This window comes from Lentzea tibetensis, assembly GCF_007845675.1.
Taxonomy (GTDB): Bacteria; Actinomycetota; Actinomycetes; order Mycobacteriales; family Pseudonocardiaceae; genus Lentzea; species Lentzea tibetensis.
In genome coordinates this window covers 56,343-113,356 of record NZ_VOBR01000013.1, presented here as the reverse complement: position 1 = coordinate 113,356, position 57,014 = coordinate 56,343, and the positions used below count along the sequence as shown (strand labels likewise).

The following is a 57,014-nucleotide window of genomic DNA, read 5'->3' as shown; positions in this document are numbered from 1 at the left end:
CGGGGTTGAGCTGGCCAGGGCTGGGGTGTGCTGGCCAGGGCCGAGCCAGGTTGGGCTCAGCGGGTTGGGCTCAGCGGGTTGGGCTCAGCGGGTTGGGCTCAGCGGGTTGGGCTCAGCGGGTTGGGCTCAGCGGGTTGGGCTCAGCGGGTTGGCTCGCGCTGGGTTGAGCTGCGCTGGGTTGAGCCAGCTCGCGCCGGATCGCGCCCGGTCGGGCGGAACGGGTCGGGCGGAACGGGTCGGGCGGGTTGGGTCGCGCTGGGTTGGGGCCGGGCCGGGCCGGGTTGGGGCCGGGTCGGGTTGGGTTGGGTTGGGTTGAGCAGGAACTGGCTTGAGCCGGGGTTGGGCCAGGCGGGGTTGGCCAGGGCAGGGGTGTGCTGGCCAGAGCTGGGGCGAAATGGGCCGCGCCAGGTTGACTGCGCTGGGTTGAGCTGAGGTTGGGCTGGGCTGGATCGCGACGGTCGGACAGGCCAGGCAGGGCGAGACGGGCGGTGGTGCGTGTGGCCACGGCTTGCGGGTGGCGCGTCGGGTGTGCGCGCGGCGCGGTGTGGTGTGAGTGGGAGAGCGACGGTTCACGGTTGCAGGGCCAGGCGTGAGGGGTGGGAGCCGGTCAGGATGTGGCGGGCGATGGTGGTGCCGCGGCGTGGGGCGGCTTCGAGTTCGGCGCGCAGGTCGGTGGGGTCTGCGAAGGTGGTCACCTCGTCCAGGAGCAGGCGGACGTCGACGACGGAGCGCATGCGGCGGACGGCGTCCAGGGCGGCTCTGGCCGGTGGGGCGACCAGGAAGCCGTTGCGCAGCACGGGGCGCGGGAGCCGGCTGGTGCGTTCGACGTGGACGGCGGTGCAGCCGCTGATGCCGCCGCGCAGCGGTATCAGCACGTGGACCTGGCCGTGGGCCGGTAAGGCGTGGATGCCGTGCAGTTGCAGGGCATCGAGGCCCGTGAGGATGGCGCGCGGGCCCGCGTAGCGCAGGGCGCCGTGGGCGAGTTGTGCGCGAGTCGGGGGTGCCTTGCCCAGCAACAGGATTCCGGGTAGCAGGTGCTGCCACGGGCCGCCGGGGCGGCATCTGTCCGCCACGAGTGACGGCGACAGTCCGATGTGGACGAGGTCGGAGATGGCCGCGATGCGGTGGGCGAAGAGGTCCGACAGGGCTTCCAGGTCTACGGGGTGGCGCATGGGTTCAGCTTGCTCTGGGGTGGCCTCGCATGCCGGCGAAATTGGTGGGCTGTGGACAGAGTCGGCGGGTGTGGACAAGTCAGGCGGAAACAAGATCAAGAGGGTTGGGTTGTCGGTGGGGTGTGGTAGGCGGCGTGGTCGCGACCCCTCGACGCGACCACGCCGCCTGATCTACAACCGAACGAGGCTGGACTCGTAGTCGATGGTGAACGACTCGGCCGACGGCAGCTCCATCGAGCGCAGTGCCCTGCCCTGCTCGCGGACGCTCTGCCAGGACTCGTAGACGTACATGAGGCCCGCGGCGAGTGCCAGAGCGGCGGCGACGGCCAGCACACCGGTGGCGTCGAGCAGGACGACGACGGCGACGGTCGCCCACAGTTCGACGACGGTGAACAAGACGGTGACCACGACCTGCTCGGTGAACTTCCGGCGGGCGCGGAGGATCTCCTCGCGGGAGTTTTCCTGGGGCAGTCGGTGGCTGTTCATGACGTCTCCTCTGTGGGATGCGAACCCTGAGGAGAGTCAAACCAAGACCGGAAAATACGTCTGCGTCAGATGACTCAGAGGAGGCGCAGTTCATCCTCGCGCAGGATCGTGATGCGATTGCGCTGGGTGTGAATGATTCCCCTGTCACGCAGGACTTTCAAGACCCGCACCAGGGTCTCCCGGGAAATCCCCACGATGCCGGCGAGCTCGCGCTGGGTCAGCGGCACCGTGGCGATGAGGTCGCGGGAGGCGCCGGCCGACTCCTGGGAGGCGACGTCCAGCAGTGCGGCGGCCACCCGGTGCAGGGGCGGGCCCGCGCGCAGTTCCTGCCTGCTGCCCACCGCACGGCTGCGCGCCACCACGACGTGCAGCATGGCCCACGCGATGCCCGGCCTCGTCTGGCACAACGACGCCAGCCGGATACCGGAGATCATCAGGCCGCGCACCGGATCCAGCGCGCGGAGCGTCGCGGTGCGGGGCCTGCCGTCGACGGCGGCCATCTCGCCGAGTATCTCGCCGCGGCCGCGCACCGCCTGCACGACTTCCACGCCGGACACCAGCACGACGCTCACCCGCACGCGGCCGCTGAACACCACCATGATGTTCTGCGTCGGGTCGCCCTGGTGGCAGATCACCGCGTCCGCGGGGAACTCGACCATCGCCCCCGCCGCGAGCATGGACGCACGGTCCGCGGGCCCCAAGAGGCCCCAGAACGTGTCGCCACCACCCATGACCTCAGCGTGCCCGCACCAACCGTCGCACCGCACTGGGCCTTCCGGGGGAGATCACTCCGGCTTGGGCTCGAACTCCCCCGAACGCTCCGGAGTCGCGCCCAGCAGCGACGCCGGGCGGATCGCCAGGTTTCCGAAGCGGGAACGAGCCTGGTCAGCGGCCTGTTCCGCCTCACGCCAGCCGCGCTCGGGCGCGTCGAACATCAGCTGCTCGCCATCCGCGTCCGACTCGATCAGCTGCTCCACCCGGACGCCGATCAACCGGACCGCGCCCTCGGGCACCTGGGTCTCCAGCAGCTCGGCGGCCGTCCGGTACACCTCCTGCGTCACGTCCGTCGGCACGCTCAACGTTCGCGAACGAGTGATGGTGGTGAAGTCCGAGAAACGCACCTTGATCGACACGGTGCGGCCGCGCAAGCCCTTGGCGCGCAACGAACCCGCCGAGCGCTCAGCGAGCCGCAACAGCTCGCGGCGCAGCAGCGAACGGTCGTAGTGGTCGACCTCGAAGGTCTCCTCGGCGCCGACGGACTTCTCGCGGTACTCCGGCACCACCTTGCGATCGTCGTGGCCCTGCGACAGCGCGTGCAGGTGCTCGGCCAGCGCGACACCGATCATGCGACGCAGGCGCGGCAACGGGGTCGCGGCCACGTCGGCGACGGTCTCCAGGCCCACCTGCTCCAGGCGGGCGGCGGTCTTCGCGCCCACGCCCCACAGCGCGGACACCGGCAGCGGGTGCAGGAAGTCCAGCACCGCGCCGCGCGGGACGACCATCATGCCGTCCGGCTTGCACATGCCGGACGCGAGCTTCGCGAGGAACTTCGTCGGCCCCACACCCACCGAACACGTGATCTGGTGCGCCTCGTACACGCGCTCGCGGACCAGCTCACCCACGCCGGCGGACGTCAGGCCCAGCCGCCGCAACGCGCCACCCACGTCGAGGAACGCCTCGTCCAGTGACAGCGGCTCCACCAGCGGCGTGATGTCGCGGAAGATCGCCATCACACCGCGGGAGGTCTCCGAGTACAGCGAGAACTGGGGCGGCAGGAACACCGCGTGCGGGGCCAGCCTGCGCGCGTGCGCGGTGGGCATCGCCGAACGGACGCCGTATTCGCGGGCCAGGTAGTTCGCCGAGCAGACGACGCCGCGGCCGCCGACTCCGCCGACCACGACCGGCACCGAGGCGAGCTCAGGACGTTCGCGGATCTCCACGGACGCGTAGAAGGCGTCCATGTCGACGTGCAGCATCGGGCAGCCTGTGTCGTCCGGCCACACGCCGTCACGTGCGCGGAAGCGGTCGACCAGCCCGCGCGGCAGGTTCCCGCTCCGTCCCACGGCAGCCACCCAACATGATCGAACGCCAGTTCGAACATCCTACAGGCCGTACACGCGCCGGGCGTTGTCCGACGCGACCAGGTGGGCGATCCGCACGGCGTCCGACTCGGTGAACGCGTTCTGCTTCATGCCCGACGCCAGGAAGTCCGACAGCGCGCGCCGGAACAGCAGCGCGCCGAGGTAGTAGAGCTCGGGCAGGCCGAACGCGTCCGACGAGTACAGGAACTTGCCGAACGGCACGATCTCCAGCGCCTCGGCGAACACGCGGGAAGCCTGATGCCCCAACGCATGCGTCGCGAGCCCGAGGTCGCAGTACACGTGCGTGAACACCTGCGCCAGGTAACCCGCGTTGCGGTGGAACGGGTAGTTGTGCAGCAACAGGATCGGCACACCACGGGACTCCGTCGCACGCAGGAAGTCCGTCAGCAGCAACGGATCGCAGCGGTGAAGTGACGCGTCCGAGTCGCCGTAGCCGACGTGGAACTGCACCGGCAGACGGCGTTCGATCGCCTCCCACACCAGGAACCGGGTCAGCACCTCGGACGCACAACGCTCACCGGACCACCCGTGCACCGCGCGGGCAACATCCTCATCGGACGGACGCGAGCCCTCCAGAGCCAGTCCGATCCGGTACGCCGCAACGGACTTCGCACCGACCGCCGACGACGCGTCGAGCTGGGCGCGCACCGCGTCGGCGAACGCACGAGGCCCGGCTCCCGACGCGCGCACCTCCTCCGCCAGCGTCTCCAGCCGCACGATCTCGTGCGCCTCCGCACCGTCACCCAGGTCGCCCAGCTCGCGGAACGACAGCAGCCGGTCGGGCTGGAAGCCGCCGTCCACCAGGTAGGCCAGTGTGCCCGTCGCGGTCAGGAACGTCCGCGACACCTCGGTGATGTGCAACGAGTTGCGCCGTTCGAGGTACGCCTCCGGCGACACGTGCCGGGGCAGGTCGAGCAGCGGCGCGCACCACTTCCGCACGGCGAACCCGACCGCCGAGTCGAACAGGGTGGTGCCCGGCGCTGGCGCGGCGGCCTCGGTGAGCAGCGACTCGAACTCCTCACGCGTGCTGTCGGTCCGCAGCACGCCGTGGCAGTGGTGATCCACGAGGCCGAGTTCAGCGACGAACGGCAGGATGCCCATACCGTAAGCATCATGGACTCTGCGGAACGGGACCAGCTCTTCGACCGGGCGACGGAGCTGTTCGACGGACTCAACGCGCGCGACGTCGCCGCGGTAGCGCTCACCTGGGTCGACAACAGCGGGATCACCAGGGTGAAATCCGTGCCGCTGCGCCGGTTCGCCCACGCGGCCGCGTGGGGTGTCGGTGCGTCGCCGGTGTTCGACGCCTTCCTCTTCGACGACTGGATCATCACCGGGCGCCACGCCGGCGGCCCGGTCGGCGACCTGCGGCTGCACCCCGACCTCGACCGGATCACCGTGCTCGCCGGCCAGCCCGGCTGGGCGTGGGCGCCCGCCGACCGCCACCTCCAGGACGGCACGCCGTACGTGATGGATCAGCGCGGCGCCGCCAAGCGGGCCACCGCGAAGCTCGCCGAGCAGGGCTGCACGGCCAAGGCCGGGTTCGAGATCGAGTGGGTGATCGGCAAGGCGGACACCGACGACTTCGTGCCCGCCACCACCGGTCCCGCGTACGGGCACACCCGCCAGATCGAGATGTCGGACTACTGCGCGGACCTGCTGCGCGCGCTCGACCAGCAGGACGTCGTGGTGCTCCAGCTGCACCCCGAGTACGCGGCCGGCCAGTTCGAGATCTCCACGGCACCCGAGGACCCGGTCGCCGCGGCGGACACGGCGGTGCTCGTCCGGGAGACCATCCGGGCCATCACGGCGCGCCACGGCATGCGCGCGTCCTTCTCCCCCAAGGTCGTCGTCGGCGGCGTCGGCAACGGCGGCCACCTCCACCTGAGCCTGTGGAAGGGCGAGCAGAACCTGTTCGTCGGGATGACTCCGGAGGCCGAGTCGTTCAGCGCGGGCGTGCTGGCGCACCTGCGCGGCCTGTGCGCGGTCGGCTGCCCGTCGCTCGCGAGCTACCTGCGTCTCGTGCCGTCGCACTGGGCGGGCGCGTACGTCGCGTGGGGCACCGAGAACCGGGAGACCGCGCTGCGGATGATCGAGGGGCCGCACGCGAACCTCGAGGTGAAGTGCTTCGACCTCACCGCGAACCCCTACCTGGTGATCGCCGGCGTGCTGGGCGCGGGCGCGGCCGGCCTGGCCGAGCAGGCGAAGCTCCCCGAGCCCGTCGTCGTCGACCCGGTGTCGATCGAGGGCGTGCCCAGGCTGCCCACGTCACTGGCCGAAGCCGTCGCGGAGTTCGAAAAGGACGACGTGCTCACCGAGACGTTCGGCGCCGAGCTCGCCGCGACGATCGTGGACGTGCGACGCGGCGAGATGGAGCGCTACAAGGACGCGAGCCCGCAGGGCATCGCGAACGTCACCCGGTGGCGTCACTGATCTTGATCATCCTGGCTCTCCAGCGCCTTGCGCAGCGCCGCCAACGCGCGGTGCTGCGCGACCCGCACGGCGCCGGGCGTCGACCCGACCGCCTCGGCCGTCTCGTCCGCCGACAGCCCGACGACCACCCGCAGCACCACGATCTCCCGCTGCTTCGGGGGCAGGTTCCGCAGCAGCGCGCCCATCTGGTCGGACAGCTCGCCCTGCATGGCGCGCAGCTCGGGACCGGCGGACTTCTCCGGCCCGTCCGGCAGCTCCCACATCGACTCGACCTTGTTGCGCGCGCTCGCCCGGTGCGCGTCCGCGACCTTGTGCGCCGCGATCCCGTAGACGAACGCGAGGAACGGACGGCCCTGCTCGCGGTAGCCGGGCAGCGCGGTCAGCACGGCCAGGCACACCTCCTGCGCCACGTCGTCCGCCGACGCGAACGACCGCTCCTGACGCCCCACGCGGGCACGGCAGTACCGGACGACCAGCGGCCGGATCGACTGGAGGAGCCGCTCCACCGCCCGCCGGTCGCCACCGATCGCGGCACGCACGAGCGCGGCGGCTTCCTCGGGGCTGTTCGACAGCTGCGTGACGGGTGGCGACTCGACGGGCCTGCGGCGCGCCTCGCTGTGCGCGGTGGCGCGTTCGACCAGCTCTTCGAGCCGGGCGCTGTCGGCCTTGCTCGCGAGCGCCGAGGCGACCTCGCCACCGAGCGAGGACTCCTCGAGCGTGCCGAGCGGATCGGGGATCCGGCGGTGCTTGGCCTCCGGCAGGAGGGTTCCGGACAGGTCGGCGGCGGTCATCGTTCTCCGTCCGGGAGCTCGCGGGCGGTCTTGCGGGCGCGGCGGATCCGCGCTTCGACAGCACGTGGGGTGAGGCGCATGATCTCGGCGATCTCGGCGTGCGAGTAGCCCTGCTCGGCGAGGATCAGCAGTGCGTGGGCGTTCGCACCGAGCTCCTGGAACACCGCGGAGACCACGGCGCGCGCCAGCACCGTGTCCTCCGGCGTCGCGGTGGCCGCGACCTGCTCGACCTGCGACCACACGCCGAGCAGCTGGACCTCGCCCCAGCCCCTGCGGCTGTGCTGCCAGCGCCGGTAGATGTTGGGGAACGACAGCACGCACGCGTTCACGAAGTACTCGTTGAGCGGCTGGCCGCGCTCCGCGGACCAGCGGCCGCCCAGCAGGCCCTCGTTGACGAACAGTTCGTAGCCCGCCCAGAGCACCTCGCTGGCGAGGTCGTCGGTCTCGTCCGGCCCGATCGGCTGCTGGTGCAGGCTCATCCCGCGCCTGCGGCACCTGGCGAACATCGCACCCGACTCGACCAGCCTTGTAACGATCGTCAGGCCGTACCCGAGAAGTTGGTCGCGGTACACCTGCCAGGCGGGCTCGGCGAGTCCGCGCTCGCGGAAGTGCTGGACGAACACGGCGTCCGCGTGCAGCCGGTCGGCTAAGTCGTCCATGCAACGGGGTCCCTGGGTCGGCAGCGGTTTTGCACCTTGCGCCATACCTAATGTCGTTTGGGACCACTTACCCCACGTCAGTTGACGAACTAGTTTCGAAAGCAAACAACTTTCACCCGGTCGAAGCACTCACTTGCTCGGGAACGACCTCTTTGCGCAACCTGCCGAGTGCTCGGTGCTGGGCCACCCGGACCGCGCCGGGGGTCGATCCGACGGCCTCCGCGGTCTCCTCGGCGGACAGTCCGACGACCACCCGCAGCACGAGGATCTCCCGCTGCTTCTCCGGCAGCAGCCGCAGCAGTTCGGCCATCTGCTCGGAGAGCTCACCCCGCAGCGCGCTCTGCTCGGGCCCGGGACCCAGTTCGGGACCATCCGGGACCTCGTCGACGGGCTCGGAGCGGTTGCGCGCGGCCGCGCGGTGCGAGTCCGCGACCTTGTGCGCCGCGATGCCGTAGACGAAGGCGAGGAAGGGGCGCCCCTGCTCGCGGTAGTTCGGCAGCGCGGTCAGCACCGCCATGCAGACCTCCTGCGCCACGTCGTCAGCCGACGTGAACGACCGGTCGAACCGCCCCACGCGCGCGCGGCAGTACCGCACGATCAGCGGCCTGACCAGCGTCAACAGTCGTTCGACTGACCGACGATCGCCCTCGACGGCCATCGCCACGAGTCTGTCCGATAAGTCCGAGCTCTCCATGGGCGGCGCCCCCTGCTTTCAGGTGTCTCCGCATGTGTGACGTGTGGCACCGCCTTCCTTATGCGGAAAGTAGGAAGTTGTTTCGAAAGCAAACGAGGTTCACCCTTTAGTGGCACGGAGCACAGGTTGGTAGTAGGCGGTGAGGGGCCACTCCGAGTAATCGAAACCCGCCCGTTCCACCAATCCGGTGAGTTCCGCACGGGTGATCGCCCAGTAGGTCGTCCGGCGTACTTCGGCGCGCCACGACTCGCCTTCGTGCAGCTGGAAGTGCTCAAGGTCGTAGTGGTCGCCGTCCCAGTGCCAGAGCTGGAAGGTCACCACCCGGCCAGGGCCGACCTGAGGGGACGTGGCCAGCGGCCGATCGGCGAGCACCGCGTCGTAGTCGCGGACGGTCAGCACGAGCCTGCCGCCGGGGCGCAGCACCCGGCGCATCTCGCGCAACGCGGCCAGCACGTCCTCCGGCGTGAGCAGGTGGGGCAGCGCGTTGTCGGCCGCGAGCACGACGTCGAACTCCCCGTCGCGGAACGGCAGCGCCCGCATGTCCGCCGCGGCTGTGAGCACCCGCACACCCCGCTGAGACGCCTCCTGCGACGCCCGAGCGGCCGCCACGGGGCTCAGATCGGTGCCGACCACCTCGTGCCCGCGCAGCGCCAGTCCGATCGCCTGCGTGCCGATGCCGCACGCGCAGTCGAGCACCCGGCCCGGACCGATGACGTCGCCCAGCGCGGAGGCCTGGTACGCCATGCTGGCGTCCCAGTCCGCGAACATCAGGTGGTAGGTCGCCGCCAGGTCGTCGTAGAAGGGTCCGGTCACACGCCCAGTGTGGCCACGATGTCGCCGCCGGGCAGCGTCTGCAGGTGCCGGTGGTCGCGGGACATCGGCGGCTTGTCCTCGCACAGCACGATCGCGGCGCGCGCGCTGCGGGCCAGCGTCGTGACGAGCACGTCCCAGTCCTGGCCGTCGTCGCGCCGCTTCCCGGCCACCGCGAACGCCAGCGCCTGGGTGAGCGCGCAGTACAGCCGGTCCCCCGCGAGGCCCCGGTACTCCCGGTTGCCCGGATCGGTGCGCAACGCCGTCGACCGGCCCAGCGCGAAGTCGAACAGGGCGCTCGCCGCCAGCATGAGCTCGGAGGAGGGCCGCATGTGGTCCATCACATCCAGGTAGGCCACCAGCACGCCGCTGAGGAACACGGCGCCCTCGTCACCACCGACCCGGACGATGCCGAGCCGGTCGTCGTCGGCGTCGGCGGACACGAGCACCGGGGTGCGCTCGACGAGTCCGTCGCCGGCGAGCGCCGCACGCACCCAGATGCGGTCCTGGTTGTGCAGAACGCGGTCGTCGAGGCCCAGCCTGGCGAACCGCCTCGCCGCGTCGGTGATGCTCGCGGGCAGCAGTTCAGGTGGCAACAGCTTCAGCCGCGCGACCGTCAACGCTCACGCTCCTTCGCTGGAGTGAGAACCCGCCTGCCCGAGTCGTCACTCGGTTGGCGGTTTACGCGTCACCAGTGCAGCAAGATCGAAACGGGAGGTCAATCGCCCAAAGGCAGCCGACAGTCAACGGACAGGATCATCGTCGGGCCAGCACGTGCAGCCGAGCGGCCACGTCGCGCAACGGCGAACGAGTGGCCGCCTCCAGTTCCAGTTGGGCGAGCGCCTCCGCCGCGCCGGGGTTCGCGTCCAGCACGACGCCCGGCACCAGGTCCGACACGACGCCGTGGCCCTGGAGCACCTCGACGGTGAGGCCCACCTTCTCGACCAGCGCCTCCAGCCCGGCCACGTCGAACCGGCGCACCAACGGGTCGCGCGACCCGGCGAGCTGACCGGCGTCGTCGTCCAGCAGGCGGCGGGCGTCGACGATCCGGCCCGCGATGGCGCGGTGCAGGATCGCGGCGTACCGGTTCGCGACCAGCACCGAGACCGCGCCGCCGGGCGCGACGGCGAGCGCGAGCGCCCGCAGACCGGCCTCCGCGTCGTCGACGATCTCCAGCAGGCCGTGCCCGAGCACCAGGTCCGCGGCCCCGGCGGGCACCAGGTCGCCGAGCGCGTCCGTGTCGCCCTGGACCGCCTCGATCGTCACGCCCGCGTCGCGGGCGCGGCTGTGCAGCGTGGCCAGCGCGTTCGGGCTCGGTTCCACGACCGTGACGTGGCATCCGGCCGCCGCGAGCGGCACGGCCCACACGCCGCTGCCACCGCCGACGTCCAGCACGCGGGGTGCGTCACCGCCCCGGCGTTCGCGTGCGGCGGCCAGCTCGGTGTCGAGCACCCTGTGTACGGCGTCCGGTCGCATGGCACTCAAGAGTAGAGACCGTAGGCTGCACCCTGTGCATACGGTCTCCGTGCTCAGCCTCAAGGGTGGTGTCGGTAAAACGACGGTGGTGCTCGGCCTCGCTTCGGCCGCACTCCGCCGAGGCGTCCGGACGCTGGTGATCGACCTCGATCCGCAGTGCAACGCCACGTCGACGCTCGAACCCGACGACACCGAGGCGAGCATCTACGACGTGCTCCAGGACCCCTCAGAGGAGAACCTGGAGAAAGCGATCAAGCCCAGCCGCTGGGGCGACGGCGTCGACGTGCTGTCCGGCTCCGAGAGCGCCGAGCTGCTGAACCACCCGGATCCGGGTGAGTCGCGCCTCGGCAAGCTCCGCGACGCGCTGCGCACCCTGCGCGACATGTACGACGAGTTCCCGTACCAGCTGATCCTGCTGGACTGCCCGCCGTCGCTCGGCCAGCTGACCCGCTCCGCGCTCGTCGCCGCCGACCGCGCGCTGCTGGTGACCGAGCCGACGATGTTCGCCGTCGCGGGCGTGCAGCGGGCGTTCGAGGCGGTGCAGAACGAGCGGGACAACAACAACGACCTCCAGCCGCTCGGCGTCGTGGTCAACCGGGTGCGGCCGCGCTCCCACGAGCACCAGTTCCGCATCGAGGAGCTGCGCGACATCTTCGGCCCGCTGGTGATGCCGGTGGCGCTGCCGGACCGGCTCGCGGTGCAGCAGGCGCAGGGCGCGTGCATGCCGATCCACGAGTGGGGCACGCCCGGCGCGCGCGAGGTGGCGCTGGCGTTCAACCTGCTGCTCGCGCGCATCCTGCGGGTCTCGCGCAGCAGGCGCCGTCCGGTGCACGACGACTTCGACGACGAGGAGATCCAGGAAGCGGTGGATGCCTGAGGGTGACACCGTCTTCCTCGCCGCCCGGCGCATGCACGACGCGCTGGCGGGGAAGACGTTGCTGCGCGCCGAGCTGCGCCACCCTCGTCTGTCCACTGCGGAACTGTCCGGGTTGACCGTTCTCGGTGTCCGCTCGTACGGCAAGCGGATGTTCACCCGGTTCTCGTCGGAGCTCAGCCTGCACAGCCACTTCCGGATGGACGGCGCGTGGCACCTCTACCGGCCGGGCGAGAAGTGGCGGCGGCCCGCGCACCAGGCCCGCGCGGTGTTCGAGGTGGACGACCGGCAGGCCATCGGGTTCGCGCTGCACGACCTGGAGCTGCTGCCCACTTCGGACGAGGACCAGCTGATCAGCCACCTCGGACCGGACCTGCTGGCTGAGGACTTCGACGCCGATCTGGCGGTGTCCAGGCTGGTCGCCGAGCCGGACCGCGAGATCGGGCTGGCACTGCTGGACCAGCGCGTGATGGCGGGTGTCGGCAACATCTACAAGACCGAGGTGTGCTTCCTGCTCGGCGCGTCGCCGTGGGCGCCGGTGTCCGCCGTGGACGCCCGGCGCGCCGTGTCGTTGTCGCGGAAGCTGTTGATGGCCAACAGGTGGCGGCCAGAGCAGATCACCACCGGTGACCCCCGCAACCAGCACTACGTGTACGGACGCGCCGGTCGGCCGTGCCTGCGGTGCGGCACACGGGTGAAAGGGGGCACCCAGGGGTCCGGCGTGCAGGAGCGGGTGGCGTATTTCTGTCCGACTTGCCAGAACGGGTGAACCGGATCGCACTGGCGTTCGTGTCCTCGGACATGGCCGTCAATCTGGATGCTCTTCGTCCGGGGTTCACCGAAGATCCCTACGGGACGCTCGCCGCGTTGCGCGAGCAGAGCCCCGTGCACCAGGTCGAGATCTTCGGCATGCCCATGTGGCTCGTCACCCGGTACCGGGACGTCAAGGCGGCACTCGGCGACCCCCTGCTGTCGTCGCACGGGTCGAGCGCGGGCGAGGCGGCACGGGCGTTCCCCTTCGTCCAGGCCGGCTGGTTCAGCGACGTGTCGCAGCACATGCTGATGAGCGACCCGCCGGATCACGGCAGGCTGCGCCGGGCGGTGAGCCGCGAGTTCACCCCGCGCCGCATCGCCGCGCTGCGGCCGCGCATCCAGCAGGTCACCGACTCGCTGCTGGACGCGATGGTGCCCAAGGGCCAGGCGGACCTGATCGAGGACTTCGCGGCGCCGCTGCCGATCACGGTGGTCATGGAGCTGCTCGGCGTGCCCGATGTCGACCAGGAGAACTTCCGGTACTGGGCGGACGTCGTCACCGGCGTGCGCGAGGGCGACCACGAGCTGGCACCGCAGATCCACACCGAGGCCAGCGGGTACCTCGCGGACCTGGTCGCGCACAAGCGCGGCACCGGCGACGAGGACCTTCTCGGCTCGCTCGCCCGCGCCACCGGTGAGGACGCGCTGACCGACCAGGAGCTGGTGTCGCTGGCGTTCCTGCTGCTGGTGGCCGGATACACGACGACCATCGACCTGATCGGCAACGGCACGCTGGCCCTGCTGCGCGACCCCGAGCAACTGGAGCTGCTGCGCAACGCGCCGTCGTTGCTGCCCGGCGCGATCGAGGAGTTCCTGCGGTTCGACGGCCCCACCTCGCACGCCACGCTGCGGTTCGCGAAGCCGGGGCTGACCATCGGCGGCGTGGAGATCCCGGCGGGCGACATCGTGCTGCTGTCGCTGGCGTCCGCCGACCACGACCCCGAACGGTTCCCACGCGCCGACCAGCTCAACATCGAGCGGGCCGACCGCCAGCACCTGGCGTTCGGGCACGGCGTCCACTTCTGCATCGGGGCTCCGCTCGCGCGGCTGGAGGCCGAGATCGCGTTCCGGTCGCTGCTGGAGCGGTGCCCCGGACTCGCGCTCGACCCGGCGCAGCAGCTGGAGTGGCGGGTCAGCGTCAACATCCGCGGGCTGCGCAGGCTGCCGGTGAAGTTCCGCCAGCACGTGGCGCCCGTGATACCGATCGACGAGGCCAAGACCGTCAAGGTGCCCAAGCCCAAGATCGGCGGCGGGAGGGCTTAGGCTTCACCCCTGTGGTCTACAAGCAGGTGGTACGGAAGGCGTTGTTCCGCCTGCACGGTGGTGACGCCGAGCGGGTGCACGAGACGACGCTCAACACGCTCGCGCGACTGAGCCCGTTGATGCGGTTCAGCACGGCCGACAACAACCCGCGCACGGTGTTCGGCGTCCGGTTCCCCAACCCGGTCGGCCTGGCCGCTGGGCTCGACAAGGACGGTCGCGCGCTGCCCGCGTGGCCCGCGCTGGGGTTCGGCTTCGTCGAGGTCGGCACGGTCACCCGCCACCCGCAGCCCGGCAACCCCCGCCCCCGCCTGTTCCGGCTGCGCGACAGCGAAGCGATCATCAACCGGATGGGCTTCAACAACGCGGGCTCGCAGGAGCTCGCGGCGAAGCTCGACGGGCTGCGGCTGAAGGTGCCGCTGGGCATCAGCATCGGCAAGTCCAAGGTCACGCCGGTCGAGGAGGCCGTCGACGACTACCGGCAGTCGCTGCGCGCCCTCTACCGCTTCGGCGACTACTTCGCGATCAACGTCAGCTCCCCCAACACGCCCGGCCTGCGCAGCCTCCAGGACAAGACCGCGCTCGACGAGCTGCTCCAGGAGCTCACCGCGACGGCCACCGAGCTGGCACTGGGCCAGCCGCGCAAGCCGATCCTGGTGAAGATCGCACCGGACCTCTCGGACACGGCGATCGCCGAGGTGCTGCAGGTGTGCTCGGACAACGGCATCGCCGGGATCATCGCCACCAACACGACGCTGAGCCGCGACGGGCTGGCCCCCGCCGACCAGGCGCTGGCGCCGGAGGCGGGCGGCCTGAGCGGCCGGCCGCTGACCGAACGGGCCCGCGAGGTCGTCCGGTTCGTCAGCAAGGAGACCGACGGCAAGCTGCCGATCATCGGCGTCGGCGGCATCGCGTCGGCCGAGGACGCGCTGCGCATGTTCGACGCGGGCGCCAGCCTGCTGCAGATCTACACCGGGTTCATCTACGAGGGCCCCGGCCTGGTCAGGCGCATCAACCAGGCACTGTGAGGCCCGTGCGCTCCACGTGCTCCCACCGGCTCGCCGGCCGGTGCTGGCGAAGGAACATGGCGGCGGACCTGAGCACCGCGGAGAAGTCGACCACCACGATCACCATCAGCAGCGGGTAGGCGACCGGGACCAGCGCGAGCAGCGGCAGCTTGTCCCTGACCGGCTCGGTCCGGTCGCCGAGCACCGTGAACAGCGCGACCCCCGAGTACACCGCGCACAACAACCCGACACCGACGAACCACCCGGTGCGCGCGGTCGCGCTGACCACGACGTACAGGAACAGCGGTTCCAGCAGCACCAGCACCTCCCCCGCCGCCGTGTACGGCAGGTGCAGCCACGACAGCAGCCGCGAGTGCTCGGGCCGCCTGCTGAAGAACAGCTCGCGGTGCTTCGCGAACGCCTGCAGGCGCCCGAACTTCCACCGGAACCGCTGCCGCAGCAGGCCTTTCAGCGACGGCACCGCCTCCGTCAGCGCGACCACGTCCGCGGCGAACACGATGCGCCATTGAAGATTGCCCACCCTGGCGAGGATCTTCATCGAGAAGTCGATGTCCTCGGTGAGCGTGTCGCAGTCGAACAGCCCGCACCTGCGCACGATCTCCGTGCGGAACGCCGAGCCGACACCCCCGATCACGTACTCGCAGTTGAACACCGTGTAGCCCTGCTTGAGCCGGTGCACGACCGCGTACTCCAGCCGTTGCACCCACCCCAGCACCCCGCGCGGCGCGAGGATCTTGACGTTGGCCGCGGCCGCGAGCACCCGCTCGTCCGCGAAGTGGGCGACCATCTTGGTGATCGCGCCCTTCGTGAGCATGGAGTCCGCGTCCAGCACCATCAGCAGGCCGTCGCCGACGTGGTCGCGCACCCCGGCGTTGATCGCGGCGGCCTTGCCCGCGTTCGGCTGGCTGACCGCGGTGAACCGCGGATCGTCGACCTCGCCGAGCACCTCCCGCGTCCGGTCCGTGGAACCGTCGTCGACCACGACGACCCGGACGTCGGCGTAGTCGCTCGCGAGCACCGACCGGACGGCCCGCACCACGCAGAGCTCCTCGTTGTACGCCGGAATCACGACCCACACGCGCGGGCGGTACTCCGGTGTCTGCTCGGCGCGCGAGAGCGACAGGTCGTAGAGGTCCGCGGCGACGAGCACCACGCAGACCCGCGTCACACCGACGATGGCCAGCACCACCATCAGCACCCCGAGCAGGCTCACGGACGCGTCCTGCGGTCGCGCAGCAGCCTGATCCTGGATGCCGCGAGGCTGCCCGCGATGACCACGCACGCGGTCATCAGCACCGTGTAGTACGCCGCCAGCACCATCGAGACCCACCCCGTTTCGTCGTTCCCACGAAGGGATCGCACGGCGGGACATTTGCAAAACCACACGACCGGGTGGACCGGTACGCTGGGAGCCAGGAGGAGACGCCGGGTTCGAGTCCCGGCCTCGCCCGCGAGTCGTCCAACGGCAAGACGCCTCCTACTCACCTTCCCTCGGGCTGGTCAGCCGCACGAGGTCGAGCTCGTCGAAGCCGCCCACCGCGTCGTAACGGGCGGCCAATCTCCTGATCACCGCGCTCGGCGCCCGGTCCGTGCGCGAGCGCCGGTACCAGTTGCCCAGCACCTCCAGCGTCAGGTCCACCACCATCACCGCGCCGACGCCGAGCACCGTGTCGCCCTCGGCGCGGAACACTCCCGAGTGCAGCGACTGGTTGCGCGTCGCGTAGACGGCGTCGAGCACGCGGAGCAGGCGGTGCCGCTGACACTCGAGCCACTCCCCCGCCACGGCGTCGCGCCACTCGGCGACCTGCCGCCGCGCGAGCGGGTGCAGCCGCGGCACCAACTCCTCGCCGCGGCGCAGCATGCGGAACCACGCGTTGAGGTCCACCACGTTGTGGAACGCGTCGACCGGCGCTTCCTCGGCGATCCGGTCCAGCGCCGCCACCAGCTCCGCCTCGATCCGCGCCACCTCGGCGTCGGCGTCCGCCTTGCGCCGCAGCGCCTCCGCACGGCGGGCGCCGACCTCGGGGTGGTCACCGGTGAGCGAGCGCAGCACCGCGTCGGCTCGGGCGGCCCGCTTGCGGGCGGTGCGCTCGAACGCGGTCACGGACTGGTGCACCAGGTGCCGCGTGTCCGCGACCTGCTGCCGCAGCACCTGCAGCGCCAGCGCCTTCGCGAGTGGGTCGCGTTCCACCCCACACGCCTCCAGCGCGGACCAGGCGAGCGCGATGGCCGTGGTCGGCGAGTCCGTCGCGCGGGCCTGATGCGCCATGCGCAACGCACCGAGCAGCTCGTCCGGCGCACCGAGCACGAGGGGCCTGGCTCGGGTCGTGTTGCCGACCGGCACCCGGAACCGCAGGGTGTCCAGCTCGCCCGCTCTGCACACCACGGTCTCCGGGTGCAGCGCCAACGTCAGCAGCCGGTGTCCCGCGACGTACTGGTCGAGCAGCTCGGTGAGGCGCCTGCGGACCATCCGTGCCGCCGACGGCTTGTCCGGCGCACGGGTTTCGATGATCACGACGCACCCGCCGGGCTCGACACCGTCGAGGAACGCGCGCAGCCGCTGCGTCGCGGGGCCGAAGCCGAGCCGGTGGGCGTGCTTCAGCGGTTCCTGTCGCGCGGTCGGTTCGAACGCCGCCAGCTCGTCGAGGTGCTCGGCGCCGCGCACGACGCACGCGACCTGGTAGGCCCGGTGTGGCGGAAGCAGGGCGTCGAGGAAGGCAGCGGCATCGCCGTGCCCGCGCGCCACGTTCGTCAGGTCGCGCTGCAGCGTCTCCGGATCACGGCCGGTGGTGGCGACCAGGCAGGCCAGCTCGTCGCCGAGCCGCACCAGCTTCGGCCAGCCGGGGTCGTGCTCCCACGCGACGAGGAACTCGTCGGTGAGGAACCGCTCCACGTCCGGCAGCAGGGCGTCGAGAGCGTCGGGGATGCCACCCGCGAGCGGGTTCCCGGGCCACAGAGCGGTCAGCTCGGCGACGGAGCGGTCCGCCTGGTCGCCGAGCCTGCCCAGGAGCCTGGCCTGGGGCTGTCCGCGCCGCTCGTGGCTGCGCCGGGCGGCGGCCAGCCGGGGAAGCTCGGTGGCGAGACCACCCGCGGAGCTGACGTGCTTGCTCAGCATCGACGCGGGCTCGATCGCCCGGAGGACGTGCTGCAGGAGGTAGGTGCGGTGCGAGTCGTCGAGCTGTTCGAGCAGTTCGGCGTCGAAGCCGCGGTAGGTCACCCGGTCTGGCGCTGAGCAGCCCGCAACCACCGCATCACCGGGTGCAGGATCACGATCAGCAGCGAGCCCCACACGAGGCCACCCATGTCGAGCGTGCCGATGGTCAGCGTCAGATCCCCAACTCCGGCCACGATCGCCGCGCCGCCGACGAGCGCGTTGGCGGGGTTGGTGAGATCGACCTCGCTCTCCATCCAGATCCGCACACCGATCAACGCGATGAGCCCGTAGAGCACGAGCGTGGCCCCACCGAGCACCCCGGCCGGGATGGTGCCGAGCAACGCGGCGAACTTGGGCGAGAACGACAGCAGCACGGCGAACCCGGCGGCGAACGCGTAGGCGGCCGTCGAGTACACCTTGGTGACCGCCATGACGCCGATGTTCTCGGAGTACGTGGTGGTGCCGCTACCGCCGCCGAGACCGGCCAGCGTCGTCGACAGGCCGTTGGCGATGATCGAGTCACCGATGCTGCCGTCGAGGTTGCGGCCGGTCAGCGCGGCGACGGCCTTCACGTGGCCGACGTTCTCAGCGACCAGCACGATCACCACGGGCAGCACCAGCAGCACGACGGACGGGCGCAGCTCGGGGCGTTGCAGCTGCGGCAGGCCGAGCCACGCGGCCTCGCGCAGCGCGTCCAGGCGCGAGGACGACACGGCGCCGAACGCCAGGCCGCCCAGCCACACGCCGACCACGCCGAGCAGCACGGACATCCGGAACACCAGGCCGCGGCCGAGCACGCCGGCGACCAGGATGACGGCCATCGTCGCGGCCGCGAGCACGGGCTGCTGGGCGAACTGCTTGGTCGAGCTGTGCGCGAGGTTCAGTCCGATGAGGATCACGACGGCGCCGGTGACGACCGGCGGCATGACGGACTCGAGCATCCGGACGCCGAGCGCCTTGACGGCGATGCCGACGACGATCACCAGCAGGCCCGCGGCGACCACGCCGCCGAGCTGGGCGGCGACGCCCTGCTCGCGGGCGGCGACGAGCGGGGCGACGAACGCGAACGACGAGCCGAGGTAGCTCGGGACGCGGTTCTTGGTGATCACGAGGAACAGCAGCGTGCCGATGCCGGAGAAGAAGAGGGTGGTGGCGATGGGCAGACCGGTGGCGAGGGGAACGAGCACCGTGGCGCCGAACATGGCGATCAGGTGCTGCACGCCGAACCCGATGGTGAGCGGCCAGCTCAGCCGCTCCTGCGGTGCGACGGTTTCACTGTCGGTAACCCGACCGTCTCCGTGCACGGTCCACAACGCCAACGCAATGCCTCCCGGCAAACCCAGCCGGACCAGCCCTTGTCCGACTCAGGGATCCTGCCACGCCATGTAGTGGCTACGGCTAGATAACGGTCTGATAATCACACGATAGACGTAGTGAGATCCAGTGATAGCCGATCCTTTTGGCAAAGCTGGCTACGTAAGGTGACTCAGAACGCTGAGTAGCCTGATACATCTCGCATGGCGGAGGCGAGTCCGGCGAGGTGGTCCGTGGCGTCGTCCAGCACCGACCTGGGGTTCTGGGCCGTGCTGGCCGCCAGCGCGTTGCCCGCGGCGGCCACTAGCGCACAGTAGCCGTCCACGCCGTCGGCGAGGCGAGCGCGCAGCACCCGGACGCTCTCGACCAGCGGTGCGCGCTGGAGCGGCGGCGCGGTGTTGCGGGCCCGTTCGACGCCCTGGAGCTGCGCGGACAGCGCTCTGATCGCGGCCGACGCCTCGGCGCTCGTCGCACGGGCGTGCTGGATGGACGACGTCGGCATCGACGTGAGCGCCGACGAGTCGAGCTGGCGCAGCAGCTCCGCGAGCGTGTCCTCGGCGGAGTGCAGCTGCTCCATCGGCATGCGGGCCGCCGAGATGTGCGGCGGCAGCGGAGGGCGCTTCGGCGGCATGGTCAGCTCGAGGCGCTGCCGGGCGGCGGTGAGCTGGCGCATCTTCTGGCCGGTGCGGATGGCCAGCACGCCCATGACGCCCGCGCCGAGCGTGCCCATGACGCCCACGGCGGTGCCGAGCACGCCGGTGAACCCGAAGACGGCGAGCGTGCCGAAGATCGTGATCAGGATCGCCCACACGGTCAGCGCGCTGCTGGCGCGCTCACGCTTGCGGTCGAGCTTCCTGCGGGGGTCGTTCCAGGCCTCGATCTTGTTCCGGACCTGGTCGGCGAGCGGGTGACCCCGGAGGTTGTCACCGACGAAGTTGATGATCTCGTCGGCACGTCTCCGGGGCTCCATCATCACCGTCGAACTCCTCTACTAGCCCTGTGCCGGGGGGTTCTGCTGGGTCTTCTGCTCCTGCGCGACGCGCTGCTGGATCTCGGCCTGGATGCCGGCGGCAGCGTTGTTCGACGCCGCCTGACCCGCGGTGACCTGCGGTGCGACCGAGCCGCCGTGCATGGACGCGCGGATCTGCTCCAGCCGCGACGAGCCGGCCATCTGCGTGGTCGACTGCTGCACCTCGAGCATGCGGCCCTGCACCGAGTTGCCCGCGAGCTCCGCGGAACCGATCGCGGTCGCGTAGCGCTTCTCGATCTTGTCGCGGACCTCTTCGAGCGACGGCACGTTGCCGGGCGCCGCGAGCTCGGTCATGGACCGCAGCGACGCGGAGACCTGCTCCTGCATCTTCGCCTGCTCGAGCTGGCTGAGCAGCTTCGTGCGCTCGGCGAGCTTCTGCTGCAGCACCATCGCGTTGCGCTCGACCGCCTGCTTCGCCTGTCCGGCGGCCTGCAGGGACTGGTCGTGCAGCGTCTTCAGGTCCTCGATGCCCTGCTCGGCGGTGACGAGCTGGGTGGCGAAGCTCTGCGCGGCGTTCTCGAACTGCTGGGCCTTCTGCTCGTCGCCCTTGCCGCGGGCCTCGTCGGCCAGCACCAGCGCCTGCCGTGCGGACGCCTGCAGCTTCTCGACCTCGCCCAGCTGCCGGTTCAGCTTCATCTCCAGCTGACGCTGGTTGCCGATGACGGCTGCGGCCTGCTGGGACAACGCCTGGTGCTGCCGCTGGGCCTCCTCGATGGCCTGCTGGATCTGCACCTTCGGGTCGGCGTGCTCGTCGATCTTCGACGAGAACGCAGCCATGAGGTACTTCCAGAACTTCACGAACGGACTGGCCATCTCCTACGCCTGCCTTCTCCGTGCCGGTGTTGGATCCATCGTCTCAATTGTGCGGCTGCGCTTCCACCAACCTGGGGAGATATCCGGGTTCACCCTGAGTCACCCTCAGACCTTCGTTGCACAGCCTCAAGACGCCAATCCTGCCCGCGATGTTGCGCGGGCATGCGGCAACCCGGCGTGACGTAGCCAACCCGTTGCACGGGAACTTCCGACCTCGATGCGATCGGGACTACGCGGCGACGACCGCCTTCGCCGTCTGGTCGATGGACGTGGACAGCCGGTGCGACAGCACGGGCTGCAGACGCAGGTCGGACAGGTCGTCGGAGATCATCGACGGCAGCACGCGGCCACCCTCGATCTTCCCCGCCGCCGCGGTGTCCGGAACCGTGTCCGGAGTCTTCGACACGGCACCGATGTCCGATGCGACGTGGTGCAAGAGTTCCGATAGTGGCAGGTCGAGAGCCTCGCAGATGGCCGCCAGCAGCTCACTGGACGCCTCTTTGCGGCCGCGCTCCACTTCGGAGAGGTACCCCAGGCTGACACGGGCGGTCCGAGAGACCTCGCGCAGCGTGCGGCGTTGGGTTGTGCGAGCGTGGCGGAGCCGATCACCGATCGCCTCGCGTAGCAGCACGGTCATCGCGCGCCTCCTTCCGGCCGGCCGTGCCCCTACGTTACCGATCCACTCCGACAACGGGCAGTGACTTGGCAGCACGTCCGCCAAGGGCGAACGAGCGGGGAGGGCTCAATGTTCCCCGCTGCCGGTCATCGGCAGGTGTTCGGCCAGCAGGAGCAGTGCGTTCTCGACCGCTGCCGACCGTACCGCGTGCCGGTTGCCACGCACAGTGATGGTGCGCACACAGGACACCTCGGGCCCGGCGATGGCGATGTGCACGGTGCCGGGTTCCACCCCGTCCTGCGGGTCCGGTCCGGCGACCCCGGTGAGCCCGAGTCCCCAGGTCGCGCCGCACGTCCGGCGGGCACCTTCGGCCAGCTGCCTGGCGACCTCGGGGTGCACGGCGCCGTGCTCGTCGAGCAGCGTCTCGTCGACCCCGGCCAGCTCGTGCTTGAGCTCCGTGGCGTACACGATCAGCCCGCCGCGCACGACCGCGCTCGCGCCGGGCACCGACGTCAGCTCGGCGCACACGAGGCCACCGGTGAGCGACTCGGCCGTCGCCACGGTCTCCCCGCGCGCCTTGAGCGCGGTGATGACGTTCACGTGGTCTTGATGGCGCGCAGCCGGAACGCGCGGATCACGTAGTCGATGCCGGTGACGACCGTCAGCACGACGGCGATGCCCATGGTCACCCAGGCGACGAACACGAGGTAGCTGGGCAGCGGCAGCAGGTACAGGCCGATGGCGAGGATCTGCGCCATCGTCTTGGCCTTGCCGCCGGGGCTGGCCGCGATCACGCCGTAGCGGATCACCCAGAACCGCAGCAGCGTCACGCCCCACTCGCGGACCAGGATCAGGATGGTGACCCACCACGGCAGGTCGCCGACGACGCTCAGCCCGACCAGCGCGGACCCGGTGAGCGCCTTGTCCGCGATCGGGTCGGCGATCTTGCCGAAGTCCGTGATCAGGCCGTACTTGCGGGCCAGGTTGCCGTCGATCTGGTCGGTGAACGACGCCAGGGCGAACACGCCGAACGCCACGAGCCGCCAGAACGAGTCGTGGCCGCCGTTGGTGAAGAACAGGACCAGGAAGACCGGTACGAGCACCAGCCGCGACACCGTGAGGATGTTCGCGACGTTGAGCAGCGGGACCTTCCTGGCCTCAGTCACCTCGGTACGACCTCAATGGGAGTCACGACGAGGTCCACACCCTCGGAGGCGTCCACGCGGCAGCGGACCAGGTCACCTGTTCGCAGGTCTCCAGCCTCCAGCACGATGCACTCGCCGTCCACCTCGGGCGCCTGATGAGCGGCGCGGCCGACGCAGTCCTCGTCGGCGGCGTCGTCGGCCTCCTGCTCGATCAGGACGACGACCTCGGTACCGACCCGGTCCTCGGCGCGCTGCGACGTGAGCTCCTCGACGAGGTTGCCGATCCGCGTCACACGTTCGGTGATGGTGTCCGCGTCGAGCTTGCCGTCGAACTCCTCGGCCTCGGTGCCGTCCTCGTCGGAGTACCCGAACACGCCGACCGCGTCGAGCCGCGCCTCGGTGAGGAACCGCTCCAGCTCGACGACGTCCTCCTCGGTCTCACCGGGGAAGCCGACGATCACGTTGCTGCGGATGCCCGCCTCGGGCGCGTGCTCACGGATCAGCTCGACGAGCTTGAGGAACGACTCGGTGTTGCCGAACCGCCGCATCCGGCGCAGCACGGGCTCGCTGGAGTGCTGGAACGACATGTCGAAGTAGTCCGCGACACCGTCGGTCTTGGCGATGGTCTGCACCAGGCCGGGCTTCGTCTCGGCGGGCTGCAGGTAGCTGACGCGCACCCGGTCGATGCCGGGGATCGCGGCCAGCCTCGGCAGCAGCTGCTCCATGTTGCCCAGCTCGCGCGGCAGGTCCTTGCCGTAGCTCGTGGAGTTCTCGCTGACGAGGAACACCTCGCGCACGCCGTTCTCGGCGAGCCACATGGCCTCGGCGACGATCTCGTCGGGGTGCCTGCTGACGAACGCGCCCCGGAAGCTCGGGATCGCGCAGAAGCTGCACCGGCGGTCACAGCCGGACGCGATCTTCAGCGGCGCGACGGGCGCGTCGTCCAGCCGGGTGCGCATGACGCGCGGGCCCCAGCCGTGACCGGGCACCTGGACGTCCGCCGCGGCCTCCTGGCGCTTCACCGGCGTGATCGGCAGCAGCGTGCGCCGGTCCTGCGGCACGTGCGACTCGACCGTCCGTCCGGCGACCACGTCGTCCAGCCGGTCGGCCAGGTTCGCGTAGTGGTCGAAGCCGAGCACCGCGCTCGCCTCGGGCAGGCTCTCGGCGAGCTCCTTGCCGTACCGCTCGGCCATGCAGCCGACCGCGACGACCTTCGCGTTGCTGTCGCTCGCCGCGAGCAGCGTGTCGACCGAGTCCTTCTTCGCGCTCTCGACGAAGCCGCAGGTGTTGACCACCACGACGTCGGCCTCTTCGTCCACCAGCTCCCAGCCGCCTGCGGTCAGACGTCCGGCGAGTTCCTCGGAGTCGACCTCGTTGCGGGCACAGCCCAGGGTCAGCAGCGACACGCGTCGCGGGGTGGTGGGAGAAGACACGGGCCCAGGGTAACGGGGTAGGGCCTCCGACCTTGAATTCACCGCCTCAGGACGGCCTCGACCAGGCGCCAGACCCCGGTCGACGGGTTGCCCGGCTCCAGCGCCTTCGCTCGCTGAACTGCTTTCTCCACACCCGCATGGAACTGCGCGTAGTCGAGCTTCGTCTTGTCATAGCCAGGCACATGCCTGGCCACGAGTGCACAGGCCGCTTTTCCATCCGTCACGTACGCCCTGTGCTCGGTGAAGTGCAGGAGGAGCCAGACCTCGAAGCACGGGTTGGACACCGCGAGCTCAACACCCGCACGCTGGGCAGCTCGCTCGGCCGCACCGATGTCGAAGTGGTCCACGTCGACCACGCACCACACAGCGTCGAACTCGTCCGGGCTGAAAATCCGTTTGGCGTACATGACGAGGTTCTCCGGTGAGTCCACCTTGCCCTTGAGCTTGATCCGGGCACGATGCTTCTCCTTGAAGCCGGAGAGGTAATCGATCTCAGTCGCCTCAGCCCCGCACACGATCAGAACGTGACCTGGACGAATCTTCTGGTCACGGCCCTCGCGACGGCTCTGAGAGTTCTCACGCCTCGCCATCAGCGCTCCGGACTGCTTCGGCGAATCGGTCCTCGAACAACTCGGGTACCGCCCCATACCGGCCCGCCAAATACCGACGTTCCAAATTGTCCTCACTGCGCGGCTTGAAGTCGACCAGTGAATAGAGCCTGCTGACACCGGTCGCACTGTCCTTCTCGACGAACCAGATCTCGTCGCGCGCGAGCAACTCCTCGGCCAGCGGGGGGTGCAGCAACGTAGCGTCGTGGGTGGTGAAGATGAGCTGCGCACCGGAGGGGTTCGTGCTCAAGTCCTTGAACAAACCCACGAGTCGACCCGCGAGCAACGGGTGCAGGCTGGCGTCGATCTCGTCGATGAGGAGCACCCCACCGTCACGCAACACAGTCAGCGCGGTCGGCAGCAACCCGAACCACGATCGCGTGCCGGCCGACTCCTCCCCCAGCCAAAGAAGCTTCGAATGGCCACCGTGCTGCACCACGACCCGCGGGCGACCATCGTCCTCCTGTGGATGCGGTGCGTGCACAGTGACATTCGAGATGCCGAAATCGGCGGCACGCACGAGATCGATCAGCTGCTTGCTCATCGGTGAATCGCCCGCGAAGTGCTCCGCGATGTCCTCTTCGCTCAACGGCTCCTCACCTGCGAACCGGAACCAAACCGCCGATGTGAACCATCGGAAAACGGGAAGCACTTGAGCCACGTTGGACTGCGCCGCCAGGCTGAGCAACAAGGAATTCGGCCGCAGCAGCTTCACGAGAACATCGAGTTTCGCCCGATCAGGCATGCTGGTGCCGAACTTGACTTCATCACCGTTGCGCTCGAACAGCACTCGCTTCCGCTTCTCGGGATAGCTGTACAGCCATTCCTCGAGTACGCGCCGGTGACTCATCTCGAATCCGTACGTGTACCTGACTCCTTCGAGGACCAGTTCCACGACGAAGACGGAAGGCGGGTCTTGGGCCGACACGAATCGGAACGGGTCCAGGGGGATCCGCCCCTCCGGGCGCCACGAGGCGAACGAGTCGCGCACCGCCTCGGCCATGAACCGCAGCCCGTCGAGCAGGTTCGACTTGCCGGAGGCGTTCGCGCCGTAGATCGCGGCGACCGGGAGCGCCAGCCGGTCCTTCGAGTACGCGGGCATGAGCAACAACTCCTGCTCGTCGCGGAACGAACGGTGGTTGCCCAAGCGGAAGCTCCGCAGCATCTCGACACACCTCCTGCACAATTTTCGACGCGTTCTGTGCAAGTAAACCGCACATCTGGCCCTGTAGGCCCTCCAGGCGCCACGTCCCGCCAGGTAGAACGTCAAAACAGGACGCATCGGCCGGGAAGCTACTTTGATCGGCGTGAGCGGTGGCGTAGTCGTGCGGCGGGCCCGCACCAGCGACGTGCGGGCCATGAAGGCCCTGATCGACCAGTACGCGGGCAAGGTGTTGCTCTCCAAACCACTGGTCACCCTGTACGAGGACGTGCAGGAGTTCTGGGTGGCCGAGCAGGACGGCGAGCTGTTCGGGTGCGGTGCGCTGCACGTGCTGTGGGAGGACCTGGCCGAGATCCGCTCGGTGGCCGTGTCGCCGGTCTCACTCGGCAACGGCATCGGGCACCAGGTGGTGGCCAGGCTCATCGAGGTCGCGCGCGAGCTGGAGCTGCGGCGGATCTTCGTGCTCACGTTCGAGACGCGGTTCTTCGGCAAGCACGGGTTCGTGGAGATCGAGGGCACGCCGGTGTCGTCCGAGGTCTACGAGGAGATCATGCGCAGCGTCGACGAGGGTGTCGCGGAGTTCCTCGACCTCTCGTACGTCAAGCCGAACACCCTGGGCAACTCACGAATGCTCCTGGAACTCTAAGAGTAAATACTCGAAGAGTCTTGACTCTTAGAACGGGCGTCGCCAAGATCAGGGCGTGCCCGAAACGCTGACGATCGACGAGCTCGCCGCACGCGTCTCCCTGCCCAGCAGCACGATCCGCATGTACCAGACCAAGGGCGTGCTGCACGCGCCGCGCAGGCAGGGGCGGGTGGCGATCTACGACGCGACCCACGTCGAGCGGCTCAAGGTGGTGCAGCGGCTGCAGAGCAGGGGGTTCTCGCTGCCCGCGATCGCCGAGCTGATCGAGGCACGGGAGAAGGGCGCGAGCGTCGCGACGGTGCTCGGTGTGGGGGACGCCGAGGGGCCGGACGACTGGGTCCGCATCAAGGTCAGGGACGTCAAGGGCCTCATCCCGATGGGCGACGTGCAGCCGCGGGTGCTGCGCCGCGCGATGCAGCTCGGGCTGGTGCGCTGGCGGTACGGGTGGCCGCACGCGCGCCGGTGGGCGCTCGAGGCGGGCAGCAGGCTCGCGTCGCTGGCGGTGCCGAGTGACGACGTGATGGACAGCTTCACGGGGCTCAAGAAGGCCACCGACGGCATCGCGGCGGACTTCGTGCGGCTCTTCGAGGAGCGGTTCTGGCCGCAGCTCGCCGAGCACGCGGGCGACGAGGACCAGCTGGACCGGGTGCGCGCGCTGCTCGTCGAGCTCACCTACACCGCCGAGACGGCCGTGGTCGGCACGTTGCGCGAGTCGATCCGCGACGCCGCGGAGCAGTTCGCGCGCAAGCACGAGCTGTTGCCCAGCGGTGACTTCCAGCCCGTGTGGGCGGACCAGCCGGTGCCCGCGATCGCGGAGAGCCTGCTCGACTCCGCCGACGAGATCCCGGACGAGCCGGAGATCGCGCGCTTCCTCGCGCGCGGCGACGAGGAGTGAACCTGCCGTCCGAGCCGGTCTGAGGGGTACGGCTCGCACGGCCGACTCAGCCCCGGTGGGGTGATCCCGCCGGGGCTGAGTGCTACCCGCTGTGCAGCGTGATCGTGAACTACCGCCGAACGGCTGACGTCGATCGTGCGGACGTGTTCTACCAGGGCAATTCCAGGCCGCGCGCGTGTTACAAAGATCGCAACCCTGCCTGCATAGGAGGAAATCCTGTGTCGAGAACCTTGCGCGCCTTCATCACCGCGACCGCGGCCTCGCTGACGATCCTGTTCGCGGCCAGCACCGCCCAGGCCGTCAACATCCCCGCGGTCACCGACCAGTACCTGTTCTCGTCGTCGCTGAGCCAGTTCACGTCGGTTCGCGCGCAGCAGCCCTACGCCGACCAGCTCGACTGGTCGTCCGACGGTTGCTCGTGGTCGCCGGACAGCCCGTTCGGCTTCAAGTTCCTGCCGTCCTGCCACCGGCACGACTTCGGGTACCGCAACTACAAGCGGCAGAGCCGGTTCACCGAGTCGACCCGCCTGCGGATCGACGACAACTTCAAGGCCGACCTGTACAAGACGTGCGGCGGCAACTGGGCGTGCAAGCGCACGGCCGACGTCTACTACGCGGCGGTCAGGAAGTTCGGTGGCACCAGCTCGTCCACCGCGGCCGCCATCGAGGCCTACACCGGCTGAGCAGCACCAACAAGAGGGGGCGTCCGCGATCAGCGGGCGCCCCTTCCGCTACTCCTCGTCCACGTCGACCGGGCCGCCGCCGCGCATCAGGTGCACGACGGACTCGAGCTCGTCCGGCTTGATCAGCACCTCGCGCGCCTTCGAACCCTCTGACGGCCCAACGACTCCGCGGGTCTCCAGCAGGTCCATCAGCCGGCCCGCCTTCGCGAAACCGACGCGCAGCTTGCGCTGCAGCATCGACGTCGAGCCGAACTGGGACGTGACGATCAGCTCGGTCGCCTGCACCAGCAGCTCGAGGTCGTCGCCGATGTCGGCGTCGATCTCCTTCTTCTCGCCCGCCTTCTGCGCGGTGACGCCGTCGGTGTACTCCGGCTGCGCCTGGTTCTTGGTGAACTCGACGATCTCGGAGATCTCCTCGTCGCCGACGAACGCGCCCTGGATGCGCACCGGCTTCGACGCGCCCATCGGCAGGTACAGGGCGTCGCCCATGCCGATCAGCTTCTCCGCGCCCGGCTGGTCGAGGATGACCCGCGAGTCGGTCAGCGACGACGTCGCGAACGCGAGCCGCGACGGCACGTTCGTCTTGATCAGACCGGTGACGACGTCGACCGACGGCCGCTGGGTCGCCAGCACGAGGTGGATGCCCGCCGCACGCGCCTTCTGCGTGATGCGGACGATCGCGTCCTCGACGTCGCGCGGTGCGGTCATCATCAGGTCGGCGAGCTCGTCGACGATCGCCATGATGTACGGGTACGGCCGGTAGACGCGCTCGGAACCCGGCGGCGCGGTGATCTCGCCGGACTTCACCTTGCGGTTGAAGTCGTCGACGTGGCGCACCCGGTTGACCTGCATGTCCTGGTAGCGCTGCTCCATCTCCTCGACCAGCCACGACAGCGCCGCCGCCGCCTTCTTCGGCTGCGTGATGATCGGCGTGATCAGGTGCGGGATGCCCTCGTACGGCGTCAGCTCGACCATCTTCGGGTCGATCAGGATCATCCGGACCTCGTCCGGCGTCGCCCGCGCGAGCAGGGACACCAGCATCGAGTTGACGAACGAGGACTTGCCGGAACCCGTGGAGCCCGCGACCAGCAGGTGCGGCATCTTCGTCAGGTTCGCGGTGACCATGTGGCCCTCGATGTCCTTGCCGAGGCCGATCACCATCGGGTGCGTGTCCTTGACCGTGGACGGCGAGCGCAGCACGTCGCCGAGCCGCACCATCTCGCGGTCGCTGTTCGGCACCTCGATGCCGACCGCCGACTTGCCGGGGATCGGCGCCAGCAGGCGGACGTTGTCCGTCGCCACGGCGTACGCGATGTTCTTGGTCAGCGCGGTGATCTTCTCGACCTTCACGCCGGGCCCGAGCTCGACCTCGTAGCGCGTCACCGTCGGGCCGCGGGTGAACCCGGTGACCTGCGCGTCGATCGAGAACTGGTCCAGCACGCCGGAGATCGCCTCGATCATGAGGTCGTTCGCCTTGCTGCGGGCCTTCGGCGCGTCGCCGTCCTTGAGGATCGTGGGTGGCGGCAGCGTGTAGTCGCCGTCAACCGCGCGCACGGCCAGCGGTGCCTTCTTGGCAGCGGGTTCCTTGGCCGGCTTGGGAGCGGCGACCGGTTCGGGCTCGGAGTCCAGCGGCAGCTGCGACTGCGCGCTCTCCTCGTCGGTCTGCGCGGCCTGGCGGCGGCGCGACGGGCGGCGCAGGCGAACCGGCTTCGGCTCCTCGGCCTCTTCCTCGTCGAAGCCCGGCTCGGACTCGGAGTCCGAAGCACCGGGGTGCATCAGCGCGCTGAGCCGCTGCGGCACCTCCTTGATCGGCCAGTGCAGCACGAGCAGCAGGCCGTAGCAGAAGATCAGCACCAGCAGCGGGCCCGCGACCCACGGCGTCACGCCCTGCGCGAGGAAACCTCCTGCGAGGTACCCGAGTGCGCCACCGGCGGTGCGGCGCGCGACCGCCTCCATCGGGAGGCCGCCGACGAGGTGGAACATGCCGAGCAGGCCGATCATCATGAGCAGCCCGCCCACGACGAGGCGTGGCCGCGCCTCGGGCTTGGGATCGGTGCGCATCAACGCGATGCCGATGCCGAGCAGCACGACCGGCAGGATCACCGCCGGGAAACCGACGGAACTGCGCACCGCGATGTCGACCCACTGGCCGACCGGACCCGCCGCCTGGAACCAGACTCCGGCACCGGTGATCACAGCGAGTGCGATCAGCAACAGACCGAGTCCGTCGCGGCGGTGCTCGGGATCGAGGTCCTTGCCGCGGCCGACCGCCCGCACGATGCTGCCGACGCCCCGGCCGAGCGCACCCCACACGGTGCCGATCGCGGAGCCGCTCTTCCTGGCCGCGGGCTTGCGAGCAGCGGGCTTTCGGGCAGCGGTGGACCGCGCACGTGGCTTGGCAGGGGTCCTGCCTCGTGACGTGCTCTTCCGCGATGTCCCTGTTCGCCCGGCCATGTGTCTAAGGTAGTCCCTCGCGCCTCACCAGCCCCAACAGTCACAGGACGTGGTGGGCTACCCCATGGTTGCCCGGATCGGCTTCGGAGCACCGTCGACACGCCGTAGTCTCCCCGCCGTGTCCACACCTCTCTTGTGGCGCGTGCTCATGGCAATGGACCGGGGGCTCGTCGCGCTGACCGGTCGGCTCGAGGTCACCGGCGACATCCCGGCCGACCTGCTGGGCAAGCCGTTGCTGCTCGCGTCGAACCACATCGGGAACCTCGACCCGTTCGTCCTCATCGCCGCGTGTCGCCAGAAGGGCATCAACCCCAGGTTCATGCTCGCCGGCGGCCTGCTCGACGCACCGATCATGGGTCCCGCGCTCACCGCGTGCGGCCACCTGCGCGTCGACCGCGCGTCGGCGAACGTCGGCGAGGCCATGCACCGCGCCGTCGAGGCGTTGCAGAAGGGCAAAGACCCGATCGCGGTCTACCCCGAGGGCAAGATCAGCCTCGACCCCGGACTGTGGCCCGAGCGCGGCAAGACCGGTGTGGCGCGGATGGCGCTCGGCGGCCGGATCCCGGTGGTGCCGATCAGCCAGTGGGGCGCGCACGAGGCCGTCTACTGGGGCAACCTGCGGGTGTCCGGCTGGCGCGACTTCTTGCCGTACCTGACTTCCTGGCTCCGGTCGGTGCGCAAGCGCCCGGTGTTCCAGGTGCACTTCGGCAAGCCGGTGGAGCTCTCGGACCTCAACCCGGAGACCGCGGGCGACGCCCGCCGCGCGCACGAGCGGATCATGCGCGCGATCACCGAGGGCCTGGTGCCGCTGCGTCTCGACGAGCCGGACGCGCCGAGGTTCCACGACCCGACGCGGCCGACGACCGGCTCCTCACCGTGGCGGCCCGCCTGATCGAGTAGCCGATCACGACCAGCAACGACAGCACCGGCATCGGATTGCCCAGGTAGGTGCCGATCGCGATGTCCGCGATCGGCACCGCCACCGCGACCGCGACCATCGCGGGCGATCCGGACGGCAGCTTGGCGGTGCCCGACCACGGCGTCTTCGTCCACGGCTTCGCGACCGACAACCAGCACTGGAACGCGATCGCCGACGCCATCAGCGCGGTGCCGACCGACATCCAGGGGCTCACCGGCGCACCCTCGGCGGCCGCGTTGAGGTTGCCGCTCAACAGGAAGATGCCCATGTACAGCTGGACGATGGTGATCACGAACTTGCCGAGCACCCACCAGTGCCGGAAGTAGCCCCACGGCGTCAGCGCGGACAGCATCATCCCGGTGAACGCCGACGCGTTCGCCATCGCCGCGAGCACGTGGTGGTCCAGCACCCGCGCCATGCGGAACCCGGCGGCGTCACCGGAGCTCATGCCGTACACCAGCAGCGCGAACAACGCGATGGCCTGGCTCATCCAGCCGACCGACGTCAGGACGTGCAGCCACACCAGCAGGTTCTTCCAGCGCTTCGCCATGACGCGTAGCTTGCCTACGCATCAGGCGAAGCGCATCGGGTAGATCCCCTAGGGTTTCTCGGCGCGCAACGAGTAGAACAACGGCACCCGCGGCTCGTCGGCGGGAAGCTCCCACCAGCCCCGGTCGTTGCGGACCATCCGGGACCACCGCGGCCACGGCAGCTCGGACGACTCGCGCACGGTCGTCACCCGCAGCCCGGCACCGGCGACCGCGGAGATCACCTCACCGAGCCCGTGCGCCCACTCGTAGCTCACCGTCGCACCGGACAGCTCGGGGCCGTCGGTGTAGGTGTGCTTCGAGTCCTTGCGCTGCGGGCCGCGCCCCTCGAGGTAGTCGTGCCGCAGCACCAGTTCCTCGGACAGGCCGGGCTTCGGTGCCGGGCCGAACGCGTTGAGCAGCGGGTGGAACTCCGCCACGTACAGCACGCCACCGGGCTTCAGCAGCGACGCGACGAGCGTCGCCCAGCGCGCCAGGTCCGGCAGGTAGCAGAGCGAGCCCTTGGCGGTGTAGACGATCTCGAAGCGCTCGGGTGAGAAGTCGACGTCGTAGACGTTGGCGTGCACGAAGTCGATGTCGACCTCGTGCTCCTTCGCGATCCTGCGCGCGTGGGTCAACGACTCGGCGGAGATGTCGACGCCGGTGACGCGGGCACCGCGCCGCGCGAACTCGACGGTGTCCGCGCCGATGTGGCACTGGAGGTGCAGCAGCTCGAGCCCGTCGAGGTCACCGAGGTCGTCCCACTCGTACGGGCTGAACCAGTACGCCGGGTCCTTCGCGTAGAACTCGCTGGCCACGTGCACGGGGGTGCGCGTGTCCCAGTTCTCCTCGTTCGCCCGCATCATCTGCCGGACAGCGGAATCCATGTTCCCTCTCAGGACATCTCGTGCAGCAGCGCCCTGACCTCGGGCGTGGCGGGGTGGTCGTAGGTCTCGTAGATCGACAGCGCGTCCAGCAGGTAGGTGCGCGCCAGCTCCGGCTGACCGGAGCTGTAACTCGCCTCCCCGAGCCCGTGCATGGCCTCGGCGAGGCTCTTGCGGTCGCCGAGCATTGTCATCAACGAGAGGGCCTGACGGAAGTGCTCCATCGCGTCACCGAGCCGGCCGAGCGCGCGCTGCGCCCTGCCCGTGCTCGTGAGCGCCATCCCCTTGCCGTGCAACGCGGCGTGTTCGCCGAACAGGCTCAGCGCGGCTTGTGCTGAGCGCAGCGACGCGTCGAACTGGGCGCCCTCGCGCAGACTGTCGCTCATGAACAGCCTGGTCGCGGCCTCCCCGAACCACGAGCCCGCCTCCAGGTGCCCGGTCAGCGCGGCCTCGAACCGCTCCACCGCGAGATCGAACTGGCGCAGGCCGCCGTAGGCCATGCCGAGACCGGTGAGGCTCCACGCCTCCCCTTCCCGATCACCGATGGCACGGCGAATTTCCAACGCCCGGTCGAACATCTCCAGCGCGTCCGCGAACCGCTGCTGCCGGAACGCCGCCAGCCCCTGCCCGTGGATCGCGAACCCGCGCGCCAGCGGATGCCCGGCGCGCTCGGCGGCCTGCTCGGCGACCCGGTACGTCTCGTTCCACTCGCTCAGCGCGCTGGACACGATCAGGAAGTTCCACAGCGCCAACGGGATCTGCCACGCGCGGTCCCACTGGGCGTGGTCGAGCGCGAACCGCGTGACCGCGACCAGGTTCGGCAACTCCGTTACGCACCAACCGAAAGCCTCTTCGTGCGTGGCGAGGTCCGAGGTGGGCTCGACCGGTTCCCAGATGCGCGGGTGGTCGGGCGGCGAGATGATCGCGCCCGCCATGTCCGCGTTCGCGAGGTACCAGTCGAGCATCCTGGACACCGCGTCGAGCCTGCCCTGGCGCGACTCCTCGGTGTCCGCCAGCTCGGTCGCGTAGAGCCGCAGCAGGTCGTGCAGCCGGAACCGGCCGCGCGCGACCTCCTCCAGCATGTGCCCACCGGTCAGCACGTCCAGCAGCACCCGTGCGCGGGGCAACGGCGTGCCCGCGAGCGCGGCGGCCGCACCGATGCTGATCTCCGCGCCGGGATGCAGCCCGATCAGCCGGAACATCCGCGCGGCGTCGGGCTTGAGCGCCAGGTACGACCACGAGAACGCGGCGCGCACCGCGGTGTCCTCGTCATCACCGGTCGCCAGGACGTTGAGCCGGTCGTGCTCGTCGGCCAGGTCGTCGGCCATGTCCGCCAGCGTCAGGTGCGGCCGCGTCACCGCCCGTTCGGCCGCGATGCGCAACGCCAGCGGCAGGTGCCCGCACAACTCGACGAGTTTTTCACTCGCACTCGGTTCGGCGGAGACTTTCGCCGTCCCCAGCACGCTGCCGAGCAGCTCCAGCGCCTCGGCGCCGGTGAGCGTGCCCAGGGTGATCGAGTGCGCTCCGTCGCGGGCGACCAGTCCCCCGAGCTGGTTGCGGCTCGTCACCAGCACCATCGACGACGACCGGCCCGGCAGCAGCGGACGCACCTGCTCGGCGAGCCGCGCGTTGTCCAGCAGCACGAGCACCCGCTTGCCCGCCAGGACACTGCGGTACAGAGCGGACTTCGCGGGCAGTTCGTCCGGAATGCGTTCCGGTGGCACACCGAGGCTCTGCAGGAGCTGGTGCAGTGCGGCGGCGGGCTGGATCGGCGGCGAGGACGCGTCGAAACCGCGCAGGTCGACGTGCAGCTGGCCGTCCGGGAACCGCGCGGCGACGCTGTGCGCGAACCGCACCGCGAGCGCCGTCTTGCCGACACCACCGGAGCCGGTGATCGTGACCAGCACCGTCGAGTGCTCACGCGGCTCGGAGAAGATCGCCTCCAGCCTGCGCATCTCCGCGTCGCGGCCGGTGAAGTCGCGGACGTCGTGCGGCAGCTGGGCGGGCACCAGCGCGCTGGGCACCGGCTCCGGCTGCGGCTCGTGCTGCCCGACCAGCAGCTGCTCGTGCAGCTGGCGCAGCTCCGGTCCGGGCTCGATGCCGAGCTCGTCGATCAGCAGGCGGCGCAGGTTCGCGTAGACGGACAACGCCTCCGCTTGCCTGCCACCGCGGTACAAAGCGGACATCAGCAGTCCGTGCAGGCGTTCGCGCAGCGGGTGCGTGGTGACCATGGTGGCCAGCTCGGCGGCGACCTCGGCCTCCCGGCCGACCGACAGCATGAGCGCCGCGCGTTGCTCGATGGCGGTGAGCCGGAGCTCGGCGAGACGCGCCCGTTCCACCGCGGCGGTCGGGCCCGGCACACCGTCCAGCGCGATCCCGCGCCACAACCCGAGCGCGGTGTCGAACGCGGCGATCGCCTGGTCCGGTTCCACCGGGCGCAACCGCGCGGCCTGGTCCAGGCGAGCGCGGAACGTCGCGACGTCGGACCGGTCGCCCGCCAGTCTCAGCAGGTATCCAGCGTCCGTGGAGAGCAGCACCTGGCTCGGCGCGCGCGAGGCGCGGTCAGGCTCGAAAAGTCTGCGCAGCCCGGCGATGTAGGTGTGGATGCCGTTGTCCGCGCTCGCCGGTGGGTCGTCGCCCCACACGCCGTCGATCAGCTCGGCGCGGGACACGACGTGGTTGGCGCGCAAGGCGAGTACGGCCAGCACCGCGCGCTGGCGGGGCGGGCCGAGGCTCAGCGGGCGACCGCTCAGCGAGGCCGTCAGAGCCCCGAGCATGCCGACCCGAAGTCCGTCGTCCAGTTCCTGCTCCCTCGTTGCTGTCCGCGTTCGTCTCGCAACCTACCGTCAGTATTCGTCCAGAGGCCATCCAGAGACCATGCAGAGAGACGCTCCACACTTCACATCAGGGGGATTGGGCCCGAACGGCTGAGCTGGCTCGCTGGGGGTAGCCAGCTCGGCCCCGACGACGAGGAAGAGATGGAAGCGGCCGAGGTTTTCGACACGCTGGGACTCGAGTACCAGCGGGCGTGGTCCCACCAGCCCGCGTTGCACGGAACGCTCGCGTGGCTGGTCGCGACCCTGCCGTCCGGCAGCCAGGTCCTCGACGCGGGCTGCGGAACCGGCGTTCCGGTGGCCCGCACGCTCGCCAAGGCGGGCATGAAGGTGACCGGCGTCGACGTGTCGCCCGTGATGGTCGAACTGGCGTCCTCGCAAGTGCCGGGGGCGACTTTTCAACGGGCCGACGTCCGCGACCTCACCGCCGTCGAGGGCTCCTACGACCTGATCTGCTCCGTCTTCGCACTGCTGCAGATGCCGCAGGCGGAGATCGTGGAGACGTTGCGGCGCATGGCGTCCTGGCTGCGGCCAGGAGGTCACCTGTTCCTCGCGACGGTCGCCGTCGACGCGGAACAGGTGACCTTGCCGTGGATGGGCCAGGAGATCGTGGTGTCCAGCTTCTCCGAGGAGACCTACGTGTCGCACCTCGAGGACCTGGGTTTCCACGTCATCCGCCGCAGCCGTCCGGTGTTCACGCCGAGCTATCCCGGCGCGACACCGGAGGAAAGCCTTTACCTCGTGTGCCGCAGGGGTTCCTAGACGGGCCGGTAGTTCGGACCGCCGTAGCGCCACTCCGGCTCGTACACACCGCCCGTGTCGAACATGACGTGCCACGAACCGTCGGCCGGCGTGTAGAGGGCGTAGTCGGCGTTGCCGTTGCCGTTGAAGTCACCGGCGACCGGAACGTCGTCCGGCGAACCGAAGCGCCAGTCCGGCTCGTACGCGCCACCGCTGTCCAGCAGGACGTGCCACGAACCGTCCGAAGGGCGGTAGAGGGCGTAGTCGCTGTTGCCGTTGCCGTTGAAGTCACCGGCCACCGGAACGTCGCCCGGCTGACCCCAGCGCCAGTCCGGCTCGTACGCACCACCGCTGTCGAACAGGATGTGCCAGGAGCCGTCCGACGGGCGGTAGGTCGCGTAGTCGGAACGGCCGTTGCCGTTGAAGTCGCCCGCGACGGGGACGTCACCGGGACTGCCCCACTCCCGGTCGTAGACGCCACCGGAGTCGAACAGGATGTGCCACGTGCTGTCCGACGGCCGGTAGGTCACGTAGTCGCTGTGCCCGTTGCCGTTGAAGTCACCGGCCACCGGGATCTCGCCGGGAGAGCCCCAGTCCCGGACGTACTCGCCGCCCGTGTCGAACTGGATGTTGTACATGAGGTCGGACTCGCGCCAGAGCGCGTAGTCGGTCATTCCGTTGCCGTTGAAGTCCGACGAGTAGCGCGACGCGAAGTAGTCGTTGGCCGCCTCGAGCGCCGCGGCCTCGTACTGGTGGTAGGTGCCGTTCTTGTAGGTCGTCCACGCGTTCCAGTTCGTGCCGCCGCCGGACATGCGGTGCGTCACGATCGCGTTGTAGGCCGGAGCCTGGAGGTTGCCGTTCTTGCCGTTGCGCCAGGGGTCGCTCTTCTCGACCTTGATCTGCCACATGCCCTGGTCTGCGGGTTCGGGGTCGTAGAAATAGGTCTTGCACTTCGACTCCGCCATCCCGATCGCCACGGCCTCGACGAGGTCATCGCCTCGGAAACCGGCGTCATAGGCGTGCTCGGCGCAGTTCTCCGGACCGTCGGTGGCGGCTGCCGCCGTGTGCACCGGAATGACCAGTAAAGCCGCGAACAATGACAAAACAGACAAAAATATGCGCTGCTGCACGCAAACCCCCAGGTCTGTGAATCAAAACCGATCGATGCTAACAGCGCACATCTCCTACTGTGGGCGCTTGTGACGCGGATCCGGCTGCTGGGCGCGGTCGAGGTGCACGTCGGCGGAACGCCCCACCCCGTCGGCAGACCGTTGCTGAGGGGCGTGCTGACCCTGCTCGCCCTGCAGGCGGGCGAGGCCGTCCCGGTCGAGAAGATGATCGACGCGGTGTGGGACGAGGCGCTGTCCGACGACGCGCGCGGCCTGATCCACGGCTATGTGTCCGGCCTGCGCAAGGTGCTGCGCCCGGCCGGTGTGCAGATCTCCCGGCGCGGCCCCGGCTACGCGCTGGAGGTCGAGCGGGACCACGTCGACCTCCTGATGTTCCGGTCGCTGGTCGCACGGGCCCGCGCCGAGGAGGACCCAGGGCTGCTGCGCGACGCGCTGGCGCTGTGGCGGGGCGACCCGCTCGCGGGCGTGCCGAGGACGACGTTCTTCGACGGCATGCGCACCACGCTCACCGAGGAGCACCTCGTCGTGGCCGAGGAGTGGGTGGAGCACGAGCTGCGCGCGGGCAGGCACCGCGAGGTGCTGCCGGAGCTGTCCGTGCTGGTGGCCGGCAACCCGTTGCGGGAGACGCTCGTCGCCGCGCTGATGCGCACCCTGTACCGCAACGGCAGGCAGGCGGATGCGTTGCGCTGCTACGAGACCACCCGGTCGCGGCTGGCCGACGAACTCGGCCTCGACCCGAGCGGGGAGCTGCGGTCGCTGCACGAGCGGATCCTGCGCGCCGACGAGGAGCTGCTGGAACGCCAGCCGCCACCACCGGAGGCCGAGCCCGCACGGGGCCGCAACGCGTTGCCGCTGGACGTCGCCGACTTCACCGGCAGGTCGCCGGAGGTGGACCGGGTGCTGGCCGAGCTGCCCGCGCCGGGCACGACCGCGGTGCTGGTGGTCGACGGCATGGCCGGGGTCGGCAAGACGACGCTCGCCGTGCACGTGGCGCAGCGCCTGCGCGACCGCTACCCCGATGCGCAGCTCTTCGTCGACCTGCACGGGTTCACCGCGGGCAGGCAGCCGGTCGAGCCCGTGGCGGCGCTGGACGTGCTGCTGCGGTCGCTGGGCGTGCCCGCCGCGGAGATCCCGAACGACGTCGACCAGCGGATCGCCGCGTGGCGCACCGAGCTGGCAGGCAGGCGCGCGGTGATCGTGCTGGACAACGTCGCCGACTCGGCGCAGGTGGACCCGTTGATCTCAGGTGCGCCGGACTGCCTGGTGATCGTCACCAGCAGGCGCAGGCTGCGGACGGTCCACGGCGCGGTGCTGCTGTCGCTGGACGTGCTGGCCGACGACGACGCGCTGGCGCTGCTGACGCGCGTGCTCGGCGACCGGGTCGCGGCGGAACCCGACGCGGCGCGCGAGCTGGTCCGGTTGTGCGGCGGTCTGCCGCTGGCGATCAGGATCGCGGCCGCCCGGCTGCTGCACCGTCCACAATGGGCGGTCGAGGACGCGGTCGAGCGGTTTCGCGAGGAACGCAGGCGGCACAGCGACATCGCGGCCGCGTTCGCACTGTCCTATCGGGACCTCGGCCCGGCGCACCAGCGCATGTTCCGATTGCTCGGCCTGCATCCCGGCACGGACGTCGACGCGCTCGCGGCCGCGGCGCTGGCGGACGTGCCCTACCTGGACGCCGACGACCTGCTGGAGGACCTGCTCGACCTCCACCTGGTCGAGCAACGCGCGCGCGGCCGGTACACGATGCACGACCTGGTCCGCGACCACGCCAGGGCGCTGGTCGACGCGGAGGAACCCGCGCGGGAGCAGCAGAAGGCGACCGGCCGGCTGCTGGACTACTACCTGCACGTCGCGCACTTCGCGGCCGACCTGCTGCAGCCGGGCAGACGGGAGCCGGGACCGACGGTCGGCCGCGTGCCCGCCCGTCTCCCCCGGCTGCGCGACACCCAGACCGCGATGGGCTGGTTCACCTCCGAGCACGCGAACCTCGTCGCGCTGGCACGGCTCGCGGCGGCGTCCGGGTTCGACCGGGCGGCCAGCGAGCTGCCCAGCCACGTCGGCAACTACCTGGTGATCTCCGAACGCGTCGACGACCTGGTCGCCATCCAGGAACCGGCCGCCGAAGCGGCCCGCAGGCTGGGTGACCCCGTCGCCGAGTCGCGCAGCCAGTACCACCTGGCGCTCACCCGGTACATGCAGTGCCAGTACCGGGCCGGCTTGACGCACGCGGACCGCACCCTCGCGCTGGCGCGGGACGTGGCCGACCAGGCGCGCGAGAGCATGGCGCTGGTCGTGCGGGGCATGCTGCTGCACCGGCTCGGCGACTACGCCGACGCGATGGCGGCGTACGAGGCAGCGCTGCCGATCCAGCAGCAGCAGAACAACTACCGGCACGCCGCGATCACCATCGCGAACCAGGGACGGGTCCACCTCACGCTCGGGCAGCTGGCGGGCGCGCGCGAGCAGCTGGACAAGGCGCTGATCAAGAACAGGGAGATCGGCGAGCGCAGCGAGGAGGGGTCCGTGCTCGCCGCACTGGGCGCCGTCCACGCCAGGCTGGGCGAGCACGAGCAGGCCGCCGAGCTGTTGGCCGAGGCGCTGGAACTGGCGCGCGAGGTCGGCAACACCCACTACGAGATGCGCGCCCTGATCAAGTCGGCCGACGCCCGCCGTCGCGCCGGTGACCTCGCCGCGGCGGCCTCGTTCGGCGAGCGGGCGGTGGAGATGCTCGGCCACGGCCGCAGCGCGGACCACCTGGCCACCGCCCACAACGTGCTGGGCGACATCGCGTTCGACCGGGGCGACGTCCCGGCCGCGATCGCGCACCACACGCAGGCCCGGTACCTGGCGGAGCGCATCGAGTACCTGGCCGAGCTGGAACACGCTCTGGACGGTCTGGCACGCACCCGGTCCTGACGTACAGGTTCGTGCCAGGTTTCTGCCAGAACGGTTTTCTAAATTTCTTCCTGTCAGCCCCGAGAGGGAAACGCAGGAGGGAAACGAAATGCGCATCAAGAAGGCAATCGAATGGGCCGGAGCCGCGACTCTCCCACTGGTTCTCGCATTCACCGGAACCATGGTCGCGGCCACCGCGGTCAGTTCCACGATCATGGCCCCCGCCGCCTCTGCTTCCGACGTCGGCGGCGCGATCTCCCGCGACGAGGTCATTCAGCGCGCCGAGTTCTGGCTGAACAAGGGACTCAAGTACAACCAGAAGGGCACAGCCAAGGACTCCTCGGGCAAGGACTACCGGACGGACTGCTCGGGATACGTGTCGATGGCACTGCACCTGACGAACGACCCCGGCTCCGCGACCATGCTCACGGACTCCCGGTTCTTCAACATCAGCCGTGCCGAGCTGAAGCCCGGTGACTTCCTCGTCCTCAACGGCCACACCTTCCTGTTCGGCGGTTACCACGCCGACGGTGTGCATTTCACCTATTACACCTTCGGCTCGACGCCGGTCTCGAAGGAGGTCGGCACGTTCAACGGCGCGAACCTCGACGGCCACCCCACGAGCCAGTACCAGGCGAAGCGCTACAAGAACATCATCGACTCCTCCGCCCCGCAGCACTCCCGCGCGGCCCTGTACTCGTCGGACTTCAACGGCAACGGTTCCACGGACTACGCGGTCTGGCGCGAGTCCGACCTGATGTACAGCATCCTGTTCGACTCGGGCGGCGAGTACGTCCGCGACTGGGGCTCGCCCGGCGAGATCCCCGTCGCCGGTGACTTCAACGGCAACGGCAACTCCGACTACGTCACCTTCACGCCCGACACCGGCATGTGGCACATCCTGTTCGACGACGGCGGCGTGTACGACCGCCAGTGGGGCAACCCCGGCGACATCCCGGTGGCAGGCGACTTCAACGGCAACGGCAAGTCGGACTACGTGACCTACCGGCCGTCGGACAACACCTGGCACATTCTTTTCGACGACGGTGGTTTCTACGAGCGCCAGTGGGGTTCTCCGGGCGAGGTCCCGGTCGCGGGTGACTTCAACGGCAACGGGCACGCGGACTACGTGACCTACAGCCCCGAAGACGGTGTGTGGCACATCCTGTTCGACTCCGGCGGCGTCTACGAGCGCCAGTGGGGTTCTCCGGGCGAGGTCCCGGTTTCGGGCGACTTCAACGGAAACGGCAACGCCGACTACGTCACCTACCGGCCAGAGGACGGCATGTGGCGAATTCTCTTCGACGACGGCAGCGGCGTCTACGAGAGGCCCTACGGCGGCCCGAACTACCGCCCCATCTAATCCGACTTTCGCACCGATCAAGAGGGAATCGTCATGAAGTCCGCACTCGCTCTCGGCCTCGCCGCGACCGCACTCGCCACCGGCCTGTCACTGGCCACCACCCCGTCCGCACTCGCCTGGAACAACCTGCCCTGCCAGTCCGGCGGCCCGACCCAGTCCGACCAGGCGGTCGCCTCGTCACTGAGCGGAAAGCTGAACGGCCGGCTCAAAGGCGGCGTCAACGCCTACCAGATGTCCTGCGCCAGAGCCATCGTCGACGTGGTGAAGGCCCGCGGTCTCGACGAGCACACCGCGGCCATCGCGATCACCACGACCATCGTCGAGACCAACATCAAGAACCTGGACGGCGGCGACCGCGACTCGCGGGGACTCTTCCAGCAGAGACCCAGCATGAACTGGGGCACACCGGAACAGGTCGTGGACCCGGTGCACGCCACCAACGAGTTCATCAACCACCTGGTGAAGGTGTCCAACTGGCACAGCAAGCCGATCGGCGAGGTCTGCCAGGACGTCCAGCACTCCGGAACCCCGACCGCCTACTACGGGCAGGCGCACGACGGTGAGGTCATCGCCGATGCGTTGTGGGGTGCCGGCGCACCGTCCAAGGCCGCGCTCTACTCGTCGGACTTCAACGGCAACGGTTCCACGGACTACGCGGTCTGGCGCGAGTCCGACCTGATGTACAACATCCTGTTCGACTCGGGCGGCGAGTACGTCCGCGACTGGGGCTCCCCCGGCGAGATCCCCGTCGCCGGTGACTTCAACGGCAACGGCAACTCCGACTACGTGACGTTCACGCAGGAAACCGGGATGTGGCACATCCTGTTCGACGACGGCGGCGTGTACGACCGGCAGTGGGGCAACCCCGGCGACATCCCGGTGGCAGGCGACTTCAACGGCAACGGCAAGTCGGACTACGTGACCTACCGGCCGTCCGACGGCACCTGGCACATCCTGTTCGACGACGGCGGTTTCTACGAGCGCCAGTGGGGTTCACCGGGCGAGATCCCGGTCGGCGGCGACTTCAACGGCAACGGGCACAGCGACTACGTGACCTACAGCCCCGAAGACGGCGTGTGGCACATCCTGTTCGACTCCGGCGGCGTCTACGAGCGCCAGTGGGGCTCGCCCGGCGAGGTCCCGGTCTCCGGTGACTTCAACGGAAACGGCAACGCCGACTACGTCACCTACCGGCCAGAGGACGGCATGTGGCGGATCCTCTTCGACGACGGCAGCGGCGTCTACGAGAGGCCCTACGGCGGCCCGAACTACCGCCCGATCTAGATCGGATCGACCAGGGGCGCGTTCACTTCGGTGGACGCGCCCCTTCGCGTCGTCAGTGGTGCGCGGCGAGCGCCCGGCCGATGTAGTGGGCGCTGAGCGTCGCGAAGATGTAGGCCTGCAACACCATGATCAGCGCCTCCAGCATCGTGATGCCGATGGCGAACACGAAGCTGACCGCGGCCACGGGCTTCAGCAGCGGCCCGGCTTCGAGCAACAGGAACTCACCGCTGAGCACGAACACCAGGACCAGCAGGTGCCCGGCGAACATCGCGGCGAACACCCGGATCGCCAGGTTCACCGGGTCGAAGAAGAACTTCAGCATGACCTCGGTCGGGATGAGCAGCAGCCACAGCACCGGCTTCGGCACGTCCGGGATCACGAACTGGTTCTTCAGGTACTGCCTCAGTCCGTGCCGCTTGACGCCGACGAAGTGGTAGAGCGGGAACACCAGCAGGATCGCCACCGCCGCCGGGAACCCGATGTGCGCCATCGTCGGGAACTGGATCAGCGGCACGAGCCCGAAGATGTTGTTCACCAGCACGAACGTGAACAATGACAGGATGAACGGCACGTACTTCTGGAAGTCCGCCGCACCGATCTGCTCGCGCGCGATGGTGTTGCGGCCGAAGTCGTACACCGACTCCGCCGCGAACTGCAGCCTGCCGGGCACCAGCTTCATGTTGCGCGTCGTCACCAGGAAGAACGTGCTGATGATCAGCACGCTGAACACGATCAGGATCATCGGCTTGGTGACGCCGCCGAAGATCGGCGGCAGCTCGAAGTCAGCCGGGCCAGGCGGCGTGAACGTGTTGTCGGCCATGGGCGCCCCCTCGTCCAAGGTCATCGGGGCGAGGTTAGCGAACCGCGGCGACCAGGTCGTCCGCCAAAAGTTGATCGCGGGTTCGCCTGAACGTCGCCCGCTCCGCGGAATGTTCGTTGCCAAATGACCCTGGTTCGGTCATCCTGGAACCAGTTGCAACACCTGCTCGGCGACAGCCCGCAGCTCCTCCCGGCACTCCGGGGAGGGCGTGCCGGTCACCGTGTCCGGAGGCGAGACTCCCGGGCGGTGGCTGCACAAGTGAGGGGCGATGGGCCTCATTGCGCCGAGGTGTGACCGGGTCGGCCGCCGCCGACGGAGCCGCCGTGACTCCGCTTGGGGAGTCACGGCGGTTCCACCCGGATCTTCGAGCCCGAAGGTCAGACCGGGATGACGGTCGGCACGATCATCGGGCGCCTGCGGTACTTCTCGGCCACCCAGCGGCCCACGACGCGGCGCACGGCCTGCGCCACGCGGTGCGTGTCGGTGATGCCCTCGGCCTCGGTGCGCGAGAGCTCCATCTCCACGAGCGACACGCAGTCGTCGAGTGCCTTGGGGTCGTCGGAGAACCCGCGGCCGGAGACGGTCGGGCGCGTCACGGCGCGGCCGCTGCTCGAGTCGATCGCCACGTTGATGGCGATGAAGCCGCCCTCGCCGAGCACGAGGCGGTCGGACAGCGTGGACTCGCCGACGTCGCCGACGGACAGTCCGTCGACGTAGACGTGGCCGACGACGACGCGGCCCGAGATGGCGGCCTTGCCGTCGATCAGGTCGACGACGACGCCGTCCTCGGCGATCACGACGCGGTCCTCGGCGACGCCGGTCGCCACGGCCAGCGCCGAGTTGGCGCGCAGGTGGCGCCACTCGCCGTGCACGGGCATCACGTTGGAGGGGCGCACCGCGTTGTAGAGGAACAGCAGCTCACCGGCGGGCGAGTGGCCGGAGACGTGCACCTTGGCGTTGCCCTGGTGCACGACGCGGGCACCGAGCTTCGCGAGGCCGTTGACCACGTTGAAGACGGCGTTCTCGTTGCCGGGGATCAGCGACGACGCGAGGATGACCGTGTCGCCCTCGCGGATCGAGATCTGGCGGTGCTCGCCGCGGGCCATGCGCGACAGCGCGGACAGCGGCTCGCCCTGCGACCCGGTCGACACGAACAGGACCTCGTCCTCGTCCATGCGCATGGCCTCGTCGAGGTCGACGAACAGACCCTCGGGCACGTTGAGGAAGCCGAGGTCGGACGCGATGCCCATGTTGCGGACCATCGAGCGGCCCACGAACGCGACGCGGCGCTTGTACTGCACGGCCACGTCGAGCACCTGCTGGACGCGGTGCACGTGCGAGGCGAAGCACGCGACGATGACGCGCTGGTTCGCCTTGCGGATCACGTTCTCCAGCACCGGGCCGATCTCGCGCTCCGGCACGACGAAGCCGGGGACCTCGGCGTTCGTGGAGTCGACGAGGAACAGGTCGACGCCCTCGTCACCGAGGCGCGAGAAGCCGGCCAGGTCGGTGAGGCGGCCGTCGAGCGGCAGCTGGTCGAGCTTGATGTCGCCGGTGTGCAGCACCAGCCCAGCCGGCGTGCGGATCGCGACCGCGAGCGCGTCGGGGATGGAGTGGTTGACGGCGAAGAACTCGAGCTCGAACGGGCCGTACGAGCGGTGCTCGCCCTCGCGCACCTCGTGCAGGTGCGGCGTCTGGCGGTGCTCCTTGCACTTCGCCGCGAGCAGCGCCAGCGTGAAGCGGGAGCCGACGACCGGCAGGTCGGGGCGCAGCTTCAGCAGGAACGGCACGGCGCCGATGTGGTCCTCGTGGCCGTGCGTCAGCACGAGGGCGTCGATCTCGTCCAGCCGGTCCTCGATGGCGCGGAAGTCCGGGAGGATCAGGTCGACGCCGGGCTGGTCGTCCTCGGGGAAGAGCACGCCGCAGTCGACGATGAGCAGCCGTCCGGCGTGCTCGAAGACGGTCATGTTGCGGCCCACCTCGCCGATGCCGCCGAGCGCGACGACGCGGAGGCCGCCTTCCGGCAGTGGAGGGGGAAGCTGGGTGGATACGGTCACGCGTTGACTCCAAGTTCGGCCGCGATGGCCTCGATGTCTTCTTGATCGGCGGGCAGGAGCGGCAGGCGCGGTTCTCCGACGTCGAGTCCGCGCAGGCGCAGTGCCGCCTTGGTGTAGGTGACGCCGGGAACCCGGCGGAACGGTCGCAGCAGCGGGAGCAGCGACTCGTGGATCTCGCGGGCGTGCGCCACGTCGCCGTTCTCGTAGGCGACGGCCATGTCCCGCAGGCGATCGGCGGCGAGATGCCCGATGACGCTGACGAACCCGACGGCTCCGACGGAGAGCCACGGCAGGTTCAGCGGGTCGTCGCCGGAGTAGTAGGCGAGATCGGTGTCCGCGATGACGCGGCTACCCGCGTGCAGGTCGCCCTTGGCGTCCTTCACGGCAAGGATGCGCGGGTGGTCCGCGAGGCGCAACAGAGTTTCGACCTCGATCGGCACCACCGCGCGCGGCGGGATGTCGTAGAGCATCACCGGCAGACCGGACGCGTCCGCGACCGCGGTGAAGTGGGCGAGCAGACCGGCCTGCGGTGGCCGGGAGTAGTACGGCGTCACGACGAGCACGCCGTGCGCGCCCGCCTTTTCCGCCTCGCGCACGAGGTGCACGCTGTGCGCCGTGTCGTAGGTGCCCGCACCCCCGACGACGGTCGCCCGGTCGCCGACCGCCTCGACGACCGCGCGGATCAGGTCCGACTTCTCCGCGTCGGACGTGGTCGGGCTCTCGCCCGTGGTGCCGTTCACGACCAAGCCGTCGTTGCCCAGGTCGACCAGGTGTTTCGCCAGGTCCTGCGCCTTGCCCAGGTCGAGCGCACCCTGCGCGTCGAACGGGGTGATCATGGCGGTGAGCACGCGGCCGAACGGACGACCTGGCGTGGCGAACGGGCTTGCAGACATGCCCAGAAACTACCCGTAGAGGGGCTGCCCGCACCCACCGAGGTGGACGCGGGCAGCCGATTCGATCAGGACTGGCCGTACGCGCCACGATCGAGTGGGCGTTGCGCGCCACGGCGCCGAGGCCGTACTTGCGGCCGTCGCGCTGCAGGCCGACCCCGCGCCCCGTGCCGTTCTGCTGCTCGAAGATCGTCAGCTTGCACGGGCTGCGTCGCACGATGTAGTGCGTGCAATTCGCTTTCAGATGCCCCGGCTCATCGCCCGCACCGCCGACACGGCGTCGGCCTCTCCGGCGAACTCGACGCGCACCTCGTCGCGCCCGAACGCGTGCAGCAGCAGCTCACCGGGCTCACCGGTGATCACCACGCCGTTCGCGCCCCGCTTCACGGTGACCTGCTCGCCGTCCGGCCTGCGCAGCACGATGCCGACCGGGCTGTTGCGGTAGTTCAGCCGCGCCGCGTGCGGCAGCCCGCGCCACAGCGCCCGGTCCCGCTTGGCGTCCGGCGGCCGCGGCTCCCAGCCCTCCTGGGCGCGCCGGACGTCCTCGTGGTGCACAAAGAACTCGGCGGTGTTGGCGAGCTCGTCGACGACGCCGACCGAGTACGGCGACCAGAAGGGCGGGCCGCTGCGCAGCTCGTCCAGCAGGTCGCCCCACGTCTTCTTCGCGTAGCCGTCCTGCACGCGCTGCGTGTAGCCGGCGAACGGCTTGAGCACGATGCCCGGCGCGGCGTCGAACCGGCGCTCGCGGATCACCAGGTGCGCGGTGAGATCGCGGGTCGTCCACGGGCTGCACAGCGTCGGCGCGTCCGGCCCGACCTCACCGAGCAGCTCGACCAGCAGCCTGCGTTCGTCCCGCGCTACACCCATACCTACGAATCCTTCTTGGCCAGCACGCTCTTGGCCAGTTTGTCGCCGTTCTTGTGGGAGGTCACACAGAAAATCTTGCGCTGCGGGTTCTTCTCCTCCCACGCGGCCTGCGTCGGGACGAGCACGGTGATCTGCAGATCAGCCTTGTCGACCACCAGCGCGGAGTCGAACGTCAGCTGGCAGCGCGCGACGCCGAGCGTGGTGAGCGGCTCCTTGCCGGGGTAGCTGACGTCGGGCTTGCTCGACGACGACTCGTCGAACGTCGGCACCTCGTCGAACACCTCGATGTCGTGCGACTCGGTGCAGGTGTCGGTCTTGCTCTCGTTGGTGATCTGCTTGCCCGCCACCAGCTGGCCGTCGGCGCACTGACCCTCGCCGTACAGCTCGAACACCGGGATGTCGCCGGTCTCGCCGTAGGTGAGCGCGGTCTTCGCGGCGGGCGGCGTGCTGAACGCGCGGTGCGCGAAGATGCCGCCGGTGAACGCACCCGCGGCGATCACGACCGCTGCCACGAGCGCGAGGATCCGGTTGCGCTTCTTCTTGGCCGGGTCGACGGCCGGGCCCTGCTGGAGGTGCGCGGTCGCGGCGGGCGGGAGGCCCTGCGGCGGCGTCGGCTGGTTGCCGATGCTGTTGAGCATCGCGCGGGCCTGCGGCGCGCTGAGGCGGGCGTTGGGGTCCCCGATCAGCAGACCGGTGATGACCGCGCCGAGCACGCCCTGCGCCCTGGTCAGCCGGGGCGTCTCGTTCATGATCGCGTGCAGCGTGGACGCCGTGGAGGAGCGCTCGAACGGGCTCCAGCCCTCGACGGCGTAGCAGAGCGTGGCGCCCAGCGCCCACAGGTCCGACGCGGCTGACGCGTCGTGGCCGTGCAGGCGTTCCGGCGACATGTACGCGGGCGAGCCGATGAGGCTGCCGCTCGTGGTGAGGCGCGGGTCGTCGTGCGCCTGCGCGATGCCGAAGTCGGTGAGCTTGACCCGGCCGTCGGCGCGGATCATCAGGTTGCCGGGCTTGACGTCGCGGTGCACGATCCCGGCCTGGTGCGCGGCTTCCAGCGCGGACAGGCTCTGCTGGGCGATCGAGACGACCTGCTCCTGCGGCATCGGGCCGCGCGCGCTGATCAGCGTCGCGAGCGTCGGCGCCTCGACGAGCTCCATGACGACCCACGGCACGCCGCCGTCGGAGACGACGTCGAACACCGTGACGACGCCGGGGTCGTTCAGCTTGCCGGCGGTGCGCGCCTCGCGGAGCACCCGTTCCTCCAGCACGCGGCGCTCCTCGGGGGGAACGCCGTCGGCGATGTGCAGCTCCTTGATCGCGACCTGGCGTCCGATGACGCGGTCCTGCGCCCGCCACACGACGCCCATGCCACCGCGACCGAGCTCCGCCAGCAGGGCGTACCTGCCCGCGATCACGCGCGGTTCCACAGCCTGTCCTTGCACGTGCAACTCCAGTTGATGACGTGGTCGGGCGGATGACGCTACTTCAGACCACCGAGCGGGGTGTTCGGTTCCTGCGGAACCACTGTTTCGTGACCTGCCGCCCGCAGCGCGAGCACCGCGCGGCCCAGGTCCGTGTGCTTCACCAGCAGGTGGTCGGTGTCGAAGGTGGACACCGCGAAGAGCGTGACCCCCGCGGCGGCCAGCTCGCCGGCGAGCGCCGCCATGATGCCGGTGAGCGTGAACTCCAGCGGGCCCCGGACGGTCAGCAGCCGCCAGCCCTTCTCGTGCGGAGCGTCCTCGACGACCTGCGAGGTCGGGCAGATGATCGACAGCTCCTCGGGCGTCCTGGTGACGGAGACGAGGCAGTCGGTCAGGTCGAACAGCCCGGCGGGCACCTTCGCGTCGGCCGCGAGGCGCATGACGGTGTAGTCGCCGGGGCGGACGTCGACGATGAGCCGTTTCATGGGCGTCAGCCTTCAGTGACGAGCGGGCTGGAGGCAACTTCTGTGCCATCCGGGTGAGTCGAGATGACGAAGTCCGCGAACGCGTTGGGCGCCGCTTTCTGGAGTTCCCGCAGGCAGGCGACCGCGAGCTCGCGCAGTTCGACGTCCACGTGCTCGGTCGCGCGGATCGCCACGAAATGGCGCCACGACCGGTAGTTGCCCGTCACGACGATGGTCGTGCCGGTGGCGTTGGGCAGCACGCTGCGCGCGATCTGGCGCGCGCGGCGGCCGGTGACCGTCTGCTCGAGACTGTCCACGAGCTCCTGGTAGGCAGCGAGGCTCGCCTCGGTGGCGGCGACGAACTTCGCGTGCAGCTCGGGGTGCTGCCTGATCAGCTCGGGCTCGACGACGTCGGTCGGGTCGGTGCGCTGGTTCAGCTGCGAGTACGAGAAGTGCCGGTGCCGCACCAGCTCGTGCGTGAGACCGCGGGGCAGCTCGGTCAGGTAGAGCGTGGCGCTGCCGTGCTCGAACGCGCTCAGGTGCCCGACCTCGATGAGGTGCCGCAGGTAGGTGGCGTTGGTCGCGGTGCGCGGGTTGGGCTTGTCCCACGACTGGTAGCAGGCCCGTCCGGCGAACTCGACGAGCGCCTCGCCGCCCTCCGCGTCCGTCTGCCAGTCCGGCTCGACGAACTCCGTCTTGGCGATCAACCGCACCTTCGGCATGGGCTGGACACTAACTGACACTTGACTGATGTCAGGTGTGACGTCACAGTGGTGTCATGGATCTGTCGCCGTACATCGCGTCATTGCGCGAGGACCTCGCGACGGCGGCTTCCGCGGGGGACGAAAGCACCCGGCGGACCGCCGCCCTCTTGTCCGCAGCGCTCGAGCCAGCCGCGCGACTGGCGATCATGAACGCACTGTCCGACCTGGCCGCCGAGGTCACCGCCTCGCTGGAAGGCCACGTCGTGGACGTGCGACTGGACGGAAGGGACGTGCAGGTGGTCGTCACCGGCTCGTCCGCACCGGAGCCGGAGCAGGCTCCCCAGCAGGAGGTGCCGATGAGTGACGCCACTGGTGACATCAGCCGCATCACCTTGCGTCTGATCAACGAGCTGAAGACGAAGGCCGAGGCCGCTGCGGCCGCTCAGGGCGTGTCGCTCAACTCGTTCGTCGCCTCCGCCGTGCAGGGGGCCGTGCACAGCAAGCACAAGCACCACAACAAGGGGTGGAGCGGAGGCACGGGTTCGTCCCGCGTCCGCGGATGGGTTCAGGGGTGATCATGACCGACGCAGGCGCTGGGGTGGTCCGGCAGCAGAGCTTCGATCTCGACGGTGTCGCCGAGCTCGACGTATCGCTCTTGAGCGGCCGGGTGCAGGTGCAGTTGGTGGACGAGCCGGGTGTGCACGTGGAGCTGCGGCACGACCCGTCCGCGGGCAACTCGTGGACCGAGGGGCTCGGCGGGTTGCTGTCGTGGGTGAGCGGGCAGTTCGGTGCCGCGGGCGAGATGCCGACCGGCCCGGAGGAGGCCGTGCGGCAGGCGCGGATCGAGCTGCTGGGCAACCGCTTGCGGGTGGAGTCGTCGAAGGCTCTGCCGCTGCGGACGGTGCCGCTGTCCGTGACCGTGCGTGCGCCGGCGGGGTCGCACGTGACGACGCGGACCGGCGCCGCCGACGTGGTCGTGACGGGCCCGGCCGGACGGCTGGACCTGAACACGGGCACCGGCAACGTGTCCGCCGACCGCGCCGACTCCGAGGCGAAGGTCAACTCGGGGTCCGGCACGGTCCGGATGGGCACGATGGTGGCCGGCGTGCGCGCGAAGACGGGCAGCGGCAACGTCGAGGTGTCGTCCGTCGGCGGCAACTCGGTGCTGATCACCGGCACGGGCGACGTGTGGCTCGGCGCGGTCGCGTCCGACGTCATGGTGCGCACCGGTTCCGGTGACCTGACCGTCGCCGACGCCGCGTCCGGCGAGATCCAGCTGGGCACCGGGTCCGGGCAGATCCGGGTGGGCATCCGGCCGGGCGTCGCCGCTCGCGTGGACCTCATGTCCAGCGCGGGTCAGGCGCGGTCCGAACTGGACGTGTCGAACGCACCGATCGACGGGGCTCAGTTGACCGTCACCGGGCGGACCGGGAGCGGCAACGCGCTGGTGACCACCGCGACCACCTGACCGGGGGAATTGAGTGTGCCCGGACGACCTTCCGCATCGTCCGGGCACACTCGTGTTTCCGCGTTCGCGGACTTCGCCGTGCGGCGGCTCAGCGAGCTGCCAGCCCTCTGATCACCAGATCGCACACGGCGTCGAACGCGTCTTCCACGTCCGGCTCCGTCCACTCGCGCGCGTGCGCCGGGTTGTGGAAGCGGTCGGTGGCGCTGAACACGGCCAGCGCGGTGCGCTGGACGTCCTTCGTCTTGAAGTGCTTGGACTTCACGCCGTCCGCGACGATCTTCGCCAGCTGGCCGACCAGGTCGGCGATGTGCTCGGCGATGACGTCGCTGTTCTCCTTGGCGAGCACGTCGAACGTGGCGAACAGCTCCGGGTCGCCGAGCGCCTTCCTGCGCTTGCTGTCGAACAGCGCGCGCAGCCAGTCCCTGAGCCGGTCCGGTGCGGGCGTGGTCGCTTCAGCGATGTCCGCGAGCCCGGCGTGCGCCTGGTCGAGCCAGCGTTCGGTGACGGCCTCGCGCAGCGCGGCCTTCGTCGGGAAGTGGCGGTACACGCTGCCGTGGCTGACGCCGAGCGCCCGCGCCACGTCGACCACGGTCGCCTTCGCGGGACCGTAGCGCCGGAGCACGTCCTCGGTGGTGCTGAGGATGTGCTCGGCGGTCAGCGCTTCCGCCACGTTCTCACCTCTCGCTGTCCAGGTGCGCCATCTGCGCGGGCGCGTACCGCTCCCCCGCCGCCGCGTCGCGCGGCACCACGGCCTCGATGCGCGCGAGGTCATTGTCGGTCAGGCCGACCTCGGTCGCCCGCAACGCCTCGGCAAGCCTTTCACGCGTGCGCGCGCCGACGAGCGGCACCACGTCGTCACCGCGGCTCGCGACCCACGCGATGGCGAGCTGCGCCACCGTGACGTCCTTCTCCGCGGCGATCTTCCGCAGCTCCTCCACCAGCGCGAGGTTGTGCGCGAGGTTGTCGCCCTGGAAGCGCGGCGACATGCCCCGGAAGTCACCGGCGCCCCTCGTGGACGTCCAGTGCCCGGAGATCAGCCCGCGCGACAGCACCCCGTACGCGGTGATGCCGATGCCCAGCTCGCGGCACGTCGGCAGGATTTCGTCCTCGATGCCGCGCGACAGCAACGAGTACTCGATCTGCAGGTCCGCGATCGGGTGCACGGCGTGCGCCCGGCGGAGCGTCTCCGCGCCGACCTCGGACAGCCCGATGTGCCGGACGTACCCCTTCTCGACCTGCTCGGCGATCGCGCCGACCGTGTCCTCGATCGGCACGCTCGGGTCGAGCCGCGCCGGCCGGTAGACGTCCACGTGGTCGGTGCCGAGCCTGCGCAACGTGTACGCCAGGAAGTTGCGCACCGCCTCCGGCCTGGCGTCGACGCCCGACCAGCCACCGTCCGGGTCGCGCAGGGCGCCGAACTTCACGCTGATCGCGACGTCCTCCCGGTTGCGCAGAGCGCGGCGGATCAGCAGTTCGTTGTGCCCCATGCCGTAGAAGTCGCCGGTGTCGAGCAGCGTGACCCCGGCGTCGACCGCGGCCTGGATGGTCGCCACGCCCTCGGCCTCGTCCGCGGGCCCGTACAGGTCGGACATGCCCATGCAGCCGAGACCCAGTTCCGACACGACCGGTCCGGTGCTGCCCAGCTGACGCTTGTGCATCGCTCGCTCCCTCGTCTCCGCTTCGATGAGGCAAGGATGCACTGTCAGCTGACAGATTTCAACATCTGTCAGTCCACTTGTTCGGCCGGGGTCGTGCGAGGGCTCGCCAGGCTCCTCCTCGTGTTGGGTTGTGCGGACCAATGACCCGGCCAGATCGGCCCGGTGCCCGTTTCCGGCCGCGATGCGCCAGGACTGCGGGACCTCGTGGCGGGCGAGGTGCGGCGGTGCGGTGACGTGCCGGCGTTCGCCGCGGACCAGGCCGACGGGCGCCCGATCTGACCGGGCGGGAGTGCAGCGCGTTGGGATCGCCTGGCCGGAGCAGGCCATCGTGTCGGCGCAGTGCGTCGTCAGCGCCAACGACACGAGCGGGTCACGCGGCCCCGCACGAGTCAGACCGCGGCTTTGACCAGGGTCGGGTACAGGTCGCCCTTCGGGTTGATGATCACCTCCTCCAGCTCCAGCCAGGTGGCCATCTCGCGCAGCTCCGCGGCCAGCTCCGCCGCCACCCGCGCGTGATCGACGCCGGGCTCAGCGAAGGCGGACTGCACCAGCAGCGCCGAGCGGGCCCGATCCGCCTTCAGGTCCACGCGAGCCACCAGAGATCCGTCGAGCAGGAACGGGAACACGTAGTACCCGTGGACCCGCTTGGGCTCCGGCACGTAGATCTCGATGCGGTACCGGAACCCGAAGATCCGCTCGGTGCGCGCACGCTCCCAGATCAACGGGTCGAACGGGCACAACAGCGCGCGTCCGAGAACCCGGCGCGGCACGCGTGCGGAGACGTGCCGATAGGCGGGCGCGGTCCACCCCGTCACCGCCACGGGCTCCAGCACGCCCTCGTCCACCAGCGACGCCACGGCCTGCTGGCTGCGCCGGGGGTCGAGGCGGTAGTAGTCGCGCAGGTCGGGCTCCGTGGCGACACCCAGCGCGACGGCCGCGCGGGACACCAGCGCGCGGGCACCGTCCTCCGGCGACACCGAACGCGACAGGACGTCCGGCGGGATGACGCGCTCGGTCAGGTCGTACAGGCGCTCGAACCCCTTGCGGGTGCCCGTCGTCAGCACGCCCGTCCCGAACATCCACTCGCAGAGGCGCTTCACCTCGGAGCGGTCCCACCACGGTCCCCTGGCGCGGGGGCCTTCCCCGAGCAGCGCCCGTTCCAGTGCGCCCGCGCCGATGGGGCCGAGTTCCTTCACAGCGGCCAGCAGGTCCTCGACCAGGCCCGGTTCCCCGTCGGCGATCTGCTGGTAGCCCTGCCACCAGCCGGGTTTCTTGGCACCGGACCGCAGCAGCGGCCAGTCCTCGATGGGCACGAGGCTGGCCTCGTGCGCCCAAGACTCGACGAGCAGCCGCGGTTTGCGCGTCGAGTGGGACCACGCCGCCTCGTCCACGAGGGACGGCGCGTACCCGCCGAGCCTGCTGAACACCGGCATGTAGTGCGCGCGCACGGCCACGTTCACCGAGTCCAGCTGGAGGAGCTGGACACGCGACAGCACGCGCTGCAGGTGCCGTCTGCCGGGTGGCGTCGAAGGTCGGGGGTCGGCGAACCCCTGGGCTCCGAGCGCCATCCGGCGGGCGACGTCCGCGCTGATTCTCTGCACGGGTCAGATGGTGCCACGGACCCCTGACAAAAACGGGGAAAGCGCAGGTCAGGCCAGCGAAGAGAGATCAATGGACACCGGCGTGCCCAGGCTCGTCTCCACGAGGGACGAGTGCACGCCGGTCGACACGTGCGCACCGCGGTCGAGCGCGAACGTGTGCAAAGCGCCGTCGTCGAAGCGCCAGTAGTGCGGGATCCCCGCGCGTTCATACGCGGCGGCGGTCTCCGGCCGGGCGCCCGCGACCTCGACGACGAGCAGCACCTCGGCGCCGGGCACGAACCGGGTGTTCAGCGACACCTGCGAGCCGAACACGACGACGTCGGGACACAGGCAGTCGAGCGGCGCGTCCGCGAGCAGCAGGGACACGTTGGTCTCGAGCTGCCAGAAGTCGGAGAGCTGCGACTCGAGTGCGGCGGCGAACCGCCTGGTCATCCTCTGATGGACGGGCAGAGGGCTCGCGCGCACCAGCGGCGCGCCGTCGAGCACCTCCACCTTGCAGTCCTCGGGCACCGCCTGAAGATCTGCGAGCGTCCATCCATTCACGGTCTGTTTGGACATGAACGAGACGGTAGCGACAAGATCCCTATTCGCAGTTGTCCCGCGCCGGAAGACCGGCGAACCGATCTGCGACCCAGTTCACCGAGTCCGAGTTCGCCCAGTAGAACGTGCCGATGTGCGTCGGGCTGGAATAGGACTGCCAGTCGACCGACGCGCCGGTCGCGCACAACCGCACCCGCAGGCCCGTGCCCACGTCGTGCGGAATCACGTCGTCCAAAGTGGAGTGGTACAGCCGGACGGGTGCGGCGGGCTGGCGCAGACCGGGCAGCTGCTCGTCCAGCCGCGACGACCACGACGGCAGCACGAACGGGTCCGAGGTCGTGATGCCGGCCCACGTCTTGAAGCCGTACTTCGTGGCGATCCCCAGCGTGCAGTCGTCGCGCATGTCCTCGAACAACGCCTGCCCCTCTGGCGTGAAGAAGTTCGTCGGCAGCTCGGGGTACGCGGCCTTCAGACCGACCGCCGCCGCCAGGCCGAACCCGAAGCCCGCCTTGCCGTCGACGAACGCCGCGATCCGCTTCAGATCACCAGCGGCCGCACCGATCGACACACCGCGCAGATCCACGGCAGGCGCGTAGGTGGGCTGCAGCTCGGCCGCCCACGACGCGGACTGCCCGCCCTGCGAGTACCCCATGATCGCGACCGGGCCCTCGCCGAGCAGCGACTGCGCCGCACGGATCGCGTCCAGCACCGCCTGCCCCTGCGCCCGCCCGTTGACGTACGTGTGGTCGCCCGGCGTGCCGAGCCCCTGGTAGTCGGTGACCGCCACGGCGAACCCGCGGCTCAGCAACGCGTTGATCGCCGAGGCCTCGTAGTCGTTGCCCGCAGCGAGCTGGCGCGACGGCGCGCAGTCGTCGCCGATGCCGTGCGTACCGGGCGCCCAGCCGACCAGCGGCGGGGTTTTGTCGCCCGAACCACGCGGCACCAGCACCATGCCGGACACGTCGATCGGAGCACCCTGCGCGTCACGCGTGCGGTACACGATCTGGCGCGCGTCGGCGTCGCCCTGCGGATAGGCCGACGTGGCGCTCGAGATGACGTCACCGGCTGCGACAACCGGTGCGGCGTAAGCGGTTCCGCCAGCCAGAGCTGACAGGACCGTGACAGATAACAAGATCTTTCTCAAGGCATCTCCGAAACCGTTGTGTTTCAACGGACTCAGCTTCCGCGCAAACGCGAGTGATCACGATGTTCGGCGCAACACGAAATGAGCCTTTTGGTTGTCACCGGGAACAACAGGGGAGACCTACGCTTCGCTCATGGACGACAAGGGGGTCGTCGGACTCGCGGCAGCCGTGCACCAGCGGCTGCCGTCGCTGGCGGACGAGCTCGTCGAGCGGCTGAAGGGTCTGCCGGAGTACCAGTGGTCCTGGGCCGC

General features: G+C 69.8%; 55 protein-coding genes (1 of these 55 only partly in view). 16 read left to right on the top strand and 39 right to left on the bottom strand.

What is annotated here, in order from left to right; genetic code table 11:
• Positions 1-569: 569 nt before the first annotated feature.
• The 5 genes from FKR81_RS21275 to FKR81_RS21255 all read right to left on the bottom strand — a co-directional run bounded on the left by FKR81_RS21275 (position 570) and on the right by FKR81_RS21255 (position 4,861).
• Positions 570-1,172 (bottom strand): hypothetical protein, encoded by a 603-nt coding sequence (locus FKR81_RS21275; protein WP_146353862.1) that lies wholly within the window; start codon positions 1,170-1,172, stop codon positions 570-572.
• Positions 1,173-1,343: 171 nt separating this feature from the next.
• On the bottom strand, positions 1,344-1,658 hold the full coding sequence (locus FKR81_RS21270) for a hypothetical protein (RefSeq protein WP_186763087.1): 315 nt from the start codon (positions 1,656-1,658) through the stop codon (positions 1,344-1,346).
• A 74-nt stretch (positions 1,659-1,732) separates the two neighbouring features.
• A complete protein-coding gene (locus tag FKR81_RS21265) occupies positions 1,733-2,389 on the bottom strand; it encodes a Crp/Fnr family transcriptional regulator (RefSeq protein ID WP_146353861.1) in 657 nt (218 codons plus the stop codon).
• Positions 2,390-2,443: 54 nt separating this feature from the next.
• Positions 2,444-3,721, bottom strand: a complete 1,278-nt coding sequence (locus tag FKR81_RS21260; RefSeq protein ID WP_235921677.1) for a DNA polymerase IV — start codon at positions 3,719-3,721, stop codon at positions 2,444-2,446.
• Between the two features lie 39 nt (positions 3,722-3,760).
• A complete protein-coding gene (locus FKR81_RS21255; RefSeq protein WP_146353860.1) occupies positions 3,761-4,861 on the bottom strand; it encodes an amidohydrolase family protein in 1,101 nt (366 codons plus the stop codon).
• A gap of 12 nt (positions 4,862-4,873) precedes the next feature.
• Here FKR81_RS21255 and FKR81_RS21250 point away from each other — a divergent pair, with 12 nt between their 5' ends.
• The gene (locus tag FKR81_RS21250; protein WP_146353859.1) at positions 4,874-6,193 is read left to right on the top strand and encodes a type I glutamate--ammonia ligase; all 1,320 of its coding nucleotides are present in this window, start codon (positions 4,874-4,876) and stop codon (positions 6,191-6,193) included.
• Here FKR81_RS21250 and FKR81_RS21245 read toward each other — a convergent pair.
• The 6 genes from FKR81_RS21245 to FKR81_RS21220 all read right to left on the bottom strand — a co-directional run bounded on the left by FKR81_RS21245 (position 6,187) and on the right by FKR81_RS21220 (position 10,623).
• The gene (locus FKR81_RS21245) at positions 6,187-6,765 is read right to left on the bottom strand and encodes a sigma-70 family RNA polymerase sigma factor (RefSeq protein ID WP_146353990.1); all 579 of its coding nucleotides are present in this window, start codon (positions 6,763-6,765) and stop codon (positions 6,187-6,189) included. The two genes, FKR81_RS21250 and FKR81_RS21245, sit on opposite strands and share 7 nt — an antisense overlap.
• Positions 6,766-6,980: 215 nt before the next feature.
• Positions 6,981-7,643, bottom strand: a complete 663-nt coding sequence (locus FKR81_RS21240) for an RNA polymerase sigma factor (RefSeq protein WP_186763086.1) — start codon at positions 7,641-7,643, stop codon at positions 6,981-6,983.
• 112 nt (positions 7,644-7,755) lie between these two features.
• Positions 7,756-8,337 carry a sigma-70 family RNA polymerase sigma factor gene (locus FKR81_RS21235; protein ID WP_146353857.1) on the bottom strand — a complete coding sequence of 194 codons (582 nt, stop codon included), beginning with the start codon at positions 8,335-8,337 and terminating at the stop codon, positions 7,756-7,758.
• Between the two features lie 99 nt (positions 8,338-8,436).
• Complete coding sequence (locus FKR81_RS21230) at positions 8,437-9,150, bottom strand: class I SAM-dependent methyltransferase (protein WP_222598351.1); 714 nt, start codon at positions 9,148-9,150, stop codon at positions 8,437-8,439.
• Positions 9,147-9,767, bottom strand: a complete 621-nt coding sequence (locus FKR81_RS21225; RefSeq protein ID WP_146353856.1) for a hypothetical protein — start codon at positions 9,765-9,767, stop codon at positions 9,147-9,149. The genes FKR81_RS21230 and FKR81_RS21225 overlap by 4 nt, the downstream gene beginning before the upstream one ends.
• A 136-nt stretch (positions 9,768-9,903) precedes the next feature.
• Positions 9,904-10,623: a class I SAM-dependent methyltransferase gene (locus FKR81_RS21220; protein ID WP_146353855.1), complete on the bottom strand. Its 720-nt coding sequence runs from the start codon at positions 10,621-10,623 to the stop codon at positions 9,904-9,906.
• Positions 10,624-10,657: 34 nt separating this feature from the next.
• Between FKR81_RS21220 and FKR81_RS21215 the strand changes: the two genes are divergently transcribed.
• The 4 genes from FKR81_RS21215 to FKR81_RS21200 are packed head-to-tail and all read left to right on the top strand — an operon-like array spanning position 10,658 to position 14,598.
• Positions 10,658-11,500, top strand: coding sequence for a ParA family protein (locus tag FKR81_RS21215; protein WP_235921676.1), 843 nt, complete (start codon positions 10,658-10,660; stop codon positions 11,498-11,500).
• The gene (locus FKR81_RS21210) at positions 11,493-12,266 is read left to right on the top strand and encodes an Fpg/Nei family DNA glycosylase (RefSeq protein ID WP_146353853.1); all 774 of its coding nucleotides are present in this window, start codon (positions 11,493-11,495) and stop codon (positions 12,264-12,266) included. The genes FKR81_RS21215 and FKR81_RS21210 overlap by 8 nt, the downstream gene beginning before the upstream one ends.
• Positions 12,251-13,573, top strand: coding sequence for a cytochrome P450 family protein (locus FKR81_RS21205; protein WP_222598350.1), 1,323 nt, complete (start codon positions 12,251-12,253; stop codon positions 13,571-13,573). The genes FKR81_RS21210 and FKR81_RS21205 overlap by 16 nt, the downstream gene beginning before the upstream one ends.
• Positions 13,574-13,584: 11 nt before the next feature.
• Positions 13,585-14,598, top strand: a complete 1,014-nt coding sequence (locus tag FKR81_RS21200; RefSeq protein WP_146353852.1) for a quinone-dependent dihydroorotate dehydrogenase — start codon at positions 13,585-13,587, stop codon at positions 14,596-14,598.
• On the opposite strand, the gene FKR81_RS21195 is transcribed toward FKR81_RS21200, so the two are convergent.
• From FKR81_RS21195 to FKR81_RS21145, 11 genes are all read right to left on the bottom strand, one after another.
• The gene (locus FKR81_RS21195) at positions 14,582-15,811 is read right to left on the bottom strand and encodes a glycosyltransferase (protein WP_186763085.1); all 1,230 of its coding nucleotides are present in this window, start codon (positions 15,809-15,811) and stop codon (positions 14,582-14,584) included. The genes FKR81_RS21200 and FKR81_RS21195 overlap by 17 nt on opposite strands.
• 264 nt (positions 15,812-16,075) lie before the next feature.
• The gene (locus FKR81_RS21190) at positions 16,076-17,815 is read right to left on the bottom strand and encodes a hypothetical protein (protein ID WP_146353850.1); all 1,740 of its coding nucleotides are present in this window, start codon (positions 17,813-17,815) and stop codon (positions 16,076-16,078) included.
• Positions 17,812-19,071, bottom strand: coding sequence for a uracil-xanthine permease family protein (locus FKR81_RS21185; RefSeq protein ID WP_146353849.1), 1,260 nt, complete (start codon positions 19,069-19,071; stop codon positions 17,812-17,814). Before FKR81_RS21185 ends, FKR81_RS21190 begins: the two co-directional genes overlap by 4 nt.
• A 167-nt stretch (positions 19,072-19,238) precedes the next feature.
• A complete protein-coding gene (gene pspM, locus FKR81_RS21180; protein ID WP_146353848.1) occupies positions 19,239-20,039 on the bottom strand; it encodes a phage shock envelope stress response protein PspM in 801 nt (266 codons plus the stop codon).
• A gap of 18 nt (positions 20,040-20,057) precedes the next feature.
• Positions 20,058-20,909: a PspA/IM30 family protein gene (locus FKR81_RS21175; protein ID WP_146353847.1), complete on the bottom strand. Its 852-nt coding sequence runs from the start codon at positions 20,907-20,909 to the stop codon at positions 20,058-20,060.
• 229 nt (positions 20,910-21,138) lie between these two features.
• Positions 21,139-21,546 (bottom strand): helix-turn-helix domain-containing protein, encoded by a 408-nt coding sequence (locus FKR81_RS21170; RefSeq protein ID WP_146353846.1) that lies wholly within the window; start codon positions 21,544-21,546, stop codon positions 21,139-21,141.
• Between the two features lie 105 nt (positions 21,547-21,651).
• The gene (locus FKR81_RS21165; protein ID WP_146353845.1) at positions 21,652-22,125 is read right to left on the bottom strand and encodes a CinA family protein; all 474 of its coding nucleotides are present in this window, start codon (positions 22,123-22,125) and stop codon (positions 21,652-21,654) included.
• Positions 22,122-22,691: a CDP-diacylglycerol--glycerol-3-phosphate 3-phosphatidyltransferase gene (gene pgsA / locus FKR81_RS21160; RefSeq protein WP_146353844.1), complete on the bottom strand. Its 570-nt coding sequence runs from the start codon at positions 22,689-22,691 to the stop codon at positions 22,122-22,124. Before pgsA ends, FKR81_RS21165 begins: the two co-directional genes overlap by 4 nt.
• Entirely contained in the window at positions 22,688-24,103 is a 1,416-nt protein-coding gene (rimO, locus tag FKR81_RS21155) for a 30S ribosomal protein S12 methylthiotransferase RimO (protein WP_146353843.1), read from the bottom strand. The genes pgsA and rimO overlap by 4 nt, the downstream gene beginning before the upstream one ends.
• Positions 24,104-24,141: 38 nt before the next feature.
• A complete protein-coding gene (locus FKR81_RS21150) occupies positions 24,142-24,693 on the bottom strand; it encodes an RloB family protein (protein WP_186763084.1) in 552 nt (183 codons plus the stop codon).
• Positions 24,680-25,876 carry an AAA family ATPase gene (locus tag FKR81_RS21145; RefSeq protein WP_146353841.1) on the bottom strand — a complete coding sequence of 399 codons (1,197 nt, stop codon included), beginning with the start codon at positions 25,874-25,876 and terminating at the stop codon, positions 24,680-24,682. The genes FKR81_RS21150 and FKR81_RS21145 overlap by 14 nt, the downstream gene beginning before the upstream one ends.
• A gap of 142 nt (positions 25,877-26,018) precedes the next feature.
• Here FKR81_RS21145 and FKR81_RS21140 point away from each other — a divergent pair, with 142 nt between their 5' ends.
• From FKR81_RS21140 to FKR81_RS21130, 3 genes are all read left to right on the top strand, one after another.
• Positions 26,019-26,519, top strand: a complete 501-nt coding sequence (locus FKR81_RS21140) for an amino-acid N-acetyltransferase (protein ID WP_146353840.1) — start codon at positions 26,019-26,021, stop codon at positions 26,517-26,519.
• 55 nt (positions 26,520-26,574) lie between these two features.
• Entirely contained in the window at positions 26,575-27,414 is an 840-nt protein-coding gene (locus FKR81_RS21135) for a MerR family transcriptional regulator (RefSeq protein ID WP_146353839.1), read from the top strand.
• A 218-nt stretch (positions 27,415-27,632) separates the two neighbouring features.
• Positions 27,633-28,097, top strand: a complete 465-nt coding sequence (locus tag FKR81_RS21130) for a phospholipase (protein WP_407936538.1) — start codon at positions 27,633-27,635, stop codon at positions 28,095-28,097.
• Positions 28,098-28,145: 48 nt separating this feature from the next.
• Here FKR81_RS21130 and FKR81_RS21125 read toward each other — a convergent pair whose 3' ends face one another.
• Positions 28,146-30,551: an FtsK/SpoIIIE family DNA translocase gene (locus FKR81_RS21125; RefSeq protein ID WP_146353838.1), complete on the bottom strand. Its 2,406-nt coding sequence runs from the start codon at positions 30,549-30,551 to the stop codon at positions 28,146-28,148.
• A 64-nt stretch (positions 30,552-30,615) separates the two neighbouring features.
• Between FKR81_RS21125 and FKR81_RS21120 the strand changes: the two genes are divergently transcribed.
• Positions 30,616-31,443 (top strand): lysophospholipid acyltransferase family protein, encoded by an 828-nt coding sequence (locus FKR81_RS21120; RefSeq protein WP_146353837.1) that lies wholly within the window; start codon positions 30,616-30,618, stop codon positions 31,441-31,443.
• On the opposite strand, the gene FKR81_RS21115 is transcribed toward FKR81_RS21120, so the two are convergent.
• Genes FKR81_RS21115 through FKR81_RS21105 form a run of 3 tightly spaced genes read right to left on the bottom strand, consistent with a single transcriptional unit; the run spans position 31,340 to position 35,658 of the window.
• A complete protein-coding gene (locus FKR81_RS21115; RefSeq protein ID WP_146353836.1) occupies positions 31,340-32,020 on the bottom strand; it encodes a hypothetical protein in 681 nt (226 codons plus the stop codon). The genes FKR81_RS21120 and FKR81_RS21115 overlap by 104 nt on opposite strands.
• 48 nt (positions 32,021-32,068) lie before the next feature.
• Entirely contained in the window at positions 32,069-32,884 is an 816-nt protein-coding gene (locus FKR81_RS21110) for a class I SAM-dependent methyltransferase (RefSeq protein WP_222598349.1), read from the bottom strand.
• 8 nt (positions 32,885-32,892) lie between these two features.
• Positions 32,893-35,658 carry an AfsR/SARP family transcriptional regulator gene (locus FKR81_RS21105; RefSeq protein ID WP_146353835.1) on the bottom strand — a complete coding sequence of 922 codons (2,766 nt, stop codon included), beginning with the start codon at positions 35,656-35,658 and terminating at the stop codon, positions 32,893-32,895.
• A 201-nt stretch (positions 35,659-35,859) separates the two neighbouring features.
• Between FKR81_RS21105 and FKR81_RS21100 the strand changes: the two genes are divergently transcribed.
• Positions 35,860-36,477, top strand: a complete 618-nt coding sequence (locus FKR81_RS21100; RefSeq protein ID WP_146353834.1) for a class I SAM-dependent methyltransferase — start codon at positions 35,860-35,862, stop codon at positions 36,475-36,477.
• Here FKR81_RS21100 and FKR81_RS21095 read toward each other — a convergent pair.
• A complete protein-coding gene (locus FKR81_RS21095) occupies positions 36,474-37,526 on the bottom strand; it encodes a hypothetical protein (protein WP_146353833.1) in 1,053 nt (350 codons plus the stop codon). The genes FKR81_RS21100 and FKR81_RS21095 overlap by 4 nt on opposite strands.
• 129 nt (positions 37,527-37,655) lie before the next feature.
• On the opposite strand from FKR81_RS21095, the gene FKR81_RS21090 reads away from it, so the two are divergent.
• The 3 genes from FKR81_RS21090 to FKR81_RS21080 all read left to right on the top strand — a co-directional run bounded on the left by FKR81_RS21090 (position 37,656) and on the right by FKR81_RS21080 (position 43,131).
• Positions 37,656-40,505, top strand: a complete 2,850-nt coding sequence (locus FKR81_RS21090) for an AfsR/SARP family transcriptional regulator (protein WP_146353832.1) — start codon at positions 37,656-37,658, stop codon at positions 40,503-40,505.
• 88 nt (positions 40,506-40,593) lie between these two features.
• Positions 40,594-41,847 (top strand): NHL repeat-containing protein, encoded by a 1,254-nt coding sequence (locus FKR81_RS21085; RefSeq protein WP_146353831.1) that lies wholly within the window; start codon positions 40,594-40,596, stop codon positions 41,845-41,847.
• A 33-nt stretch (positions 41,848-41,880) separates the two neighbouring features.
• A complete protein-coding gene (locus tag FKR81_RS21080) occupies positions 41,881-43,131 on the top strand; it encodes an NHL repeat-containing protein (RefSeq protein ID WP_146353830.1) in 1,251 nt (416 codons plus the stop codon).
• Positions 43,132-43,183: 52 nt separating this feature from the next.
• Here FKR81_RS21080 and FKR81_RS21075 read toward each other — a convergent pair whose 3' ends face one another.
• The 7 genes from FKR81_RS21075 to thyX all read right to left on the bottom strand — a co-directional run bounded on the left by FKR81_RS21075 (position 43,184) and on the right by thyX (position 50,369).
• Positions 43,184-43,975 carry a F0F1 ATP synthase subunit A gene (locus tag FKR81_RS21075; RefSeq protein WP_407936537.1) on the bottom strand — a complete coding sequence of 264 codons (792 nt, stop codon included), beginning with the start codon at positions 43,973-43,975 and terminating at the stop codon, positions 43,184-43,186.
• Positions 43,976-44,328: 353 nt separating this feature from the next.
• The gene (locus FKR81_RS21070; RefSeq protein ID WP_146353829.1) at positions 44,329-46,008 is read right to left on the bottom strand and encodes a ribonuclease J; all 1,680 of its coding nucleotides are present in this window, start codon (positions 46,006-46,008) and stop codon (positions 44,329-44,331) included.
• Positions 46,005-46,901, bottom strand: a complete 897-nt coding sequence (dapA, locus tag FKR81_RS21065; protein WP_146353828.1) for a 4-hydroxy-tetrahydrodipicolinate synthase — start codon at positions 46,899-46,901, stop codon at positions 46,005-46,007. Before dapA ends, FKR81_RS21070 begins: the two co-directional genes overlap by 4 nt.
• A 237-nt stretch (positions 46,902-47,138) precedes the next feature.
• The gene (locus FKR81_RS21060) at positions 47,139-47,765 is read right to left on the bottom strand and encodes a TIGR03085 family metal-binding protein (RefSeq protein ID WP_146353827.1); all 627 of its coding nucleotides are present in this window, start codon (positions 47,763-47,765) and stop codon (positions 47,139-47,141) included.
• A 2-nt stretch (positions 47,766-47,767) separates the two neighbouring features.
• On the bottom strand, positions 47,768-49,189 hold the full coding sequence (locus FKR81_RS21055; RefSeq protein WP_235921675.1) for a serine/threonine-protein kinase: 1,422 nt from the start codon (positions 49,187-49,189) through the stop codon (positions 47,768-47,770).
• Between the two features lie 53 nt (positions 49,190-49,242).
• On the bottom strand, positions 49,243-49,668 hold the full coding sequence (locus FKR81_RS21050; RefSeq protein WP_146353826.1) for an ACT domain-containing protein: 426 nt from the start codon (positions 49,666-49,668) through the stop codon (positions 49,243-49,245).
• 5 nt (positions 49,669-49,673) lie between these two features.
• Positions 49,674-50,369: an FAD-dependent thymidylate synthase gene (gene thyX / locus FKR81_RS21045; RefSeq protein WP_146353825.1), complete on the bottom strand. Its 696-nt coding sequence runs from the start codon at positions 50,367-50,369 to the stop codon at positions 49,674-49,676.
• A 56-nt stretch (positions 50,370-50,425) separates the two neighbouring features.
• Here thyX and FKR81_RS21040 point away from each other — a divergent pair, with 56 nt between their 5' ends.
• Complete coding sequence (locus tag FKR81_RS21040) at positions 50,426-50,926, top strand: toxin-antitoxin system HicB family antitoxin (protein ID WP_146353824.1); 501 nt, start codon at positions 50,426-50,428, stop codon at positions 50,924-50,926.
• Positions 50,927-50,928: 2 nt separating this feature from the next.
• A complete protein-coding gene (locus tag FKR81_RS21035) occupies positions 50,929-51,819 on the top strand; it encodes a DUF4097 family beta strand repeat-containing protein (RefSeq protein WP_146353823.1) in 891 nt (296 codons plus the stop codon).
• Between the two features lie 88 nt (positions 51,820-51,907).
• Here FKR81_RS21035 and FKR81_RS21030 read toward each other — a convergent pair whose 3' ends face one another.
• From FKR81_RS21030 to FKR81_RS21010, 5 genes are all read right to left on the bottom strand, one after another.
• The gene (locus FKR81_RS21030) at positions 51,908-52,489 is read right to left on the bottom strand and encodes a TetR family transcriptional regulator (RefSeq protein WP_235921674.1); all 582 of its coding nucleotides are present in this window, start codon (positions 52,487-52,489) and stop codon (positions 51,908-51,910) included.
• A gap of 4 nt (positions 52,490-52,493) precedes the next feature.
• On the bottom strand, positions 52,494-53,477 hold the full coding sequence (locus FKR81_RS21025; RefSeq protein WP_146353821.1) for an aldo/keto reductase: 984 nt from the start codon (positions 53,475-53,477) through the stop codon (positions 52,494-52,496).
• A gap of 389 nt (positions 53,478-53,866) precedes the next feature.
• A complete protein-coding gene (locus FKR81_RS21020; RefSeq protein WP_235921673.1) occupies positions 53,867-55,078 on the bottom strand; it encodes a winged helix-turn-helix domain-containing protein in 1,212 nt (403 codons plus the stop codon).
• 48 nt (positions 55,079-55,126) lie between these two features.
• Complete coding sequence (locus FKR81_RS21015; protein ID WP_146353820.1) at positions 55,127-55,636, bottom strand: Uma2 family endonuclease; 510 nt, start codon at positions 55,634-55,636, stop codon at positions 55,127-55,129.
• 25 nt (positions 55,637-55,661) lie between these two features.
• Positions 55,662-56,762 carry a lipase family protein gene (locus FKR81_RS21010; protein WP_146353819.1) on the bottom strand — a complete coding sequence of 367 codons (1,101 nt, stop codon included), beginning with the start codon at positions 56,760-56,762 and terminating at the stop codon, positions 55,662-55,664.
• A 133-nt stretch (positions 56,763-56,895) separates the two neighbouring features.
• Between FKR81_RS21010 and FKR81_RS21005 the strand changes: the two genes are divergently transcribed.
• Positions 56,896-57,014, top strand: partial view of a PucR family transcriptional regulator gene (locus FKR81_RS21005; RefSeq protein ID WP_146353818.1) — the start only. Its footprint extends 1,027 nt past the window's final position; the window shows 119 of its 1,146 coding nt (coding positions 1-119); its start codon is at positions 56,896-56,898; its stop codon lies beyond the right edge, outside the window.

Excerpts from the sequence above, each read along its gene's own strand:
- FKR81_RS21275 (WP_146353862.1), bottom strand. The coding sequence starts at position 1,172 with ATGCGCCACCCCGTAGACCTGGAAGCCCTGTCGGACCTCTTCGCCCAC.
- FKR81_RS21270 (WP_186763087.1), bottom strand. The coding sequence starts at position 1,658 with ATGAACAGCCACCGACTGCCCCAGGAAAACTCCCGCGAGGAGATCCTC.
- FKR81_RS21265 (WP_146353861.1), bottom strand. The coding sequence starts at position 2,389 with ATGGGTGGTGGCGACACGTTCTGGGGCCTCTTGGGGCCCGCGGACCGT.
- FKR81_RS21255 (WP_146353860.1), bottom strand. The coding sequence starts at position 4,861 with ATGGGCATCCTGCCGTTCGTCGCTGAACTCGGCCTCGTGGATCACCAC.
- FKR81_RS21250 (WP_146353859.1), top strand. The coding sequence starts at position 4,874 with ATGGACTCTGCGGAACGGGACCAGCTCTTCGACCGGGCGACGGAGCTG.
- FKR81_RS21240 (WP_186763086.1), bottom strand. The coding sequence starts at position 7,643 with ATGGACGACTTAGCCGACCGGCTGCACGCGGACGCCGTGTTCGTCCAG.
- FKR81_RS21235 (WP_146353857.1), bottom strand. The coding sequence starts at position 8,337 with ATGGAGAGCTCGGACTTATCGGACAGACTCGTGGCGATGGCCGTCGAG.
- FKR81_RS21220 (WP_146353855.1), bottom strand. The coding sequence starts at position 10,623 with ATGCGACCGGACGCCGTACACAGGGTGCTCGACACCGAGCTGGCCGCC.
- FKR81_RS21210 (WP_146353853.1), top strand. The coding sequence starts at position 11,493 with ATGCCTGAGGGTGACACCGTCTTCCTCGCCGCCCGGCGCATGCACGAC.
- pspM (WP_146353848.1), bottom strand. The coding sequence starts at position 20,039 with ATGATGGAGCCCCGGAGACGTGCCGACGAGATCATCAACTTCGTCGGT.
- FKR81_RS21175 (WP_146353847.1), bottom strand. The coding sequence starts at position 20,909 with ATGGCCAGTCCGTTCGTGAAGTTCTGGAAGTACCTCATGGCTGCGTTC.
- FKR81_RS21170 (WP_146353846.1), bottom strand. The coding sequence starts at position 21,546 with ATGACCGTGCTGCTACGCGAGGCGATCGGTGATCGGCTCCGCCACGCT.
- FKR81_RS21150 (WP_186763084.1), bottom strand. The coding sequence starts at position 24,693 with ATGGCGAGGCGTGAGAACTCTCAGAGCCGTCGCGAGGGCCGTGACCAG.
- FKR81_RS21145 (WP_146353841.1), bottom strand. The coding sequence starts at position 25,876 with ATGCTGCGGAGCTTCCGCTTGGGCAACCACCGTTCGTTCCGCGACGAG.
- FKR81_RS21125 (WP_146353838.1), bottom strand. The coding sequence starts at position 30,551 with ATGGCCGGGCGAACAGGGACATCGCGGAAGAGCACGTCACGAGGCAGG.
- FKR81_RS21120 (WP_146353837.1), top strand. The coding sequence starts at position 30,616 with ATGGTTGCCCGGATCGGCTTCGGAGCACCGTCGACACGCCGTAGTCTC.
- FKR81_RS21115 (WP_146353836.1), bottom strand. The coding sequence starts at position 32,020 with ATGGCGAAGCGCTGGAAGAACCTGCTGGTGTGGCTGCACGTCCTGACG.
- FKR81_RS21110 (WP_222598349.1), bottom strand. The coding sequence starts at position 32,884 with ATGGATTCCGCTGTCCGGCAGATGATGCGGGCGAACGAGGAGAACTGG.
- FKR81_RS21105 (WP_146353835.1), bottom strand. The coding sequence starts at position 35,658 with ATGCTCGGGGCTCTGACGGCCTCGCTGAGCGGTCGCCCGCTGAGCCTC.
- FKR81_RS21100 (WP_146353834.1), top strand. The coding sequence starts at position 35,860 with ATGGAAGCGGCCGAGGTTTTCGACACGCTGGGACTCGAGTACCAGCGG.
- FKR81_RS21085 (WP_146353831.1), top strand. The coding sequence starts at position 40,594 with ATGCGCATCAAGAAGGCAATCGAATGGGCCGGAGCCGCGACTCTCCCA.
- FKR81_RS21080 (WP_146353830.1), top strand. The coding sequence starts at position 41,881 with ATGAAGTCCGCACTCGCTCTCGGCCTCGCCGCGACCGCACTCGCCACC.
- FKR81_RS21075 (WP_407936537.1), bottom strand. The coding sequence starts at position 43,975 with ATGACCTTGGACGAGGGGGCGCCCATGGCCGACAACACGTTCACGCCG.
- dapA (WP_146353828.1), bottom strand. The coding sequence starts at position 46,901 with ATGTCTGCAAGCCCGTTCGCCACGCCAGGTCGTCCGTTCGGCCGCGTG.
- FKR81_RS21060 (WP_146353827.1), bottom strand. The coding sequence starts at position 47,765 with ATGGGTGTAGCGCGGGACGAACGCAGGCTGCTGGTCGAGCTGCTCGGT.
- FKR81_RS21050 (WP_146353826.1), bottom strand. The coding sequence starts at position 49,668 with ATGAAACGGCTCATCGTCGACGTCCGCCCCGGCGACTACACCGTCATG.
- thyX (WP_146353825.1), bottom strand. The coding sequence starts at position 50,369 with ATGCCGAAGGTGCGGTTGATCGCCAAGACGGAGTTCGTCGAGCCGGAC.
- FKR81_RS21040 (WP_146353824.1), top strand. The coding sequence starts at position 50,426 with ATGGATCTGTCGCCGTACATCGCGTCATTGCGCGAGGACCTCGCGACG.
- FKR81_RS21035 (WP_146353823.1), top strand. The coding sequence starts at position 50,929 with ATGACCGACGCAGGCGCTGGGGTGGTCCGGCAGCAGAGCTTCGATCTC.
- FKR81_RS21025 (WP_146353821.1), bottom strand. The coding sequence starts at position 53,477 with ATGCACAAGCGTCAGCTGGGCAGCACCGGACCGGTCGTGTCGGAACTG.
- FKR81_RS21015 (WP_146353820.1), bottom strand. The coding sequence starts at position 55,636 with ATGTCCAAACAGACCGTGAATGGATGGACGCTCGCAGATCTTCAGGCG.